The sequence below is a fragment of the Enterobacter sp. WI-ESBL-E8 genome (genome assembly GCF_053364895.1).
In genome coordinates this window covers 796,716-854,386 of record NZ_JBRWXJ010000001.1, presented here as the reverse complement: position 1 = coordinate 854,386, position 57,671 = coordinate 796,716, and the positions used below count along the sequence as shown (strand labels likewise).

Below are 57,671 nucleotides of genomic sequence, written 5' to 3'. Positions count from 1 at the left end.
GGCATGGAATTTGGCGTTCAGCACGTTGTGCTTGATGCCCGCTTTGGTCAGCTCGTTAGAAACCACTTCAGATTTCTCAATCGAGATGGTCCCCACCAGCACCGGCTGGCCGTTCGCGGTACGCTCGCGGATATCTTCGATGATCGCCTGAATTTTTTCCGCTTCGGTCATGTACACCAGGTCCGGCATATCCTTACGGATCATTGGACGGTTGGTTGGAACGACCACGGTATCCAGCTTGTAGATGGAGCTGAATTCAAACGCTTCGGTATCTGCCGTACCGGTCATGCCCGCCAGCTTCTCGTACAGACGGAAGTAGTTCTGGAAGGTGATAGACGCTAGCGTCTGGTTTTCGTTTTGAATATCAACACCTTCTTTGGCTTCAACCGCCTGGTGAAGACCATCAGACCAGCGACGTCCCTGCATGGTACGGCCGGTGTGTTCATCAACGATGATCACTTCGCCGTCTTTCACAATGTAGTCAACATCGCGGGTGAACAGCGCATGAGCGCGCAGCGCAGCGGTCACGTGGTGCATCAGCATGATGTTGCTCGGGGAATACAGAGACTCGCCCTCTTCCATGATGCCTTCAGCAACCAGCAGTTCTTCAATCTGAACCAGACCGCGTTCAGTCAGGTTCACCTGGCGCGCTTTTTCATCTACGGAGAAGTGGCCTTCACCCTGGAAGGTGTCAGAGTCTTCTTTCTCCTGGCGCAGCAGGTGCGGAATGATTTTGTCGACTTTGCGGTACATCTCGGAGCTGTCTTCAGCCGGGCCGGAGATGATCAGCGGGGTACGTGCTTCATCGATCAGGATGGAGTCCACCTCATCCACCAGCGCATAGTGCAGCTTACGCTGTACACGTTCTTCAGGGCTGAACGCCATGTTGTCACGCAGGTAGTCGAAACCGTATTCGTTGTTAGTGCCGTAGGTGATATCCGCGTTATACGCGTCACGTTTGGCTGGCGCAGGCAGACCGGACATGTTGATGCCGACGGTCAAGCCTAAGAATTCGAACAGTGGGCGGTTGTTTTCGGCGTCACGCTGTGCCAGATAGTCGTTGACGGTAACCACGTGAACGCCTTTACCGGTCAGGGCGTTCAGGTATGCCGGCAGCGTTGCGGTCAGGGTTTTACCTTCACCAGTACGCATTTCCGCGATGCAGCGCTCGTTGAGCACCATACCACCCAGCAGCTGAACGTCGAAGTGACGCATGCCGAATACACGCTTACTCGCTTCACGCACGACGGCGAAAGCTTCCGGGATCAGGCTTTCTAAGGTTTCGCCTTTTTCGAGACGGGCACGGAATTCCGCCGTTTTCGCTTTCAGCTCGTCATCAGAGAGCTTCTCCATCGCCGGTTCCATACCGTTGATAACGGCAACGGCTTTGCGCATACGGCGCAGGGTACGATCGTTACGACTACCAAAAACTTTTGTTAATAATTTGATTAGCATAATAAATTCTCAAACGCCCCATCGTGGGCAGATAAATTAAAGTATTGAAAAAGTTAATTTAGCTGAGGCGCTGAGGCCCGGCGCGAATGCCGTGAGCCTGGCTAATCCATGTTGAAACAGAGAAAGAGGCTGGAGAAACGAGTGCACGTTGCGCAGTCTGGCGAACCATAACCGGCGGCTGGCTGTCCTGCGTGAGCAGCGCATTGAGCGTGTCCAACAGGGCAAGATGCTGCGCCTGCACCGGCAGCGTCTCTTCAGCAACAGGCATGGCCTGCGGTGCCATCGCAAATGACAGATGGCGAATAACCGTGCGGATAGCGTGCTGGTGCCAGTAATCAACGGAGAAATTCGGACGACGATTGGCCTCAAGCCACGCGAGGTTAGTAAAGTTAACCCGCGTGTTGAGATCGTGTTTGGTTGTGGAGGTCTTCGCCGGCGTCGCCGCTTCGGCACTGTTGCTGAGCGCAGGCAAGCCGAAACTCGCCGCGACCATCCCTAATAAGAGATGCGGCCAGAAGTAACGTCTGCCAAATTGTCGCCAGCGCGTCAGTATTCCGCTCACTTGCTCCACCACATAAGCCAGCCTGGTACAGGCTGAATTCAGTTATTTTTTTAAGCGCCCAGATATTACCACTAAAGCCAATACACATCAGCAGGAATGAGGTGTCGCCGCGGGGAAAAACGGTCAAGAATGCAGCTAACGCACCCATTTTCTGTGCAAGGTAAACAAGAGGTAAGGCTGGGGCGAGTAAAGAAAGGCAAAAATAAAAACGACTGGTCTTCCTGGTCGGAGAGAGTACCAGGTTAACCAGTCGATTTTTTACGAAACGGTTTGAACCGTTACGCCAGAACCATGCTTGGCGCTTTGAAAGCCAGCGGCAGTTCAGCTTCGTCTTCGAAGGTCACGTATTCCCAGGCTTCCTGTTTTGCCAGGACGGCCTGCAACAGTTTGTTGTTCAGTGCATGACCGGATTTGAACGCGGTGAATGCACCGATGATGTTGTGACCACACATGAACAGGTCGCCAATAGCGTCCAGCATTTTGTGGCGAACGAATTCATCTTCGAAACGGAGGCCGTCTTCGTTCAGTACGCGATAATCGTCAACAACGATGGCACAATCGAAGCTGCCGCCCAGGCACAGGCCGCGGGACTGCAGATATTCGATATCACGCATGAAGCCAAATGTACGGGCTCGGCTGATCTGACGCATAAACGCATCGGCAGAGAAGTTCATCGCATAGCGTTGGGTGCTTGCATCAATCGCCGGATGGTTAAAGTCGATGGTAAAGTCCAACGAGAAACCATTGTACGGTTTGAATTCAGCCCATTTGTCGCCATCTTCGACGCGAACGGTCTCTTTAATGCGAACAAATTTCTTCGCGCAGTTCAGTTCTTCGATGCCGGCATCCAGCAACAGATAAACGAACGGAGCAGCACTGCCATCCATAATCGGGATTTCTGGCGCATCGACTTCAACAATAATGTTGTCGATACCCAGACCCGCCAGGGCGGCGTTCAGGTGCTCTACGGTAGAAATCCGCACGTCATGCTCGTTCACCAGACAAGTACAGAGCATAGTATCACGCACAGATTTGGCATCGGCCGGAAAATCTACCGGTGGATTCAAGTCGGTGCGACGATAGATGACCCCGGTATTGGCCGGCGCAGGGCGTAACGTCAGTGTGACTTTCTTGCCGGTATGTAAACCGACACCCGTCGCCTGAACGATACGTTTAAGTGTCCTTTGTTTGATCATCGTATAATCTCGCCAAATTAACTATCCAACCGAGAGTGTATATCACTAACGGTGGGCCAGTTTAGCACAAAGAGCGCAAATACCCAAATTCCAGCCAATTCTTAGTCAGCTTGCTTACGCAGGAACGCCGGGATGTCCAGATAATCTGGCTCTTTCGCCGTTTGCGGCGTTGGGTCGTTCACCACTTTCGCGGCCGGTTTCTGCTCCTGAGTCAGAGGAGACATACCGTGCTGCTGGTAACGATCCATTACCGGTTGCTGAGTCTGTTTGTTGGTTACCAGGGTGATTTCAGGACGTTTGTCCATGCCGATACCGGTCGCAACAACAGTCACACGCAGTTCGTCGTTCATTTCAGGGTCAAGAGAAGTACCGATTACCACGGTAGCGTTGTCAGAGGCGAACGCACGGATGGTATTACCCACGGTTTCGAACTCATCCAGACGCAGGTCAAAGCCAGCGGTAATGTTGACCAGCACGCCGCGCGCGCCAGACAGATCGATATCTTCCAGCAGCGGAGAAGAGATAGCCATTTCAGCCGCTTCTTCTGCACGGTCTTCACCGCTCGCCACACCAGAGCCCATCATCGCGTAGCCCATTTCGGACATCACGGTGCGAACGTCAGCAAAGTCAACGTTCATCAGGCCAGGACGGGTAATCAGTTCAGCGATACCCTGCACCGCGCCTTTCAGCACGTCGTTTGCTGCACCGAAAGCGTCCAGCAGAGAGATACCGCGCCCCAGAACTTTCAACAGTTTATCGTTCGGGATGGTGATCAAGGAGTCCACATGCTTGGACAGCTCGGTGATACCCTGCTCCGCAAAGGCCATACGCTTCTTGCCTTCAAAATTGAAAGGCTTGGTCACGACAGCAACGGTCAGGATACCTAAATCTTTAGCCACTTCAGCCACAACAGGTGCTGCGCCGGTACCCGTACCGCCACCCATACCTGCCGCGATGAAGACCATGTCCGCACCTTCCAGTGCAGCGCGCAGCGCTTCACGATCTTCTTCAGCCGCGTTGCGACCCACTTCCGGGTTAGCCCCGGCTCCCAGCCCTTTGGTGATACCACCGCCGATCTGGATAGTCTGGCCTACAGCCGTCTTACGCAGTGCCTGCGCATCGGTGTTAACTGCAAAGAATTCAACACCTTCGATGCGTTCACGCACCATATGCTCTACGGCGTTACCGCCGCCGCCACCGACGCCGATGACTTTAATCACCGCGTCGTTGGTCAGTTCCATAGGTTCAAACATAATTTCTCTCTCCGTTGTGCCTGTCGCCCGAGACCGCTAATTCTCTCCGGTCTCTTAAAAAAATTAAAACTCTTTTCGCAACCAGTTGTTCAGTCGTTTGACCCACGACCCCACTGAGACGCGTTTTTCCACTTCTGCTTCACCACTGAGATGAGATTCCTTCCCGTAGTGGAGCAGGCCCACTGCCGTTGAATAATACGGCTCCTGAGCATAATCCGTTAAACCGGTGATATTCAGCGGCGCGCCAATACGCACTTGCGTATGGAACACGCGCTGTGCACAGGCCGCAAGACCTTCAATTTGCGCTGCACCGCCGGTTAATACAATCCCCGCTGCAAGATGATGTTTAACACCCTGCTGACGAAGCTGTTCCTGTAACTGTAAAATCTCTTCGTTGACCAGGTTGAGCAGCTCGGTATAGCGCGGCTCAATCACCTCTGCCAACGTCTGGCGCTGCAGGCTGCGCGGTGGACGACCACCGACGCTTGGCACTTCAACGCTCTCATCTTTGCCAACGATAGAACCCAGCGCACAGCCATGGCGCACTTTAATCGCTTCTGCATCGCTCGGTGGCGTACCAAAAGCGTAAGCAATATCGCTGGTCACCACGTTCCCGGCATAAGGGATCACTTTGGTGTGGCGCAGCGCACCGCCGGTATAGACGGCCATGTCCATTGTACCACCACCAATATCGACCACACAGACGCCCAGTTCACGTTCGTCTTCGGTCAGCACGGAATAACTTGCCGCCAGACCAGCGAAAATAAGTTGGTCAACTTTCAGGCCACAACGTTCAACGGCTTTTACAATGTTCTTCGCCATATCGTTGTGACATGTGATCAGGTGCACTTTTGCCTGCATACGTACGCCAGAAAGACCGACCGGATTCTTAATCCCTTCCTGGTAGTCAATCGCATATTCCTGCGGGATCACATGCAGCACGCGATGCTCATCGCGCACGCGCACGGACTTCGCCGTATGCACAACGTTTTCAACGTCTTCCTGCGTCACTTCTTCTTCGGAAATCGGCACCATACCGATTTCGTTCTGGCAGCTAATGTGCTTACCAGAAAGGGCCAGATAGACAGAAGAAATCTGGCAATCTGCCATCAATTCAGCCTGATCGATGGCGCGCTGGACGCATTTCACCACCGATTCAAGATCGTTTACCCCACCTTTATCCATACCACGGGACGGGCAACTGCCTACGCCAATGATATTGACCATACCGTCGGGCAGAACTTCCCCTACTAAAGCGGCAACCTTCGCGGTGCCAATCTCCAGTCCAACTACCAGTTTTCTGTCCGTCGCCTTGATCATTGTTGTTCTGCCTGTACCTGTGCCTGATTCTGTTGCTGATTAGGTTCCTCGACCGGAGCCGGTTCCCAACCGACTGCTGCGCCTGAGTCATAGCGCAAATCAACGTAGCTTATCCGTTTGCCGTCAGTCTGTGCCTGCTGCTGTAAAACCGGGTAAAGTTCTACAAAACGCGCCAGACGCTTCATTGTGTCCCCGCGACCCAGGTTGAGCTTAATGCCGTTCGTTAACGTCAGCTGCCAGGAACGGCGCGCCGTCATTGCAGCATCTTTTAGCGTAAACCTGTCCTTCGCCAGCACCTGACCCATTTCGCGAAAACCCTGTAATACTTCATTTTCGCTGCCTTCAGGGCCATACAACATCGGTAAATTTTGCTTGTTGACACGATCGGCCGGGACGCTGAAGGAATTTCCGTCTACGTCAACCATGTGCTGATCATTCCAACGCGCAATGGGCACATATTCAACCAGATGAATCTTCAATTCATCAGGCCATTGCTTTCTTACACTCGCCTGTTTTATCCATGGCAGACGTTCAATCTGGCTCTGGATAATATTGACGTCCTGAGTCATAAAGGTGCCGGGCGATCCCAGCGCCAGAATTGACTGGCGAATATCATCGTTACGCGTGTAGTGGCGCTCACCGGTAAGCACCAGCTTAGAAAGTGGCAACCGCTGCGCATCTTCCATCCAGCCCAGGACCATCCAGCCGCTGATAAACACGGTGCACAGCACCCCGAGCAGGAAAATAATACCTGCAAGACGCGTTCCATTACTCCGGCGTGAAGAAGCGTATTCTTCTTCGTCATCGCGGTTGCGCGTGTTCAATGCAGCCTGAGACATATCAGCCCGCCTGGTCCAGAATGCGTACGACTAATTGCGAGAAGCTCATCCCCGCCTGACGAGCGGCCATCGGCACAAGGCTGTGGCTGGTCATTCCCGGAGAAGTATTCGCTTCCAGCAGATAAAATTGTCCATCACTGTCTTGCATCACGTCGATGCGCCCCCAGCCCTGGCAACCCAGAATATGCCAGGCTTTAAGCACCAGGGACTGCAAATCCGCTTCACGCTCAGCATCAAGACCACAAGGGCAGAAATATTGCGTCTCATCAGAGAGATACTTTGCCTCATAATCATAGAAGGTTCCGGCCGGTTGGATACGGATTGACGGTAAAATTTCTTCACCAAGCATCGCGACGGTAAATTCCGGCCCGCTGAGCCATTTTTCAATCAGAACTTCTTCATCATGTTGAAATGCCAGCGCTAAAGCGGAGGATAAATCGTCAGCTTTGTCGACTTTTGACATCCCCACGCTCGACCCTTCCCGGCTCGGCTTTACAATAACCGGTAAGCCCAGTTCGGCAATGCGTGTATTAACGCTATCCGGCAGGCCCAATTCAAATTCGCGACGCGTCAGTGCCACCCACGGCGCAACCGGTAATCCCGCGCCCTGCCAAAGCAGCTTACTGCGCAGTTTATCCATTGAAATAGCGGATGCCATCACGCCGCTACCGGTGTATGGCATGCCAATTAAATCCAGAAGCCCCTGTAGGGTTCCGTCTTCACCGCCGCGGCCATGTAAAGCGATAAAGACTTTATCAAATCCCAGCGCCTTTAATTGCGTCACGTCGACCTCTTTTGGGTCGACCAGGTGCGCATTGACGCCCCCTTCACGCAGGCCCGCCAGAACCGCAGCGCCGGAATTCAGGGAAACCTCACGCTCTGCGGAGGTGCCGCCAGACAGGACGGCAATCTTATCAGCCATGATGCTCATCCTCCTGGGTTTGCGGCTTCAGCTTGATTTCAGATAAGGTACGGGCGATTTTGCCGATATTTCCCGCACCCTGAATCAGAATCAAATCGTTACCTGTCAGGACCGGAGCCAGAATTTCCGCCACCTCAGCCGGGTCAGAAACCAGAATAGGATCAACTTTACCGCGTCCGCGAATGGTACGACACAGTGAACGGCTGTCTGCCCCCGGAATTGGCGCCTCGCCTGCGGCATAAACATCCAGCATTAACAGGGTATCTACCTGTGACAGGACGCTGGCGAAATCGTCATACAGATCGCGCGTACGCGTGTAGCGGTGCGGCTGGAAGACCATTACCAGATTCTTGTCAGGCCAGCCTGCACGGGCGGCTTTAATGGTGGCATCCACTTCGGTTGGATGATGACCGTAGTCGTCCACCAGCATAGCGGTCCCGGCTTTACCGTTTACGGCGTCCAGCGGGAATTCACCGAGGAAGTCGAAACGACGCCCGGTCCCCTGGAAGCTTTCCAGCGCGCGCAGGATCGCGTCGTCATCAATGCCTTCTTCCGTCGCAACGGCAACGGCTGCTGCGGCGTTAAGGGCGTTATGGCGCCCTGGCGCGTTCAGCGTCACGTGCAGCAGCTCTTTGTCCTGGCGCGCCAGCGTGAAATGTCCCTGCGCGCCAATCTGTTTGTACTCTTCCACGCGGACGTCAGCATCTTCATTGAAGCCATAAGTGGTGATTTGACGCCCCACGCGCGGCAGCAGCTCGCGAATGACCGGGTCGTCTACGCACATCACCGCGCGCCCATAGAACGGCAGGTTGTGCAGGAAGTTGATAAAGGTCTGCTTTAAGTTCTCGAAGTCACCCTGGTAGGTATCCATATGGTCGGCTTCGATGTTAGTGACAATCGCCACCATCGGCTGCAGGTGCAGGAACGACGCATCGCTTTCATCCGCTTCAGCAATCAGATAACGACTGTGCCCCAGGCGTGCATGAACGCCCGCGGCTTTTACCAGACCGCCGTTAACGAACGTCGGGTCGAGACCCGCTTCTGCATAAATACTGGAAACCATCGCCGTGGTCGTGGTTTTACCGTGGGTCCCGGCAATGGCAATGCCGTGGCGAAAACGCATCAGTTCCGCCAGCATCTCCGCACGGCGGATCACCGGAATGCGCGCTTCATGCGCGGCAACGATTTCCGGGTTGTCAGAGGAGATGGCGCTTGATACCACCACCACGCTCGCATCGCGCACGTTTTCCGGGCGATGGTTAAAATAGATAGTCGCCCCAAGCGACGCCAGCTGCTGCGTAACAGGGTTTGGCGCCAGGTCAGACCCGCTGATCTGATAGCCTTCGTTAGCTAACACTTCGGCAATACCGCCCATGCCAGCACCACCGATGCCAACAAAGTGAATGTGCCGGACGCGACGCATCTCGGGCACGATTGAACGCAGTTTTGCCAGTTGTTGTGTATTCATTCTCTAAACGCCATCGACTACTTAAAAATTCGTGCCGCGCTTCACGCGCTGCGAGGGTTAAGCCTGGACTGCCAGGCTCACTTCTTTTGCCACCCGTTCCGTCGCATCGGGAATAGCGGTCGCGCGCGCGCGTTCTGCCATCTCCAGCAATACGTCTCTGTTCCAGCCCGCCAGGGTGGTGGCGACCGCGTCGGCGGTAAATTGTGGCTGCTCAAAAATTTTCGCCGCACCGGCTTTCTCAAGCGGCAGCGCATTCCAGTACTGCTGTCTGTCTTTGTGCTGGAACGGCACAAAAAGGGCAGGTAAACCGGCGGCAGCGATCTCGCTCACCGTCAGCGCCCCTGAGCGACAAACGACGACATCGGCCCAGGCGTATGCTGCCGCCATGTCGTCGATAAACTCTGTGACTTTATGCTGCAGCTGACCTTCGTCTGCGTAAGCCTGCTCAACGGTTTGCTGAGCGCCCTTACCGCTCTGATGCCAGATGGTTACGGCATTTCCCAGCTTTGCAGCAACCTGCGGCATCGTCTGGTTTAAAATGCGCGCGCCCTGAGAACCGCCGACGACCAGCACACGAACAGGCCCTTCACGGCCTATCAGGCGAGCGTCCGGCAGCGGCAGCGCCAGCACGTCCACACGCACCGGGTTACCGACCACGTCCGCTTTCGGGAACGCGCCGGGAAACGCCTGCATGACTTTGGTGGCGATTTTCGCCAGCCACTTGTTGGTCAGACCGGCAATACCGTTCTGCTCATGCAGCACGACGGGAATACCTAACGACCATGCTGCCAGCCCGCCAGGACCCGAGACATAGCCGCCCATGCCCAGTACCACATCAGGCTTAAAGCGCTTCATGATGGTGCGCGCCTGACGCCAGGCGTTAAAAATCCGCACCGGCGCCAGCAGCATTGCCTTGAGGCCTTTACCACGAAGGCCAGAAATACGGATAAAGTCGATCTCAATACCGTGCTTCGGTACCAGGTCGGCTTCCATGCGGTCTGCGGTTCCCAGCCAGCGTACCTGCCAGCCCTGATCCATTAAATGGTGCGCAACCGCCAGCCCCGGGAACACGTGTCCGCCGGTACCGCCAGCCATCACCATTAACCGCTTCGGTTGATTCATCGTGAACCTCGTGTAAACGCCTGGGCTTTTTCCAGACGCGTTTCATAATCTATGCGCAACAACAGCATGATGGCCGTCGACATAATCAACAGACTGGAACCACCATAACTGATCAACGGCAACGTCAGACCTTTGGTCGGCAGCATACCCGCTGCGGCCCCGACGTTAACCAATGCCTGGAAACTAAACCAGATACCAATTGAGCAGGCCAGGAAGCCTGAGAAGCGGTGATCGATCTCCAGCGCTTTCCGGCCGATGGACATGGCGCGGAAAGCGACGAAGAATACCATTAATAGCGCTAATACCACACCGATATAACCCAGTTCTTCCGCAATAATGGAGAAGATGAAGTCGGTATGCGCTTCCGGTAAATACTCCAGTTTCTGTACCGAATTACCCAGCCCCTGGCCCCAGACTTCACCGCGGCCAAAAGCCATCAGCGACTGCGTCAGCTGATAACCGCTGCCGAACGGGTCTTCCCACGGATTCCAGAACGAGGTCACACGGCGAATACGGTAAGGCTCGGCAAGGATCAGCAGCACAACCGCCGAAATGCCCATCCCGATAATCGCAATGAACTGCCACAGCTTCGCGCCCGCCAGGAACAGCATGGCCAGAGTTGTAACAAACAGCACGACAACGGTACCGAGGTCAGGCTGTGCCAGCAGTAGCACCGCCAGCACCAGAATCACGCCCATCGGTTTTAAGAAGCCGCGCAGGTTGTTACGCACCTCATCCACTTTACGCACCAGGTAGTTAGCCAGGTAGCAGAACAGGGAGAGCTTGGTAAATTCCGCAGGCTGAATTCGCAGCGGGCCAAAGGCGATCCAGCGGGATGCCCCGTTAACGGAGCTCCCCACCACCAGTACGATCAACAACATGATGATCGAGGCAATCAGCATCGCCGTACTGTGCCGCTGCCAGAACTCCATTGGCAGACGCAAGGTGATCAGCGCCAGACAGAACGCAAGAATGATGTACAGGCCATCACGCTTGGCAAACAGGAAAGGATCGTTCGCAAGGCGCTGGCCGACGGGCATTGAAGCCGACGTCACCATGATAAAACCGACCGCCGCCAGCCCCATCGTGAGCCAGAACAGCGTGCGATCGTACATGATCAGGCTATCGTTATCTTTTTGACGAGAGCCCATCACCCAGCCTTTGAGTGCCGCAAACAGCCATGCCAGGATCCCAAACCCTGGCAGACGCGGCATTTTCAGGCGAGGGAGAGATAAACGCATCAGCCTAACTCCTTCGCCAGGCGGGTAAAGACATCGCCACGCTGTTCGAAATTCTTGAATTGATCGAGGCTGGCACACGCCGGAGAGAGCAGCACCATATCGCCAGGCTTCACGCGAGGGGCAATCAGCCGCATCGCCTGTTCCATGGTTTCGGTTTGCTCCGCAACGTCAGGGCGCAGTTCAGCCAGCTCGCTGCCGTCACGGCCAAAGCAGTACAGGCGGATTTTATCTCCGGAGAGATACGGCTTCAGGGAGGAGAAATCGGCTGATTTACCGTCGCCGCCCAGCAGTAAATGCAGAGTACCGTCAACGTGCAGGCCGTTCAGCGCGGCCTCCGTGCTTCCCACGTTGGTGGCTTTGGAGTCGTTAATCCAGCGCACGCCGTTATGCTCCAGCGCCAGCTGGAAACGGTGCGCCAGACCGGAAAACGTTGTCAACGCCTTCAAGCTGGAAGAGCGCGGAAGACCTACCGCATCCGCCAGCGCCAGCGCCGCCAGGGCATTGGTATAGTTGTGCTGACCAGACAGTTTCATCTCTTTCACGTTCAGCACTTTCTCACCTTTCACGCGCAGCCAGGTTTCGCCCAGCTGACGGTTCAGGTGGTAATCCCCCATCGTGATACCGAAGCTGATGCAGCGCTCGTCCGCGCCGCGTACCGGCATGGTCAGCGCGTCATCAGCGTTAACGACGCAGACCTTTGCATTTTCATAAACGCGCAGCTTGGCGGCACGATACTGCTGCAAACCAAAGGGATACCTGTCCATATGATCTTCGGTCACGTTAAGGATCGTCGCAGCGGCAGCATGCAGGCTGGAGGTTGTTTCCAGCTGGAAGCTTGAAAGCTCAAGGACATACAGCTCACAACCTTTGTCCAGCAGCATCAGCGCGGGCAGGCCGATATTGCCGCCTACCCCTACGTTCATGCCTGCGGCTTTTGCCATCTCACCGACCAGGGTAGTGACGGTGCTTTTGCCGTTAGAACCGGTAATCGCGACAACGGGTGCCTGCGCTTCGCGGCAGAACAGCTCGATATCGCCGACAATCTCAACGCCTGCATCCGCGGCAGCGCTCAGCGAAGGATGCGCCAGCGCCATACCCGGGCTTGCGACAATCAGATCGGCTGCCAGCAGCCAGTCATCATTCAGACCACCAAGGTGGCGTTCAACCTGTTCCGGCAGTTTGTCCAGACCCGGCGGAGAGACACGCGTATCCATCACGCGTGGCGTCACGCCGCGCGCGAGGAAAAAGTCCACGCAGGAGAGCCCCGTGAGGCCCAACCCGATGACAACGACTTTTTTGCCCTGGTAATCTGCCATGATTAACGTACCTTCAGCGTTGCCAGGCCAATCAGCACCAGCATCAGCGAAATAATCCAGAAGCGCACAATCACGCGCGGTTCCGGCCAGCCTTTCAGTTCATAGTGGTGGTGAATAGGCGCCATACGGAAGATGCGCTGACCGCGCAGCTTGAAGGAGCCGACCTGCAAAATCACCGACAGGGTCTCAACCACAAACACGCCGCCCATGATCACCAGCAGGAACTCCTGACGCAGCAGCACGGCAATGATGCCGAGCGCGCCGCCCAAAGCCAGAGAACCGACGTCCCCCATAAAGACCTGCGCCGGATAGGTGTTGAACCACAGGAAGCCCAGCCCCGCGCCGACAATCGCCGTACAGACGATCACCAGCTCACCCGCATGGCGCAGATAAGGGATGTGCAGGTAGTTCGCAAAGTTCATGTTACCGGTCGCCCATGCCACCAGTGCAAAACCGGCGGCCACAAAGACGGTTGGCATAATGGCCAGGCCATCCAGACCGTCAGTGAGGTTGACGGCGTTACCAGTACCGACGATCACAAAGTACGCCAGCAGGATGTAGAACAGCCCCAGCTGCGGCATCACGTCCTTAAAGAACGGCACGACCAGTTCGGTAGCTGGCGTGTCTTTGCCTGCCAGATACAACGCGAAGGCCACGCCCAGCGCGATGACCGACATCCAGAAATATTTCCAGCGGGCAATCAGGCCCTTGGTATCTTTGCGCACGACTTTGCGGTAATCATCCACAAAACCGATAATCCCGTACCCCACCAGTACCGTCAGGACACACCAGACGTACGGGTTAGACGGATATGCCCACAGCAGCACGGAAACGACGATGGCGGTCAGGATCATAATCCCGCCCATGGTCGGCGTGCCGCGTTTGCTGAAGTGCGATTCCGGACCGTCGTTACGCACAACCTGACCGAAAGAGAGTTTTTGCAGACGGGCAATCATGCGCGGGCCCATCCACAGCGAGATGAACAGCGCAGTCAGCAGGCTGACGATGGCGCGAAACGTCAGATAGGAAAAGACGTTAAAGCCTGAATAATATTTGACCAAATGTTCGGCCAGCCAAACTAACATGTCCCGTTCTCCTGTAATGCGTGCACAACCTCTTCCATGGCGGCACTACGTGAACCTTTCACTAACACTGTCACAATTTGTTTTTCTGTAATTAATGCCTTAAGGCGCTCAATCAACGCGGCTTTATCGGCAAAATGTTCGCCAACGCCGCTCGCATGGCTAATCGCCTGGCTCAGTTTTCCTGCGCTCAGGACACAGTCCAGCCCCGCCGCTTTCGCCGCTTCACCGACCTGGGTATGGCAGGCTTCACTTTCGTCGCCCAGCTCTGCCATATCGCCGACCACCATGATGCGGTAGCCCGGCATTTCAGATAACACCTGCACCGCCGCCGTCATTGAGCCAACGTTCGCGTTGTAGGAGTCATCCAACAGCAGTTTGTTTTCGGCAAGATGGATTGGGAACAGGCGCCCCGGCACGGCTTGTAAATTTGCCAGCCCGTTTTTAATCGCCTCATGCGACGCACCCACCGCCGTCGACAGCGCCGCCGCCGCAAGGGCATTGGCAATATTATGGCGGCCCGGAAGCGGTAAAAGCACGTCTACGCCACCCGTTGGGGTAGTAAGCGTGAATTCCGTACCCTGGGACGTCACATGGATATTGGTCGCGGTAAAATCACTGTTGGCCGCATTCGGCGAGAAGCGCCAGGTTTTACGCGAGCCAATGATGCTCTGCCAGTTCAGCCAGTCATTGTTGTCGGCATTCATAATGGCAATGCCGTCAGCGGGAAGACCGGTGTAGATCTCACCTTTCGCTTTCGCCACGCCTGCCAGTGAGCCAAACCCTTCCAGATGCGCAGCCGCCAGGTTATTCACCAGCGCCGCTTCCGGGCGAGTCAGGCTTACGGTCCAGGCGATTTCGCCCTGGTGGTTTGCCCCTAGCTCAATCACCGCGAATTCATGCTCTTTGGTCAGGCGAAGTAATGTCATCGGCACGCCGATATCATTATTGAGGTTACCCGCGGTATAGAGCGTGTTTCCGCACTGGCTGAGGATCGCCGCCGTCATCTCTTTCACGGACGTTTTGCCAGATGATCCGGTCAGGGCGACGACGCGAGTCGGCACCTGCTGACGAACCCAGGCAGCCAGCTCACCAAATGCAAGACGCGTATCTTTCACGACAATCTGCGGCAGGTCGGTGCCGAGCCTGCGGCTGACCAGCAGCGCACCGGCGCCATTTTCTTTGGCATTATCCGCAAAATCGTGCGCGTCAAAACGCTCGCCTTTCAGCGCCACAAACAGACAACCCGCCGTCACTTTGCGGGTATCCGTCGTCACCGCATCAATGGTCAGATCCTGACCGTGCAGCTCACCCTGCAGAATTTCAGCGGCCTGGCTTAACGAGAGGCTAATCATGCCACGACTCCCAGCAGACGTGCTGCCGTTACGCGGTCCGAGTAGTCCAGACGGCGATTGCCAACAATCTGATAATCTTCATGGCCTTTACCTGCCAGCAGGACAACATCATTCTCCTGAGCCTGCATGATGGTGTTGGTCACGGCTTCCGCACGACCTTCCACGACGCGAGCACGGCCCGCGTCCAGCATGCCCGCCAGAATGTCATTGATGATGGCGCGCGGCTCTTCCGTACGCGGGTTGTCATCGGTGACAACCGGGATATCCGCGAACTGTTCCGCAATAGCGCCCATCAGCGGACGCTTGCCTTTGTCGCGATCGCCGCCACAGCCAAACACGCACCAGAGCTTACCGGTGCAGTGCAGGCGTGCCGCCTCCAGCGCTTTTTCCAGCGCATCCGGCGTGTGGGCGTAATCGACGACGACGGTCGGCTTGCCCGGTGCGCTGAACACTTCCATACGACCGCAAACCGGCTGCAAACGCGCGGCGGTTTTCAGCAGTTCAGCCATCGGATAACCCAGCGCCAGCAGCGTCGCCAGCGCCAGCAGCAGGTTACTGACGTTAAACGCGCCCATCAGGCGGCTTTCGATTTCGCCTTCCCCCCATGAAGAGGCAAAGCGGATCGTCGCCCCGCTGTCGTGATAGTTAACGTCAACGGCCTTCAGCCAGCGGCCGTGGCAGTTCGGGTTAATACGATCTTCCATCGACACCGCAACCGCATCCGGCAGGTTTGCCAGCCAGCGGCGGCCGACTTCGTCGTCGGCGTTGATGATGGCTTGTCCGTAATGGTGCGTGGAGTAGAGTAGCCATTTCGCGGCTTCGTAATGCTCCATATCACCATGATAATCAAGATGATCGCGGCTCAGGTTGGTAAACACAGAGGCGGCAAACTTTAGTGCCGCCACGCGATGCTGAACCAGACCGTGCGAAGAAACCTCCATCGCCGCAAAGGTTGCCCCCTGCCCTGCCAGACCAGCAAGCACGTGCTGTACGTCAACCGCAGAGCCGGTGGTGTTTTCCGTCGGGCTTACTTTACCCAGCAGGCCGTTACCCACTGTGCCCATGACCGCACCGGTTTCCCCCAGTAACTGGGCCCATTGCGCCATCAACTGCGTGGTGGTCGTTTTTCCGTTTGTCCCCGTCACGCCAACCAGACGCAGCTGGTCGGAGGGTTCGTGATAGAAACGTCCCGCCAGTGCGGAAAGACGCTCGTTTAACTGGCTGAGATAGATAACCGGCACGCCGTGCATTTCACGGATCTCACCGTCGGTTGCCTCATCTTTGGCCTCAGCAATAATGGCAGCAACACCTTGCGCAATCGCCTGCGGGATATAACGACGCCCGTCCGCCTGATGACCGACCACCGCCACAAAAAGATCGCCAGAAGCAGCCGCCCGGCTGTCCAGTACCATCTCTCGCAGTGCTCGCTCCGGTGCATTTGGCACCCACGGAGCGAGAAGGTCGCGCAAATTACGATCTGCCACCTGTACCCTCGCCTTGATTAATTACAAATTCACTTTTTTCGCCCGTCGCCAGCGCATCCGGTTCGATGTTCATGGTGCGCAGTACGCCGCCCATGATGGCCCCGAACACAGGCGCGGAGACGGCGCCGCCGTAGTATTTACCCGCCTGCGGATCGTTTATCACGACCACCAGCGCAAAACGCGGATTGCTTGCAGGCGCAACGCCTGCGGTATAGGCAATGTATTTGTTGATGTAGCGGCCGTCTGGCCCCACTTTTTTCGCTGTACCGGTTTTAATGGCGATGCGGTAGCCTTTGATTGCCGCCTTCACGCCGCCGCCGCCCGGCAGCGCCACGCTTTCCATCATATGCACCACGGTACGAACGGTGGATTCCGGGAAGATACGCTCGCCCGGAACCGGTGGATCAACTTTGGTGATAGACAGCGGGCGATAGACGCCATAGCTGCCAATCGTTGCGTAGACTCGCGCTAACTGTAAGGGAGTTACCATTAGCCCGTAGCCGAAAGAGAAGGTGGCCCTCTCTATGTCAGACCACCGTTGTTTTTGAGGATATAAGCCACTGCGTTCTCCGACCAACCCCAAATTGGTCGCCTTTCCTAGCCCAAAACGTGAGTAAGTTTCTACTAACGCTGAGGACGGCATCGCTAACGCCAGCTTTGAAACACCGACGTTACTCGACTTCTGTAACACCCCGGTCAGGGTCAATTCGCTGTAGCGCGCCACGTCTTTGATTTCGTGGCCGTTAATCCGGTAAGGAATGGTATTCAGTACGGTGTTTTCATTGACGATACCGCGCTGAAGTGCAGTCATGACCACCATCGGCTTCACAGTCGAACCCGGTTCGAACACGTCGGTGATGGTACGGTTACGCATAACATCCTTCTGCGTACCGGTAAGATTGTTAGGGTTGTAGGACGGGCTATTGGCCATCGCCAGCACTTCACCCGTGTTGACATCGACTAACACGGCACTGCCCGATTCCGCTTTGTTGAAAGCCACGGCATTGTTCAGTTCGCGGTAAACCAGCGCCTGTAACCGCTCATCAATACTCAGTGCAAGGTTGTGTGCGGCCTGGCTGTCCGTTGAGGAAATATCTTCGATCACGCGACCATAGCGGTCTTTACGCACAATGCGCTCGCCGGGCTGGCCGGTGAGCCATTTATCAAAGCTTTTTTCAACGCCCTCAATCCCCTGGCTATCGACGTTGGTAAAGCCAATGAGGTGAGCAGTCACTTCGCCGGATGGATAGTAACGACGTGATTCCTCACGCAGATGAATCCCCGGTAGCTTCAATTTTTTGATGTAGTCCGCCATGTCAGGATTCACCTGACGTGCCAGATAGATAAAACGCCCTCTTGGGTTCGTATTCACGCGTGAGGCCAGCTGGTCCAGCGGCATCTTCAGCGCATCCGCAAGCGCCTTCCAGCGGTTATCAAGCGTAATGCCTCCGGCGTCGTGCAGCTCTTTCGGGTCAGCCCATATGGCTTTCACCGGCACGCTCACCGCCAGCGGACGGCCTGAGCGGTCGGTGATCATCCCGCGGGAGGTGGAGACCTCCTGGACACGCAGAGATCGCATATCGCCCTGGCGCACCAGCATGTCAGGGGCAATGATTTGCAACCAGGCCACGCGTCCCAGCAGGAAACTCAGTGCCAGTAAAATGCAGCCGCAAAGCAACGCAAAACGCCAACTGATAAAGTTGGCCTGTTCTTCCTGACGTTTTGGTTTAAGCGTTTTTGCCGCTGCTTTCATGCGTCGCGATTTCCCTTATTTTTGTACTACGATATTTTCCTGGGAAGGATCAACATGCTGCAGTTGCAGCTTTTCCGTTGCGATCCGTTCAACCCGGCTGTGATCGCCGAGCGCGTTTTCTTCAAGGATCAGATTTCGCCATTCAATATCCAGCGCATCGCGTTCCAGTACCATCTGCTCGCGTTGCGCAGTCAATAAACGCGTATGGTGGGCTGTGGTCACCACCGTAACGGCCGTAACAATGATGCAAATGAACAGACAGAGTGGCAGTTTCCCAAACCGCAAAAGATCGTCGCCGATCACGCCAGGCAAGGCATGGCGCTCGTTGCTTCCTAACGAATCCTTAACTTTGCTTAGGGTCTCTGTCACTCTGCCGATCATGCGTTCGTCCTCTCTGCAACACGCAGCACTGAACTACGGGCGCGTGGATTCTCTGCCACCTCTTCTTCGCCCGGCATCAACTTGCCTAATGCTCGCAACTGACGGCCACCCAGCTTCCTGAGTTGTTCTTCCGTCATCGGCAGCCCCGCTGGCACCTGTGGACCGCGGCTTTGTTCACGCATAAAGCGTTTCACAATACGGTCTTCCAGCGAATGGAAGCTGATGATGGATAACCGCCCACCCGGGGCCAGCACGTCGAGCGAGCTTTTTAGCGCCAGCTCTATTTCCTCCAGTTCACTGTTTACCCAGATGCGAACCGCCTGGAAGGTACGGGTCGCGGGATGTTTGTGCTTATCCTTCACCGGCGTCGCCGCCGCGATCACCTCGGCTAACTCTTTGGTGCGGGTCATGGGCTCAATGCGGTTGCGCTCAACGATGGCGCGCGCAATACGTTTGCCAAAGCGCTCTTCGCCGAAGGTTTTGATTACCCATGCAATATCCGCTTCGTCTGCGGTCTGTAACCATTCGGCGGCAGACTGACCGCGCGTCGGGTCCATTCGCATATCCAGCGGACCATCGCGCATAAAGGAAAAGCCGCGTTCAGCATCATCAAGCTGAGGTGAAGAGACGCCAAGATCGAGAAGAATCCCGTCGATCTTTCCCGTCAGGCCGCGCTCGGCAACATATTCCGCGAGCGCAGAGAAAGGTCCATGCACGATGGAAAAACGTGGGTCATTGATGGTCTGCGCAACGGCAATCGCCTGCGGATCGCGATCGATTGCCAGCAGACGTCCTTCCTCTCCAAGTTGAGAGAGAATCAAACGCGAGTGACCACCGCGACCAAAAGTGCCATCAATGTAGATGCCATCCGGACGAATATTCAGGCCGTTAACGGCCTCGTCCAGTAACACCGTTTTGTGTTTATAATTTTCCATCATATTTATAGAGACAAGTCCTGCAGCCGTTCCGATAATGTCGCGGAATCAGACTGCTCAGCGTCGATATCTTCCTTGACCTGTTGATACCAGGTCGTTTCATCCCACAGTTCAAACTTGTTGAACTGCCCGACCAGCATCACTTCTTTGGTCAGACCGGCATGTTGCCGTAACACAGGCGCAATCAGTAATCGCCCTGCGTTATCCATCTGACATTCACTGGCATGTCCCAATAACAACCGCTGCACGCGGCGTTCCTGCGGGTTCATGCTCGACAGTCGCGACAGCTTTTGCTCAATAATTTCCCATTCAGGCAGGGGGTAAAGCAGCAGGCAGGGGGAGTTAATGTCAATGGTGCAAACCATTTGACCCGCAGCGTTCTCAATCAGTTGGTCGCGGTATCGGGTTGGTACCGATAAACGCCCTTTGCTGTCGAGATTGACTAACGTAGCTCCACGGAACATGCCAGTCTCACCCCTCCTCACCACTTTAACCCACAAATTCCCACCTAAAGGAGTTTACGGAGCGAGGGAAAAGCTTGTCAAGCCAGGACTCTCCCTGTAAGGACCCGAAAGCCCTCTATTTACAGAGATAAACAGTCCTGGTTAATAACTGCACAACTGGCGAGGCAAAATTAACGTTATGAATATTTGTAAGAAAAAAACCGAATATGCACACTAGCGTTAAAGCTCACTCAATTTCATCGCAGATAAATATAAAGTGTCAGTTTGCGACGCGGGCAGCATTTTATGACAGATTCTCAGGGGATAACAGCGCCAGATTCACTCAGGCACCCGGTAAGCGCGGTGGTTGCCATGTTAGCTGGCAAAGAAGGAGGAAAAACGTCTGAATATTCATCGACCGGAGAGGGTTTGTAACAAAACAATACAAAAATAGCTGTTCAAAATTGCTCAGACGTTCTTTAAAGAACAATTTAGAAGCCAAAACGAATTAAGAAAATTAGATGATTATGACCCCTCAAGAATTATCCTAATTTCTCTCCGGGAATTATTCACACGAATTATTGCGGCAAAACGGGGGCAGATTTCGCCGCCCCGGTCATTTTCATTTATGACGGCTTAAAATTCCGCGATGGTAAAGATTGCGTTTGATACGCGTCAGGCCCGGCTTCGGTTTACGGGGTTCATCCAGGCTCGCCAGCACAATCTCCAGTACGCGTTCAGCCACGTCACGGTGACGCTGTGCTACCGCCAGCACCGGGCACTGGAGGAAGTCGAGAAGCTCGTTATCCCCGAAAGTGGCGATGGCCAGGTCGGAAGGGAGTTTACCTTCGCGACGTAAGGTTACATCCATCACGCCCTGCAGAAGCGCAAACGAGGTGGTGAACAGTGCCTGAGGCATCGGATGCGTTTCCAGCCATTTCTCGAACAGCTGCGCAGCGGCTTCTCGCTCGTAGCTGTTGGCATAGAGGTAGTGAACCTCGCGCGGATCGTCTTTCCAGGCAGTTCTGAAGCCCTGCTCACGCAGGAAGCTCACAGAAAGCTCAGGCAACGCGCCAAGATAAAGCACGGTTTCCGCCGGGAATGTTCTTAGCTCTGCGGCCAGCATTTCTGCGTCATCCTGATCGGCACCCACTACGCTTGTGAAATGCTCGCGGTCCAGCGCGCGATCCAGCGCAACGATCGGGAACGAGTCGTTCGCCCAGCGCTGGTAGAACGGATGCTCTGGCGGTAAGGAGGTCGACACGATAATGGCATCCACCTGACGCTGGAGCAGATGCTCAATGCAGCGCATCTCGTTATCCGGCTGATCTTCCGAGCAGGCAATCAGCAATTGATAGCCGCGCTGGCGCGCCTGACGTTCAAGATAGTTGGCGATACGGGTATAGCTGGTGTTTTCCAGGTCCGGGATCACCAGACCAATAGAGCGGGTGCGCCCGGCACGCAGGCCGGCTGCGACAGCATTCGGATGGTAGTTATGTTCACGAACCACCGCCATAACTTTTTCAACGGTCTTATCGCTGACACGGTACTGCTTTGCTTTACCGTTAATCACATAGCTGGCCGTTGTTCGTGACACGCCGGCTAGCCGGGCGATTTCATCCAGTTTCACAATTGCCCCTTAAAAAAAGAAAAGAGTCCATGGCCCTGTCAAGGTTATGGTTAAATCTTTTAACATCTAAACGCAGAAAAGCCTCCGCGGCAACCGCTTTTATCTGCGTTGTCGGCTGATTACGCAAAAAAAAGCCCGGCTTTGGTGACCGGGCAGAAAGAGGCGAACCTTTTTGACAACTAACGCATGATTTTCTCGCCGCGTGACAGACCCACTACACCCGATCTCGCCACCTCAACAATTTTTGCTACATCCCGCACGGACGCCAGGAAGGCATCCAGCTTGTCGCTTGTCCCGACCAGTTGAACCGTATAAAGAGAAGGCGTGACGTCGATAATCTGCCCGCGAAAAATATCCGCATTGCGTTTGACTTCTTCACGCCCGTAGCCGCTGGCCTGAATTTTCACCAGCATGACCTCACGTTCAACGTAGGCCCCCTGCCCCAGTTCGCTCACGCGCAGCACGTCGACCAGCTTATGCAGCTGTTTCTCAATCTGCTCAAGCACCTTGGCGTCGCCGACGGTTTGGATCGTCATGCGCGACAGCGTTGGGTCCTCAGTAGGAGCAACGGTCAGGCTTTCAATGTTATAGCCGCGCTGCGCAAAGAGCCCGATGACGCGAGACAGTGCGCCAGACTCGTTTTCCAGTAAAACAGATAATATCCGGCGCATATCAGGTTCTCTCCGTTTTGCTTAACCACATTTCATCCATACCACCACCACGAATATGCATCGGATAAACGTGTTCAGTTCCATCAACAATCACATCCATAAAGACGAGGCGTTTGTTTTTAACGTGCTCAAGCGCTTCTGCGAGCTTCGTTTCCAGCTCGGCCGGATCGGTCACCCGCATGCCAACATGGCCGTAAGCTTCAGCAAGACGAACAAAATCCGGCAGCGATTTCATATATGACTGTGAATGACGGCCAGAATAGATCATATCCTGCCACTGCTTCACCATACCGAGGTAACCGTTATTCAGGTTCAGCACGAGAACCGGCAATTCATACTGCAGCGCGGTAGAGAGCTCTTGAATGTTCATCTGGATACTGCCGTCCCCGGTTACGCAGACGACGGTTTCATTTGGCAGCGCCAGCTTCACGCCCAGCGCGGCGGGCAAACCAAAGCCCATCGTTCCTAAACCACCCGAGTTGATCCAGTGTCGCGGTTTATCAAACGGGTAATACAGAGCGGCAAACATCTGGTGCTGACCCACGTCTGAGGTCACATACGCTTCACCCTTCGTCAGTCGCCACACTGCTTCGATGACCGCCTGCGGCTTAATATTTTCGCTTTGCGTGTCATATTTCAGACACTGGCGCGCACGCCACTGTTCAATCTGCTGCCACCAGTCGCGGATCTCATCCAGCGGCTGGGTTGCACTCTCCTGGGCCAGCAGCTCCAGCATTTGCTCCAGAACCTGCCGGGCATCACCGACGATCGGCACATCCGCCGACACCGTTTTTGAAATGGATGTGGGATCGATATCAATGTGCAGCACGGTGGCGTTCGGGCAATACTTCGCCAGGTTATTAGTGGTGCGATCGTCAAAACGCACGCCAACGGCAAAGATCACATCAGAATGGTGCATCGTCATGTTGGCTTCATAGGTACCGTGCATACCCAGCATACCCAGCGCCTGACGGTGGGTGGCGGGAAACGCCCCCAGCCCCATCAGCGATGACGCAACAGGAAGGTTCAGCTTTTCAATCAGTTCACGAAGCTGAACTTCACAGGCAGAATTGATCGCCCCACCGCCGACATAGACGACCGGCTTTTTGGCTGACAGAAGCGTTTGCAACGCACGCTTGATCTGACCTTTATGACCCTGCGTGGTTGGGTTGTAAGAACGCATGCTCACCGATTCCGGCCAGACATAAGGCAGCTTGTTTGCCGGGTTCAGTATATCTTTGGGTAGATCGACCACCACCGGTCCCGGACGCCCGCTTGCCGCCAGCCAGAAGGCTTTTTTCAGCACGCCAGGGATGTCTTCGGTTTGCTTGACCAGGAAGCTGTGCTTCACAACGGGACGCGAAATCCCGACCATGTCACACTCCTGAAACGCGTCGTAGCCAATCAGTGAGGTCGCCACCTGCCCGGAGAGGATCACCAGCGGGATAGAGTCCATATACGCCGTGGCAATGCCGGTAATAGCGTTTGTCGCGCCGGGACCAGACGTGACTAAGACTACTCCCACTTCACCCGTTGCACGCGCAAGGCCGTCAGCCATGTGTACTGCCGCCTGCTCGTGACGAACCAGAACATGGTCAATGCCCCCTACCGTATGAAGCGCATCATAAATATCAAGGACCGCGCCGCCAGGGTAGCCGAACACTTGCTTCACGCCCTGATCGATCAGTGACCGAACGACCATTTCCGCGCCAGACAACATCTCCATGCTTTGCCTCCAGGCATTTTGTTATAGACGGACTGCCGAACTCATTTCCGCACCGTCTTACGAATCTTATATTTTGCAGAGTGTTCTTTACCTTAACCGCTCGTTATGAGGCAGGCAATTAGCAAACCCGGGGAGAGAAACGGTGCGTAAAGCAGAAAAAGCAGCGGTTAACAGAAGATATGGTTAATTCATCTGAGAATAGAGGATGGGATGATTAATCATCGCTGAAAAGCACGACAACGCAGAAAATCATCTATTTTTGCGCACCGGATAGCAGCCCTAAAAAAATCACAATAGAATAAAATAGCAATTATCTAAAAAAACTCAGGATAAACCACATAAACCAATGCGATTTATCCTGATGCGTTTATCGGCGACAGATGCTAACCAGCAGCTCTTCCATCCACTGATGCCCTTTATCCCGGCCCGCCGCTTCATGCCAGGAAAGGTAACAGGTACGGCTATTTAGCTTGAGCGGCAGAGGCAGAATTTGCAGATTTAACGATTCTGAAAACTCTTCTGCCAGCCAGCGCGGCGCAATCGCCACCAGCTGCGTCTGGGAGACCACGTTTAATACGCTGACCATTGCCATTCCCTGATAGGCCACACACGCCTGTTTGTCCGCTGTGTCATACCACGGCAGGCTAAAGGATGCATATCTGTCGAGTGCAACAACGGCGTGCTGCTCATTATAAACATCACTTTCTCGTAACGGAGAAGTCAGGCGCGGATGTTTTTTACTGGCGACCAAAACCATTTCATCTTTAAACAGCGGTACGCAGGAAAATTCAGGTCGACGGAACTCTTCATATCCCAGGACGAATTCGATCTCCTGATAGCGCAACTGATGTTCTGTGTTTTGATTGAGGGATGATTTAAAAACCAGATTGATATTTGGCGCGATCTCTTCAACTTTATTATAAATAATCGATGTTAAATAATTATCTAATGGGCTACAGACACAGAGATGAAAGACTCGCTCGCTGCTTAATGGTTCAAAACCCGACCCCGGCAGTTCATTTTGTACCAACTGCAGCGCCTGGCGGATTGAGCCGAATAGCTGGAATGCACGCGCCGTGGGCTGGATCCCCCTCCCGTAACGAACGAACAGTTCATCGTTAAACATGACCTTAAGTCTGGCGACGGCATTACTGACGGCGGGCTGTGACATCCCCAACGTTTGTGCCGCGCGGGTGATATTCTGTTCCTGCATGACAGCATCAAACACCGTCAGAAGATTAAGGTCCACCGTGCGTAACTGTGGTTTAATCCCATCCGTAGTTTGAGGTTGTTTAATATTATTTTCTGGCACTTCAGACTCCACTGTCACGCTACACTCCCTTTGCCAACGTATTGTAACAATCGCGAAAAATATGATTTATCATGCAAATATGACCAGCGAAAGAGAATTATTTAAAATTCGGAATATATAAAGACACTAAAAGAATGAAAAATAAAAACACGTAAATGATATGATTAACTTTAGGATTGAGATGAAACCATAAACCAAACAAATATACAATTACCCCTTGGTTAATGATGACTTAAGTATTATTAAACTGTTATAACTGACGCTCTACAGTAAGTTAACAATCTGTTATCTCTGCTCATTTTTTAGAGAGTCTAAAATGATTCACTGAACTTACAACTTAATGATATTAAAACCCTTTAAGCATAAAGCATTCATGGCAACGTACTTTGCTCAATTTAAACGAATTATATTAATTTATTTCTGCAACCTTTTTCCCAGTCCAAAATTAGACAATTAGTCGGGTCGTAAAAGTAAAAACCAGCACAATTCGCTAAAGCAGACAGCCTGTGTGTTCAGCCTGCCGGGGCCGTTTTTATCCTTAGGGGTTGACATGAACGGCCGTATCCAGTACCACTAAAAGTATATTGAATTTAACGGAGCACGATTCATGATTCGCACCATTCGTTTCACCGGTCTACTACTACTAAACGCATCCACTGTGCGCGGTAGACTGGCGGGCGAAATTCAGCGTTGAATCGTCACCAGTAAGACTAAAAACCCGCGCCACTGCGCGGGTTTTTTTATGCTCGTAGCAAGGCGCCCTAAGACTGACAAGGACCTAACCCATGAGCCAGCAAGTCATTATTTTCGATACAACTTTACGTGACGGTGAACAGGCATTACAGGCAAGCCTGAGTGTAAAAGAGAAACTGCAGATCGCGCTGGCTCTTGAACGTATGGGTGTCGACGTGATGGAAGTCGGTTTCCCGGTTTCGTCTCCGGGTGATTTCGAATCCGTCCAGACTATCGCCCGCACCATCAAAAACAGCCGTGTGTGTGCCCTGGCACGCTGTGTAGAGAAAGACATCGACGTTGCGGCTGAGTCGCTGAAGGTCGCCGAAGCCTTCCGTATTCATACCTTTATTGCGACCTCGCCTATGCATATCGCAACCAAATTGCGCAGCACGCTGGATGAGGTTATTGAACGTGCGGTGTATATGGTAAAGCGCGCACGCAACTATACCGATGACGTTGAATTCTCCTGTGAGGATGCAGGCCGTACGCCGATTGACGATCTGGCGCGTGTTGTGGAAGCCGCGATCAACGCGGGCGCAAAAACCATCAACATTCCGGACACCGTCGGCTATACCATGCCGTTTGAGTTCTCCAATATCATTACCGGTCTGTATGACCGCGTACCGAATATTGATAAAGCGATTATCTCCGTTCATACCCATGACGATTTGGGCTTGGCCGTTGGCAATGCCATCGCCGCGGTACACGCTGGTGCACGTCAGGTAGAAGGCGCGATGAACGGTATCGGCGAACGCGCAGGTAACTGCTCGCTGGAAGAAGTGATCATGGCGATCAAAGTGCGCAAAGATATTATGGACGTGCACACCCGCATCAATCACAACGAAATCTGGCGCACCAGCCAGACCGTCAGCCAGATTTGCAACATGCCGATTCCGGCCAACAAAGCAATTGTTGGTACCGGTGCCTTCGCGCACTCCTCCGGTATTCACCAGGACGGCGTGCTGAAGAACCGCGAAAACTACGAAATTATGACCCCGGAATCTATCGGCCTGAACCAGGTGCAGCTGAACCTGACCTCCCGTTCCGGCCGTGCGGCGGTAAAACACCGTATGGAAGAGATGGGTTATAAGGACAGCGATTACAACATGGATCAGCTGTACGACGCGTTCCTGAAGCTGGCCGACAAAAAAGGTCAGGTGTTCGACTATGACCTGGAAGCGCTGGCCTTTATTAACAAGCAGCAGGAAGAGCCAGAGCATTTCCGTCTGGATTATTTCAACGTGCAGTCCGGCTCCAGCAACATCGCCACCGCCTCGGTCAAACTGGCCTGCGGTGATGAAATTAAAGCAGAAGCCGCTAACGGTAACGGCCCTGTCGATGCCATCTACCAGGCAATCAACCGCGTCACCGAGTACGACGTTGAGCTGGTGAAATATGACCTGACGGCCAAAGGCCACGGTAAAGATGCACTGGGTCAGGTCGACATTGTTGTTACCCACAATGGCCGTCGTTTCCATGGCGTGGGTCTGGCGACCGATATCGTCGAATCCTCCGCAAAAGCGATGGTGCATGTTCTGAACAACATCTGGCGCGCCGCCGAAGTCGAAAAAGAGTTGCAACGCAAAGCTCAGAATAAAGAGAACAACAAGGAAACCGTGTAATGTCGAAGAATTACCATATTGCTGTGTTACCGGGCGACGGTATTGGCCCGGAAGTGATGGCACAGGCGCTGAAAGTACTGGAAGCCGTTCGCGCGCGTTTTGCGATGAAAATCACCACCAGCCACTACGACGTGGGCGGTATTGCGATTGATAACCACGGTACGCCATTGCCGAAAGCCACCGTTGAAGGCTGCGAAGATGCCGATGCCGTGCTGTTTGGTTCCGTCGGTGGCCCGAAATGGGAGCACCTGCCGCCAGCAGAGCAGCCAGAGCGCGGCGCGCTGCTGCCGCTGCGTAAACATTTCAAGCTGTTCAGCAACCTGCGTCCGGCGAAGCTGTATCAGGGTCTGGAAGAGTTCTGCCCGCTGCGCGCCGATATCGCCGCCAACGGTTTCGACATTCTGTGCGTGCGTGAACTGACCGGCGGGATCTATTTCGGTCAGCCAAAAGGACGCGAAGGCAGCGGCCAGCATGAAAAAGCGTTCGACACCGAAGTGTATCACCGCTTCGAAATTGAACGTATCGCCCATATCGCCTTTGAGTCTGCGCGCAAACGCCGCCATAAAGTGACCTCTATTGATAAAGCTAACGTCCTGCAGTCTTCCATTTTGTGGCGCGAGATCGTCAGCGAAGTCGCTAAGCAATACCCTGACGTTGAGCTGTCGCACATGTACATCGACAACGCGACGATGCAGCTGATCAAGGATCCGTCCCAGTTTGACGTCCTGCTGTGCTCCAACCTGTTCGGCGATATTCTCTCGGACGAATGCGCAATGATTACCGGCTCCATGGGCATGCTGCCATCGGCAAGCCTGAACGAAGAGGGCTTTGGCCTGTACGAGCCGGCAGGCGGCTCCGCGCCGGATATCGCAGGTAAAAACATTGCTAACCCGATTGCGCAGATCCTCTCTCTGGCCCTGCTGCTGCGCTACAGCCTGGATGCAGGTGATGCAGCAACCGCAATTGAAAACGCCATTAACCGGGCGTTAGAAGAAGGCGTCCGTACCGGTGATTTAGCACGCGGCACGGCGGCAGTCAGTACTGATGAAATGGGCGACATTATTGCCCGCTATGTCGCGCAAGGGGTGTAATCATGGCCAAAACCTTATATGAAAAATTGTTTGATGCGCACGTTGTTTACGAGGCACCAAACGAAACCCCACTGCTGTATATCGACAGACATCTGGTGCACGAAGTGACCTCTCCTCAGGCGTTTGACGGCCTGCGCGCGCACAAGCGTCCGGTTCGTCAGCCGGGCAAAACCTTCGCAACGATGGATCACAACGTTTCCACCCAGACCAAAGACATTAACGCGTCCGGTGAGATGGCGCGTATCCAGATGCAGGAGCTGATTAAGAACTGCAACGAGTTTGGCGTTGAGCTGTACGATCTGAATCACCCTTATCAGGGTATCGTCCACGTGATGGGGCCGGAGCAAGGGATTACCCTGCCGGGCATGACCATCGTCTGCGGTGACTCCCACACCGCGACGCACGGCGCGTTTGGTGCCCTGGCGTTCGGGATTGGCACTTCCGAAGTGGAACACGTGCTGGCTACGCAGACCCTGAAACAGGGACGCGCCAAAACCATGAAGATTGAAGTGAAGGGAAAAGCCGCGCCGGGTATCACCGCAAAAGACATCGTACTGGCGATCATTGGTAAAACCGGCAGCGCAGGCGGTACCGGCCACGTGGTGGAATTCTGCGGCGAGGCCATCCAGGCGCTGAGCATGGAAGGCCGCATGACCCTCTGCAATATGGCCATTGAGATGGGCGCAAAAGCCGGTCTGGTCGCGCCGGACGACACCACCTTCAACTATGTGAAGGGCCGTCTGCACGCGCCGAAAGGTCAGGATTTTGACGATGCTGTCGCGTACTGGAAAACCCTGAAAACCGACGATGGTGCCAGCTTTGATACCGTGGTTACCCTGCAGGCAGAAGAGATTGCCCCGCAGGTGACCTGGGGTACTAACCCGGGCCAGGTGATTTCCGTCAACGACAGCATCCCTGACCCGGCCTCGTTCGCCGATCCGGTCGAACGCGCCAGTGCGGAAAAAGCGCTGGCCTATATGGGACTGAAGCCGGGCATCCCGTTGACCGACGTCACCATTGATAAAGTCTTCATCGGCTCATGCACCAACTCCCGTATCGAAGATTTGCGCGCCGCCGCCGAAATTGCAAAAGGCCGTAAAGTGGCACCGGGCGTGCAGGCTCTGGTGGTTCCAGGCTCCGGTCCGGTGAAAGCCCAGGCGGAAGCCGAAGGCCTGGATAAGATCTTTATCGACGCGGGCTTCGAGTGGCGCCTGCCAGGCTGCTCCATGTGTCTGGCCATGAACAACGATCGCCTGAACCCTGGCGAACGCTGCGCCTCCACCAGTAACCGTAACTTTGAAGGCCGTCAGGGCCGCGGTGGGCGCACCCATCTGGTCAGCCCGGCAATGGCCGCCGCTGCGGCAGTCACCGGCCATTTCGCCGATATTCGCAGCCTGAAATAAGGAGACAATCATGGCAGAGAAATTTACCCAACATACGGGCCTGGTTGTCCCCCTGGACGCCGCTAACGTCGATACTGATGCCATCATTCCGAAACAGTTTTTGCAGAAAGTCACGCGTACCGGTTTTGGTGCACATCTGTTTAACGACTGGCGTTTCCTGGATGACAAAGGTGAAGTGCCTAATCCGGAGTTCGTTCTGAACTTCCCGGAATACAAAGGCGCATCCATTTTGCTGGCGCGGGAAAACTTTGGCTGCGGTTCATCCCGTGAACACGCGCCGTGGGCCCTGACCGACTACGGTTTTAAAGTGGTTATCGCACCGAGCTTCGCCGATATCTTTTACGGCAACAGCTTCAATAACCAGCTTCTGCCCGTCACGCTGAGCGACGAACAGGTTGATGAGCTGTTTGCCCTGGTGCAGGCGAATCCGGGTATTACGTTTGAAGTGGATCTGGAAGCAGAAGTGGTGAAGGCCGGAGATAAGACCTACAGCTTCAGCATTGATGCGTTCCGTCGTCACTGCATGCTGAACGGTCTCGACAGTATTGGCCTGACGCTCCAGCACGAAGACGCCATCTCAGCGTACGAGAAAAAACAGCCTGCGTTTATGAGCTAAAGGCAATGGCCCGCAAAAAGCGGGCCATTGATTTGACTACGTTTTGGCATTCCAGCCTCCTTATTGCTTTTCGGCAATGAAGAGACTAACCTCGCAATGTGGGTTGTGAAGTTGGTCTCCCCATCAGTTTTTTGATGTGGGACTCTCCACTGTTTGCCTCTTGCGAAAGCCTGAGGCAAACAGCCTCAAGCACCCGCCACGCACTCTATTCCCCTTCTTCGTACCTGTCAGAAAGTCGTTCCATTTCGTGAAGCCGTCTTCCAGAATCAAACGTCCTTGACCCGGCAGGTCAGCCCAAGCGTAACCAACGATATCGCCGCAATCATCCAGTAAACCGAGGCATGGCCATAGCTTTGCGCCAGCGCCCCCTGAATCACGCCCGCCAGGATCACTCCGGTCGAAATACTGTTAGTAAAAAGCGTGGTCGCCGACCCGGCGCGGCCTGGCATGAGGTCCTGAAACCAGAGCATGCCGATCCCGGCGACAATGCCAATAAATACGGCGTTAAACAGCTGCAGCGCCAGCAGCGCTTCGCGAGAATGGAAAAAGATCAGCCCCGCGTAAAACAGCACCCCAGCCGCCACCGCGACGATCATCATCCGACGCTTTCCGAAACGCTTAACGTAATAACCCGCCAGGATCATCGCCGGGATCTCCAGCCCGGCCGCGGTACCCATTAAGATCCCGGCGAGCTTGTCCGGTAAGCCCAGTGAGCTGCTGATCCACAGCGGCATGTCGATGATGTACATGGTGTTGCAGGTCCACATCAGCGTGGAGGCAATAAACAGCATGCGGACGTTTTTGTCCTGCCAGCCGCTCACCTGAGTAATCGGTTTATCCGTCGTTTGCTCGACCCGAGCCACGGACGGCAGCGCAAAAGCAATCAGCGCCAGGCTGATGACAAAAATCCCTGCCGCAATGGAAAACATGGCGGTAAAGCCATAGTTCAGCGCCAACATGAAGGCCAGCGGCGGGCCGATGACCCACGCCAGCGAGAGCTGGGCACGCATCACCGAGCTAAACATCACCACTTCCCGCGCCGAGTTATCCGCATATTCACGCGCCAGGGCGAAAAGCTGCGGCATGGCGGTATTCGCCAGCGACGCCAGCAGCACGCCGCAGGTAATGAGCGTCAGGTAATCACGATTGAACGCAAAGAGCAGCGCGTTGCCTACGGCCATGACGCAGCAAAAGAGGATCAGCTTGCGGCGATCGCCCTGGCTGTCCGATCGTTTCGCCAGCGCGAGGCTAACGAGGATCCCGGCAATGGCGTTGACGGTATAAAACAGCCCCACCCAAAACGGCTGCGCGCCCACCTCGCGGCTGAGGAACAGGCTCAGCGTCGGCGCCTGTAGCGCCCCCGCCACGCCCATCATAAAGGCCACCAGCATAAAAGCGGCATAGACGCCGTTCAGGCGTCGCCCCATCGTCATCAACCAGAGCATGCGCAAGTCCTTGTGAAAGCGAATCGAAACCGGGTGAAAGAATAAACGAAAAAAGCCAGCAAAAACATTTTGCTGGCGGGTGATTAGCACCAATACTCAGTCACACATGATCGAGGCGAGTTAGCGAGAAGAGGTCGGTTTCGTAACGTCCCACTGCATCAGGTCTTCCAGAATTTTCAGCCGTTGCTCTGCACACTGGCGGGCCAGCCAGGACGTTCCTTTTGTCGCTGAAAAATAGTGCTGATAAAACTGACGTGCGGTAGACCTCTTCATAATTTACCTCCTCACTTCATCGGTAAGGATTATTGGCTTAATATAGGGATTAATAAATTGCTGATTTTTTGTCAGGAGTTCCCCTTTTATGCCTTCCGGTCGACTGCAACAACAATTCATCCGCCTCTGGCAGTGCTGTGAGGGGCAATCACAGGAGACCACGCTGAACGAGCTGGCCGACCTGCTTAGCTGTTCCCGCCGCCATATGCGCACGCTGCTCAATACCATGCAGCAGCAGGGCTGGTTAAGCTGGGAAGCGGAGGCGGGACGCGGCAAACGCTCGCGCCTGACCTTCCTCTATACCGGGCTGGCGCTGCAGCAGCAGCGCGCCGAAGATCTGCTGGAGCAGGACCGAATTGACCAGCTGGTACAGCTGGTGGGCGATAAAGCCGCCGTGCGCCAGATGCTGGTTTCGCACCTCGGACGCAGTTTCCGCCAGGGCCGCCATATCCTGCGGGTCCTCTACTATCGGCCGATGAAAAATCTGTTGCCCGGCACGGCCTTACGCCGCTCAGAAACCCATATGGCCCGGCAAATCTTCAGCGGGCTGACGCGGATAAATGAGGAAAATGGGGAACTGGAAGCGGATATCGCGCACCACTGGCAGCAGCTTTCCCCGCTTCACTGGCGATTCTTTTTACGCCCCGGCATCCACTTTCACCACGGACGCGAGCTGGAAATGCGCGACGTTATCGCCTCTCTGGAACGCGTCCGCAAGCTGCCGCTCTACTCGCATATTTCGCGCGTGCACTCCCCAACGGCATGGACGCTGGATATTGAGCTGTCCCAGCAGGACAAGTGGCTTCCCTGGCTGCTGGGCTATGTGCCGTCGATGATTTTGCCCGGCGAGTGGGAATCGATGAACAATTTTGCCAGCCTGCCGGTTGGCACCGGCCCCTACTCCGTCTCCCGTAATAACAACAGCCAGCTGAAAATCCGCGCGTTCGACGACTATTTTGGCTATCGGGCGCTGATCGACGAAGTGAACGTGTGGGTATTGCCGGATCTGAATGAAGAGCTGAGTGCAGGCCTGACGCTGGAAGGCCCTACCACGGGAGAAAAAGCCGTGGAGAGTCGCCTGGAGGAGGGATGCTACTATCTTCTGTTTGATGGCCGCACCCATCGCGGGGCAAACCATGAGGTACGTAAGTGGATCAGCCACGTTTTATCCCCCTCCAATCTCATCTACCATGCGGAAGAGCAGTACCAAACCTACTGGTTCCCGGCGTACGGCCTGCTTCCGCGCTGGCACCACGCCCGCCCGGCGCACTGCGATAAACCCGCAGGGCTGGAGTCCATCACCCTGACCTACTACCGCGAACACGTGGAGCATCGTTTTATCGCCAGGATCATGACCAGACTGCTGGCAGCGCAGGGGGTCAGGCTGGAGATCCGGGAAGTAGACTATGACGAATGGCATCAGGGGGAACTGACCAGCGATATCTGGCTGAACAGTGCCAACTTCACCCTGCCGCTAGATTTTTCATTATTCTCACACCTGTATGAGGTCCCGCTGATCCAGCACTGCATCCACCGCGACTGGCAGCAGGATGCAGCCCTGTGGCGTGCGGGCGAAATGAATCTTGCCGTATGGTGCCAGCAGCTGCTGTCTGAACAGGCGATCGTCCCCTTGATACACCACTGGCTGATGATCCAGGGACAGCGCAGTATGCGCGGTTTGCGGATGAACACCCTGGGCTGGTTTGATTTCAAATCGGCCTGGTTTGCGCCGCCGGAACCATAACGCTTTCGTAATATTCACCAAATCATTACAATAGCGCCGTTCTCAACGGGGTGCTGCATCACAGATGTGCGCTGAGATAATACCCGTCGAACCTGATCCGGATAACGCCGGCGAAGGGATTTGAGGCTGTCGCTCAAAATCCTTTGCCACTCAACTTTGAGGTGCAAAGTGTTAAAAAAAGCTCTTCCCCTGCTGGCGCTGTTTGCGCTGCCTGCTTTTGCTAAGCCCGTTCTGACGGTCTACACCTACGACTCTTTTTCTGCCGACTGGGGCCCTGGCCCGGTCGTCAAAAAAGCCTTTGAAGCTGACTGTAACTGCGAACTGAAGTTCGTGGCGCTGGAAGATGGCGTCTCGCTGCTCAACCGTCTGCGCATGGAAGGTAAAAACAGTAAAGCCGATGTGGTGCTCGGCCTGGACAACAACCTGCTGGACGCCGCCTCGCAAACCAAACTGTTTGCCAAAAGCGGCGTAGCGGCAGAGGCCGTTAACGTGCCTGGCGGCTGGCAAAACGACACCTTTGTGCCGTTCGACTACGGCTACTTTGCTTTTGTTTACGACAAAAACAAGCTGAAAAACCCGCCGAAAAGCCTGAAAGAGCTGGTAGAAAGCGACCAGAAATGGCGCGTCATTTATGAAGATCCACGCACCAGTACGCCGGGCCTGGGCCTGCTGCTGTGGATGCAGAAGGTCTACGGGGATAAAGCGCCCGAAGCGTGGCAGAAGCTGGCCGCCAAAACCGTGACGGTGACCAAAGGGTGGAGTGAAGCCTATGGCCTGTTCCTGAAAGGCGAAAGCGACCTGGTATTGAGCTACACCACCTCTCCGGCCTATCACATTATCGCCGAGAAGAAAGACAACTACGCGGCTGCTGATTTTGCTGAAGGGCATTATCTGCAGGTGGAAGTGGCCGCGCGCACCGTCGCCAGCAAACAGCCGGAACTCGCAGAAAAGTTCCTGAAATTTATGGTTTCGCCCGCGTTCCAGAACGCCATCCCGGCAGGTAACTGGATGTATCCCGTCACGAACGTTGCGCTGCCAGCAGGTTTCGAGCAGCTAACCAAACCAAAAACCTCGCTGGAATTTACGCCGCAGCAGGTCGCCGCGCAGCGTGCAGCATGGGTAAGTGAATGGCAACGCGCCGTCAGCCGCTGATTCCCGGCTGGTTACTGCCCGGGCTGCTCGCCGCCATAGTGATGGTGGCGGTCAGCCTGGGGGCCTTTCTTGCGTTGTGGTTTAACGCGCCAGAGAGTGACCTGCCCGCACTCTGGCACGACAGCTATCTCTGGCACGTCATTCGTTTCTCCTTCTGGCAGGCGTTTCTTTCTGCCCTGCTGTCGGTGATCCCGGCTATTTTTCTTGCACGCGCGCTCTATCGCAGGCGTTTCCCCGGCAGGCAGGCGCTGCTGCGCCTGTGCGCCATGACGCTGATCCTGCCCGTGCTGGTGGCGGTATTTGGCATTCTGAGCGTTTACGGTCGCCAGGGCTGGCTGGCTTCCCTGTGGAGCCTGCTTGGTCTTGAATGGACATTCTCCCCCTACGGGCTAAAGGGCATTCTGCTGGCGCACGTGTTTTTCAATATGCCGATGGCGACGCGCCTCTTTTTGCAGGCGCTGGAGAACATTCCCGGCGAACAGCGTCAGATTGCCGCCCAGCTTGGGATGCGCGGCGCGTCATTCTTCCGCTTTGTCGAATGGCCGTGGCTGCGTCGCCAGCTCCCCCCCGTTGCGGCCTTAATATTCATGCTCTGCTTTGCCAGCTTCGCCACCGTACTTTCACTCGGCGGCGGACCGCAGGCGACGACCATTGAGCTGGCGATTTACCAGGCGCTGAGTTACGACTACGATCCCGGCCGCGCCGCGCTGCTGGCGATGGTGCAGATGGGGTGCTGTCTTGCGCTGGTGCTGCTGAGCCAGCGCCTGAGTAAAGCCATTCCCCCTGGCAGCAATCAAATAACCGGCTGGCGCGATCCGCAGGACAGCCTGCACAGCCGCGTCATCGATTTTATCCTGATCGCACTGGCGCTCCTGCTGCTGCTGCCGCCACTGATGGCCGTTATCGTTGACGGTCTTAATCTCAATCTCCTGTCCGTCCTGCAACAGCCTATCCTCTGGCAGGCTACCGGGACCTCGCTTCGTATTGCACTGGCCGCAGGGCTGCTGTGCGTCACGCTGACCATGATGCTGCTGTGGAGCAGCCGCGAACTCCATGCCCGACAGACGCAAAAAGCCGGACACGCGCTGGAGCTGACAGGCATGCTGATTCTCGCCATGCCGGGGATCGTGCTGGCGACGGGCTTCTTCCTGCTGTTCAACAGCACCATAGGCCTGCCGGAAAGCGCCGACGGTATTGTGATTTTCACCAACGCCCTGATGGCCATTCCTTACGCGCTCAAGGTGCTGGAAAACCCGATGCGCGACGTCAACGGCCGCTACGGTTTGCTCTGTCAGTCGCTGGGGATGAAGGGCTGGCAACGGCTGAAGGTGGTCGAACTGCGCGCGCTAAAACGTCCGCTGGCGCAGGCGCTGGCGTTTGCCTGCGTGCTCTCAATGGGTGATTTTGGGGTCGTGGCGCTCTTCGGAAATGACAATTTCCGCACGCTGCCCTACTGGCTGTATCAGCAAATCGGCTCCTACCGCAGCCAGGACGGCGCGGTGACCGCGCTGTTACTGCTGCTGCTGTGCTTTGCTTTATTTACCGTTATCGAAAAACTTCCGGGGCGCGATGTTAAAACTGACTGATGTAATCTGGCTCTACCAGCATCTGCCGATGCGCTTCACGCTCTCCGTGCGCCAGGGAGAGATGATTGCCGTGCTTGGCCCAAGCGGTGCGGGAAAAAGCACGCTGCTCAATTTGGTGGCGGGATTTCTGCAGCCGGCAAGCGGATCGATAGTCATTGAAAACCGGGACCATACCCATACGCCGCCCGCAAAACGCCCGGTCTCCATGCTGTTTCAGGAAAACAACCTGTTTACCCACCTGACGGTGCGGCAGAACATCGCGCTGGGGATGGATCCGGGGCTCAAGCTTAACGATGCCCAGCGTCAGAAGCTGGCGATCATTGCCGCGCAGATGGGAATAGACGGGCTTATTGACAGGCTGCCGGGCGAGCTTTCCGGCGGCCAGCGTCAGCGCGTGGCTCTGGCGCGTTGCCTGGTACGCGAGCAGCCGATCCTGCTGCTGGACGAACCGTTCTCTGCGCTCGACCCCGCTCTGCGCCAGGAGATGCTGGGGCTGGTGCAGGACGTCTGTCAGCGCCAGCAGCTAACGATGCTGATGGTTTCGCACAGTATTGAGGATGCCGCGCGGATTGCACCGAGATCGGTGGTTATTGCCGAAGGGCGAATTGCGTGGGATGGAAAAACAGAAGAGCTTCTGAGTGGTAAAGCGGGGGCATCTTCGCTGTTGGGCATTCCCGCGGCCTGATGCCCTCCCCCTGACCCTCTCCCACAGGGAGAGGGAAAAGTCCTTAACGGCTGACCACTTTTAATAAAATCTCGCCATATACCGGCATCAGCGGGTGGCGAATCAATGCCACCAGCGCCACCACGGCCACACCCAGCGTCAGCGGGGCCAGCCAGAGCAGGCGAGTACGCGGGAGGTAGCGCGTCAGGCGATCGATATTCGCTTTTCCGCTGCGCCACAGCCGCCAGCACAGCCATGCCGCCAGCCACAGCAGCAGCGCCGTGCCCAGCAGCAGCCACTTAAACTCACCGCTCTGCATACCGTCAGGGATATCGATGGCTGCCCCCGCGAGGATCCCCGGCAGGAAGTAGAACGGCGGCCAGAAAACGCAGCCGATAATATTCGGTACCACAAACTTGGCGACCGGCAGATCCAGCATCCCGGCGACCATAGGAACCAGCGGACGCGTAGGCCCGACAAAGCGGCCGACGAGGATGGTAAACATGCTGTGCTGGTGCAGCGCATGCTCGGTCTTATCCAGCAACGCTTTGTTCTTTTTCATGAACGACCAGCGGTGCAGCGGCTTCTTAAAGCGCCAGCCCAGCCAGAACGAGATCCAGTCGCCCAGCAGGCAGCCGATAATCCCGGCCAGCCACGCCTGCCAGAAATTAACCTCACCGCTGCCAATCAGCGCGCCAAGCCCCGCCATCATCACGGTGCCGGGCAGGATTAACCCCACAAGTGCCAGCGATTCCAGAAACGCCACCAGCGCCACGGCGATGAGCGAATACATAACGGACTGGGTAATAAAGTGTTCCAGCAATGCCTGCATAACTATTCCGGTCAGAAAACGAATCAGCGATTCTGCTTAGCGCCCCGCACCGCGTCAAGGCAACAATTGTCTGAATAGTTTACAAGATGCTCCTGAAGTTCACCTGAATGTTTACCGTTCATTCACATCCCGCGCGGAATTCGCTCGGGCTGGCGCCGGTGCATTTTTTAAATACACGCGAAAAATAAAGCTGATCTTCAAAGCCCACGTTGCGCCCCACCGTGGCAATCGGCATCCGGGTGGTGCTGAGCAGAAGCTTCGCCTGGCTGATGCGCTGATCTTCGCGCCAGCTCAGCACGCTGACGCCAAGCTGCTGGCGAAACAGATGCGACAGCCGCGACGGCGACAGGCAAACGTGCTGGGCGACGCTGGCAATATCAAACTGGCTGTCGGCCAGATGGTCGCTGATGTACTGGCAGGCGTCGCGCACGCGGTTATCCAGCGGCGGATTCAGCGACGCGTTAATCGCTTCCATCCGTCGCAGAAGCAGTTGTTCAAGCAGGTTAATTGCCAGCAGTTCGGCATAACGACCTCCTGCCTGCCCCGCCTCAATAATCTGGGCAAAAAGCTCGCGAAACTGCGCCAGATGAACCTCATCCGGGCGATAAAAACCGGTGTGTGCAAAAATAGCAGGCCACGAAAGCCACTCCTGCCAGTAGGCGCGCGGACGGAAGTAGACCCACTGGTGATACCACTCTTTAGCATCCGGGTGACGGCCGTAATGGTGGATCTCTCCCGGCGGGAACAGCAGGATATCGCCAGGGCGGCAGATAAACTGCTGGTCACCGTTCTTGATGATCCCTTCCCCTCGCACGGTCAGGTTGAGGATATATCCTTTCATCCCGAGCGGTCGGTCGACGTAAAAATCGAGATATCCCTCAGCCTCGATAGGGGTCAGTCCCGCCACAAGGTGCGCGTTAAACGAGTATCCCGGCAGCAGGGGATCGTTTTGCGTTTCGGCCATAGATTCAGTTCTCCCAAGGGTCCTGAAGGAAACCAATTGTCCATATCATTAAAAGCAGGTCAAAAATGGTCTGCGAAAAGATCCAAAAAGCTTCACGCCTCTTTTACGTCCGCCATGTTTCAGCCTTTACCCCTGATTTCTCCGCCACAGCAGGCAGATAAGCAGTAACAAAAGTGTCTATAAGTGCGGCAGAAATGTCCACATTGAATATTTGCACGGCGTCACACTTTCCGTTGTAACAGCAATTTAATCCATAAGATTAGCGGATCCTGCCTGACGATTTTCGTCCCCAGTCTCTAATGTTCTTCCATACCTGTTTTTTCGATGGAGCAACACCATGGCAATTGCGATTGGCCTCGATTTTGGCAGCGATTCGGTTCGCGCGCTGGCAGTGGACTGTACGTCCGGCCAGGAGATAGCAACCAGCGTTGAGTGGTACCCGCGCTGGCAAGAGGGGCGCTACTGCGATGCGCCAAACAACCAGTTCCGTCACCACCCGCGTGACTACATCGAGTCGATGGAAGCGGCAATCAAAACCGTCCTCGCTGAACTGACTGACGCCCAGCGGGCAGAGGTTGTTGGAATTGGCGTCGACAGCACCGGCTCCACCCCTGCCCCCGTAGACGCCGAAGGCCGCGTGCTGGCGCTGCGCCCTGAGTTTGCCGACAACCCGAACGCCATGTTCGTTTTGTGGAAAGACCATACCGCCGTGGAAGAAGCGGAAGCTATCACCCGCTTATGCCATCAACCGGGCAAAACCGACTACTCGCGCTACATCGGCGGGATTTACTCCAGCGAATGGTTCTGGGCCAAGATCCTGCACGTTACCCGCGCGGACGCATCGGTTGCCCTGGCGGCCGTCTCCTGGATTGAACTGTGCGACTGGGTTCCCGCGCTGCTCTCCGGCACCACGCGTCCGCAGGATATCCGCCGCGGCCGCTGCAGCGCCGGGCATAAATCACTCTGGCACGAAAGCTGGGGAGGTCTGCCACCGGCTGCGTTCTTCGACGAGCTCGACCCGATCATCAACAAAAACCTGAAATACCCCCTGTTTACCGACACCTTCACCGCCGATATTCCCGTCGGCACTCTCTGCGAAGAGTGGGCGAAGCGCCTCGGCCTGCCGCAGAACGTGGCGATCTCCGGCGGCGCGTTTGACTGCCATATGGGTGCCGTAGGCGCGGGTGCACAGCCTAATACGCTGGTGAAAGTTATCGGCACGTCTACTTGCGACATTCTGACGGCGGATAAAACCACCGTCGGCGACCGCGCGGTGAAGGGCATCTGCGGCCAGGTTGACGGCAGCGTGGTGCCAGATTTTATCGGCCTCGAAGCCGGCCAGTCCGCGTTTGGCGATATCTATGCCTGGTTTGGGCGCGTGCTGGGCTGGCCGCTGGATCGGCTGGCGGCCGCGCATCCTGAACTGAAAACCCAGATTGCAGAGAGCAAAAAACAGCTTCTGCCCCAGCTCACGGACGCCTGGGCAAAAAATCCGTCTCTCGATCACTTGCCGGTGGTGCTGGACTGGTTCAACGGTCGCCGCACGCCGTTTGCGAACCAGCGCCTGAAAGGGGTCATTACCGATCTTAACCTCGCGACCGACGCACCGGCGCTGTTCGGCGGCCTGATTGCCGCCACCGCCTTCGGTGCCCGCGCGATTATGGAGTGCTTCACCGAACAGGGCATCGACGTGAATAACGTGATGGCGCTCGGCGGCATCGCCCGTAAAAACCCGGTCATCATGCAGGCCTGCTGCGACGTGCTGAACCGTCCGCTCCAGATTGTCGCTTCCGATCAGTGCTGCGCGCTGGGCGCGGCGATTTTCGCGGCGGTTGCCGCAGGCGTCCATGCGGATATTCCGACCGCGCAGCAGCATATGGCAAGCGCCGTTGAAAATACGCTCCAGCCGCAGGCCCAGCAGGCACAACGCTTTGAACAGCTTTATCAGCGCTACCAGCAATGGGCAAAAAGCGCCGAACTTCACTATCTCCCTGTCGCCGCCCCGTCAAAACACACCGCGGACACGACGGCAACCCTGACCCATTAAGGACACGACGATGACCATTTTTAATAATTATGAAGTGTGGTTTGTGATTGGCAGCCAGCACCTGTACGGACCAGAAGCGCTGCAGCAGGTGACGAAACACGCGGAGCACGTCGTTAACGCGCTGAACGCGGAAGCCAAACTGCCGTGCAAACTGGTGCTGAAACCGCTGGGCACGACGCCGGATGAGATCACCCATATCTGCCGCGACGCGAACTACGACGATAAATGCGCCGGTCTGGTAGTGTGGCTGCACACCTTCTCACCGGCCAAAATGTGGATCAACGGCCTGTCTATCCTCAACAAGCCGCTGCTGCAGTTTCATACCCAGTTCAACGCTTCCCTGCCGTGGGACAGCATCGACATGGACTTCATGAACCTGAACCAGACCGCGCACGGCGGCCGCGAATTCGGCTTCATCGGCGCGCGCATGCGTCAACAGCACGCGGTGGTCACCGGCCACTGGCAGGACGGCCAGGCACAGAAGCGTATCGGCTCCTGGATGCGTCAGGCGGTCTCTAAACAGGATACCCGCCACCTGAAAGTGGTGCGTTTTGGCGACAACATGCGTGAAGTGGCCGTGACCGACGGCGATAAAGTCGCCGCGCAGATCAAGTTCGGCTTCTCCGTAAACACATGGGCCGTGGGCGACCTGGTACAGGTGGTAAATGAAATCAGCGATGGCGACGTGAGCGCGCTGGTGGACGAGTACGAAAGCAGCTACCGCCTCACGCCTGCGGCACAAATCAACGGCGACAAGCGCCAGAACGTGCTGGACGCGGCGCGCATCGAGCTGGGCATGAAGCGCTTCCTGGAACAGGGCGGTTTCCACGCCTTTACCACCACCTTTGAAGACCTCCACGGCCTGAAACAGCTGCCGGGCCTGGCTGTACAACGTCTGATGCAGCAGGGCTACGGCTTTGCCGGCGAAGGCGACTGGAAAACTGCCGCTCTGCTTCGCATCATGAAGGTGATGTCGACCGGTCTGCAGGGCGGCACCTCCTTTATGGAGGACTACACCTACCACTTCGAGAACGGCAACGACCTGGTGCTCGGCTCGCACATGCTGGAAGTGTGCCCTTCTATCGCGGTGGAAGAGAAGCCGATCCTCGACGTGCAGTACCTCGGCATTGGCGGTAAAGCCGATCCGGCTCGTCTGATCTTCAACACCCGTACCGGCCCGGCCATCAACGCCAGCCTGATCGATCTGGGCGATCGTTTCCGCCTGCTGGTGAACTGCGTCGATGCGGTTGAAACGCCACACTCTCTGCCGAAACTGCCGGTCGCCAACGCCCTGTGGAAAGCACAGCCTGACCTGCCTACCGCGTCAGAAGCCTGGATCGTCGCAGGCGGCGCGCACCACACCGTGTTTAGCCACGCGCTGGATCTGAACGACATGCGTCAGTTCGCCGAACTGCACGACATCGAACTGACCGTGATTGATAACGATACCCGCCTGCCTGCGTTCAAAGACGCGCTGCGCTGGAACGAAGTTTATTACGGTTCAAAACGCTAAGCCCTGAATGCCCGGTGGCACGACGTTTACCGGACCTACGGTTCTGTAGGCCGGATAAGCGAAGCGCCATCCGGCAGGAGACAACAATGTTAGACGATCTCAAACGTCAGGTACTTGAAGCCAATCTGGCGCTGCCGAAACATAACCTGGTGACGCTGACCTGGGGCAACGTGAGCGCCGTTGACCGCGAAAAAGGCGTGTTCGTGATCAAGCCTTCCGGCGTTGATTACGCGGTGATGACGGCGGACGATATGGTCGTTGTCAGCCTCGAGACCGGTGAAGTGGTCGAAGGTAAGAAAAAACCCTCCTCCGATACGCCAACCCACCGACTGCTGTACCGCTCATTTCCGACCATCGGCGGCATTGTGCATACCCATTCGCGCCATGCCACCATCTGGGCGCAGGCGGGCCAGTCCATCCCGGCGACCGGCACCACCCACGCGGACTATTTTTACGGCACCATTCCCTGCACGCGCCTGATGACCGACGCCGAGATTAATGGTGAATACGAGTGGGAAACCGGCAACGTGATTGTTGAAACCTTTGAGAAACAGGGAATCGACGCGGCGCAAATGCCCGGCGTGCTGGTGCACTCCCACGGCCCATTCGCCTGGGGTAAAAACGCGGAAGACGCGGTGCATAACGCGATCGTGCTCGAAGAAGTCGCCTATATGGGGATCTTCTGCCGACAGCTGGCACCGCAGCTCCCGGACATGCAGCAAACCCTGCTGGATAAGCATTATCTGCGCAAGCACGGCGCGAAGGCCTATTACGGACAGTAAACTGTATATATACCCAGCATAAAATATTCAACCAGGCTATAATCAAGCCTGGTTTTGTTTTATGGGATAACGGCGTGGCGCAGGCGCAAGAAGGCTTTTTACTGACCCGACACTGGCGGGATACGCCTCAGGGCACCGAGGTTGAATTCTGGCTGGCGACGGACAACGGCCCGCTGCAGGTCACGCTGCCGCCGCAGGAATCCGTGGCTTTTATTCCAGAACCTCACGTCGAAAAAGTGAAGCAACTGCTGCGCGGCGAAAACGGCTGGCGTATTACTCCGCTTGAACTGAAAGATTTTCATCGTCAGCCGGTTTACGGCCTTTACTGCCGCGCCCATCGCCAGCTTATGCGCTATGAAAAATTGCTCCGAGATGCAGGCGTGACGCTCTACGAAGCGGATATCCGCCCACCTGAACGCTTTCTGATGGAGCGGTTTATTACCGCTCCCGTCTGGATCGATGGCTCCCCGCAAAACGGCAAAATTATCAACGCGCGCCTGAAGCCGAATCCGCACTATCGTCCGCCGCTGAAATGGGTGTCGCTGGATATCGAAACCACCCGCCACGGTGAACTGTACTGTATTGGCCTGGAAGGGTGTGGCGATCGGGTTGTCTATATGCTCGGGCCTCCGAATGGCGATGCGTCCGCGCTGGATTTCCGGCTTGAGTACGTCAACAGCCGCCCGCAGCTGCTGGAGAAGCTTAACCAGTGGTTTGCCGACTACGATCCCGATGTTCTGATCGGCTGGAACGTGGTGCAGTTTGACCTGCGCGTGCTGCAGAAACACGCCGAGCGCTACCGCATCCCGCTGATGCTGGGGCGCGGAAACAGCGAGCTGGAATGGCGCGAGCACGGTTTTAAGAACGGTGTTTTCTTTGCACAGGCTAACGGTCGCCTGATTATTGACGGCATCGAGGCGCTTAAGTCCGCCTTCTGGAACTTCTCTTCATTCTCCCTTGAAGCGGTCGCACAGGAGCTGCTTGGCGAAGGCAAATCCATCGACAATCCCTGGGACCGAATGGACGAGATCGACCGGCGCTTTAACGAAGACAAACCGGCGCTCGCCACCTATAACCTGAAAGACTGCGAGCTGGTGACGCAGATTTTCCACAAAACCGAGATCATGCCGTTCCTGCTGGAGCGCGCGACGGTGAACGGACTCGCGGCTGACAGACACGGCGGCTCCGTGGCGGCCTTTAGCCACCTCTATTTTCCGCGAATGCACCGGGCAGGGTACGTTGCCCCCAACCTGGGGGACGTGCCGCCGCAGGCCAGTCCCGGCGGGTACGTGATGGACTCCCGGCCAGGATTGTATGACTCGGTGCTGGTGCTGGATTACAAAAGCCTCTACCCGTCGATTATCCGCACCTTCCTGATCGATCCCGTCGGGTTGGTTGAGGGCATGGCGCAGCCGGACGATGAACACAGCACCGAAGGCTTCCTCGGTGCACGCTTCTCGCGGGAAAAACACTGTCTGCCTGAAATCGTAGGCAACATCTGGCACGGCCGCGATGAGGCCAAGCGCCACGGCAATAAGCCCCTTTCTCAGGCGCTGAAAATCATCATGAACGCCTTTTACGGCGTGCTGGGCACCAGCGCCTGCCGCTTCTTCGACCCGCGACTGGCCTCCTCCATCACCATGCGCGGGCACGAGATCATGCGCCAGACCAAAGCGCTGATTGAATCCCGGGGCTATGACGTTATTTATGGCGACACGGACTCCACCTTTGTGTGGTTGAAAGGCGCGCACTCAGAAGGCGACGCTGCCCGCATCGGCAAAGAGCTTGTGGCCTTTGTGAACGACTGGTGGGGCAAACATTTGCAAAAAGAGCGGTTAACCAGCGCGCTGGAGCTGGAATTTGAAACCCATTTTGCCCGCTTTTTAATGCCCACCATTCGCGGCACCGATCAGGGCAGCAAGAAGCGCTACGCCGGGCTGATTCAGGAGAGCGACGCGCAGCGGATGGTCTTTAAAGGGCTGGAGACGGTGCGCACCGACTGGACGCCGCTGGCGCAGCAGTTCCAGCAAACACTGTATCTCAGGGTGTTTCGCAATGAGCCGTATCAGGACTACGTGCGCGAGACGATCGCCAGCCTGATGGCGGGCGAACTTGACGCGCAGCTGGTGTATCGCAAGCGCCTGCGCCGCCCGCTCGCCGAGTACCAGCGCAACGTGCCTCCGCACGTACGCGCCGCGCGCCTGGCGGATGAAGAAAACGTTCGCCGCGGCCGCGCGCCGCAGTATCAAAACCGGGGGACCATCAAATACGTCTGGACGATAAACGGCCCGGAACCCGTGGATTATCAACATTCTCCTCTGGATTACGAACACTATCTGACGCGTCAGCTTCAGCCGGTCGCTGACGGAATTTTGCCCTTCATCGACGACGACTTTGCTACACTAGTGACAGGGCAACTTGGCCTATTTTGACGCGTGACGAAATGGCTGCCATCCAGTACCATAGCGCCCTTTCCATTCCCGGACCCATTTTTCGATGACCGTCTTTTTTGACGGGGGTCGAACTATTGCCTGCAATTAAAGATTAGAGCCGAACAACTATGCCTTTTACACTTGGTCAACGCTGGATCAGCGATACAGAAAGCGAACTTGGATTAGGAACCGTCGTTGCCGTCGATGCGCGCATGGTTACCCTCCTCTTCCCTGCCACCGGTGAAAACCGCCTGTACGCTCGCAATGACTCCCCTGTGACCCGCGTAATGTTTAATCCGGGTGACACCGTGACCAGCCATGACGGCTGGCAGCTCAAGATTGAAGACGTAAAAGAAGAGAATGGACTGCTCGCCTACATTGGGACTCGCCTGGACACCGACGAGGCCAATGTCATCCTGCGTGAAGTGCTGCTCGACAGCAAACTGGTGTTCAGCAAGCCGCAGGACCGCCTGTTTGCCGGGCAAATCGACCGTATGGATCGCTTCTCTCTGCGCTATCGCGCGCGCAAGTTCCAGAGTGAACAGTACCGCATGCCGTGGAGCGGCCTGCGCGGACAGCGCACCAGCCTGATCCCGCACCAGCTGAATATCGCTCATGACGTGGGCCGTCGTCACGCCCCGCGCGTGCTGCTGGCTGATGAAGTGGGTCTGGGAAAAACCATTGAAGCGGGCATGATCCTGCATCAGCAGCTGCTTTCCGGCGCCGCCGAGCGCGTGCTGATTGTGGTTCCTGAAACCCTGCAGCACCAGTGGCTGGTCGAAATGCTGCGCCGCTTCAACCTGCGCTTCTCCCTGTTCGATGACGAACGCTATGCCGAAGCCCAGCACGACGCGGATAACCCGTTCGAAACGGAACAGCTGGTGATTTGTTCCCTGGATTTCGTGCGCCGCAGCAAGCAGCGTCTTGAGCACCTGTGCGATGCAGAGTGGGACATTATGGTCGTTGACGAAGCGCACCATCTGGTCTGGAGCGAAGACGCGCCGAGCCGCGAATATATGGCTATCGAGCAGCTTGCCGAGCGCGTGCCTGGCGTCCTGCTGCTGACCGCAACGCCGGAGCAGCTTGGGCTGGAAAGCCACTTCGCCCGTCTGCGCCTGCTCGATCCAAACCGTTTCCACGACTTTGCGCAGTTCGTGGAAGAACAGAATAACTACCGTCCGGTCGCGGATGCCGTCGCCATGCTGCTGGCGGGCAAGCGTCTCTCTAATGACGAACTCAATACCCTGAGCGATCTGATTGGCGAGCAGGACATCGAGCCGCTTTTGCAGGCTGCCAACAGTGAAGGCGAAAACGCGGAATCGGCGCGCAAAGAGCTGATCGACATGCTGATGGACCGCCACGGCACCAGCCGCGTGCTGTTCCGTAACACCCGTAACGGCGTGAAAGGGTTCCCGAAACGCGAGCTTCACACCATCAAGCTGCCTCTGCCAACGCAGTACCAGACGGCGATTAAAGTCTCCGGCATTATGGGCGCGCGCAAAACTCAGGAAGAGCGCGCTCGCGACATGCTCTACCCGGAACAAATCTACCAGGAATTTGAAGGTGATACCGGCACCTGGTGGAACTTCGATCCGCGCGTGGAGTGGCTGATGGGCTACCTGACCGCGCACCGGTCCCAGAAGGTGCTGGTGATCTGCGCCAAAGCGGCTACCGCGCTGCAGCTTGAGCAGGTCCTGCGCGAGCGCGAGGGCATTCGTGCCGCCGTGTTCCACGAAGGCATGTCCATCGTTGAGCGCGACCGCGCCGCGGCGTGGTTCGGTGAAGAGGACAGCGGCGCGCAGGTTCTGCTGTGTTCTGAGATCGGTTCTGAAGGCCGTAACTTCCAGTTCGCCAGCAACCTGGTGATGTTCGATCTGCCGTTCAACCCGGACCTGCTGGAACAGCGTATCGGCCGCCTGGATCGTATTGGCCAGGCGCATGATATTCAGATCCACGTGCCTTATCTGGAAAAAACCGCCCAGTCCGTGCTGGTACGCTGGTTCCACGAAGGCCTGGACGCGTTTGAGCATACCTGCCCGACGGGCCGCACGATTTACGATCGGGTACATGGCGATCTGATCGGCTACCTCGCCGCGCCGGAAAACACAGAAGGGTTTGATGAGCTGATTAAATCCTGCCGTGAGAAGCACGACGCGCTGAAAGCGCAGCTGGAACAGGGCCGCGATCGCCTGCTGGAGATCCACTCCAACGGCGGTGAAAAAGCGCAGGCGCTTGCCGAGAGCATTGAAGAACAGGATGATGACACCAGTCTGATCAGCTTCTCCATGAACCTGTTCGACATCGTGGGCATTAACCAGGACGACCGCGGCGAGAACCTGATTGTTCTTACCCCGTCCGATCACATGCTGGTTCCGGATTTCCCGGGCCTGCCGGAAGATGGCTGCACCATTACCTTCGAGCGTGACGTGGCGCTGTCCCGCGAAGACGCTCAGTTCATCACCTGGGAACACCCGCTGATCCGCAACGGCCTGGATCTGATTCTGTCCGGCGATACCGGCAGCAGCACTATTTCCCTGTTGAAAAATAAGGCGCTGCCTGTGGGTACCCTGCTGGTGGAGCTGATTTACGTTGTGGAAGCGAAAGCGCCGAAACAGCTGCAGCTCACCCGTTTCCTGCCGCCGACCCCCGTCCGCCTGCTGCTGGACAAAAACGGCACCAACCTGGCGGGACAGGTTGAATTCGAGAGCTTCAACCGACAGCTGAGCGCGGTGAACCGCCATACGGGCAGTAAACTGGTCAACGCGGTACAACAGGATGTACACGCCATTCTGCAATTGGGCGAAACCCAGATTGAAAAATCAGCCAGAGCGCTGATTGATGCCGCGCGCAATGAAGCCGACGAGAAACTGTCTGCGGAACTGTCGCGTCTGGAAGCCTTAAAAGCAGTCAACCCTAACATCCGTGACGACGAGCTGGCGGCGATTGAAAGCAACCGTCAGCAGGTGCTGGAAAGCCTGAATCAGGCAAGCTGGCGTCTGGATGCCCTGCGCCTTATCGTTGTGACGCATCAGTAAACGGAGCGCAAGATGGTGATGGAGCCTTACAATCCGCCGCAGGATCCCTGGCTGGTCATTCTGTATCAGGATGAGCATATTATGGTGGTCAACAAGCCAAGCGGCCTGTTGTCCGTGCCGGGGCGCCTGGATGAGCACAAAGACAGCGTGATGACGCGTATTCAGCGTGATTATCCGCAGGCGGAGTCCGTCCATCGCCTGGACATGGCCACCAGCGGCGTGATTGTGGTGGCGCTGAATAAAGAAGCGGAACGCGAGCTGAAACGCCAGTTCCGCGAGCGCGAACCGAAAAAGCAGTACGTCGCGCGCGTCTGGGGCCATCCGGCAAGCGAAGAGGGTCTGGTCGATTTACCGCTGATCTGCGACTGGCCGAACCGGCCAAAGCAGAAGGTGTGCTATGAAACCGGCAAGGCGGCGCAAACCGAGTATGAAGTGCTGGAGTACGCGCCGGATAACACCGCGCGCGTCCTGCTTAAGCCGATTACCGGGCGCTCTCACCAGCTGCGCGTACATATGCTCGCCCTGGGCCATCCGATTCTGGGCGACCGGTTTTACGCCCCGCCTGAAGCGCTGGCGTTAGCGCCCCGTCTGCAGCTTCATGCGCAGACGCTCACTATCACCCATCCGGCCTTCGGTAACACGATGACGTTTAAGGCCCCGGTGGACTTCTAAAAAAAAGCCCGACACCGTCGGGCTTTTTTTTTATTTGAAACCTTTCTTCTCTTTAATGAGCTCGTAGGCCTTTTGAATCTCCTGCGCCTTTTGCTTCGCCATCTCCATCATTTCCGGCGGTAAGCCTTTCGCGACCAGTTTATCCGGGTGATGCTCGCTCATCAGCTTGCGGTAGGCACGTTTGATGGTGGTGACATCATCCGATGGCTTCACGCCAAGCACGTTGCAGGCATCCTCCAGCGTTGGGCCACGCTGCGCCTGCTGCCAGGTGCCGCCAGACGACTGCTGATGATAGCCGCCGCCAAACTGCGCGCCGCCCTGCATCATGCGCAGAAACTGATCGAACTGCATGCGGGAGATGCCCAGCTCTTCCGCAATGACGTACAGCACGTCGCGCTCATTAGGGTGCAGCGAACCGTCGGCGAAGGCCGCCTGGATCTGGATTTCCAGAAACATCCGAATTAAATCAAAACGCCCGAAGCAGATGCTGCGGAACTGACGCATTTTTTCGCGAAGCGGATAGTTATCCGATTTACCGATGCGAAACGCATTTTGTGCCGCCAGACGGGAGTCACCGTGCAGGTTCATGCGATCCATAAAGACGCTGGCAATCTGAATATCGGCTTCGGTTACACGCCCTTTGGATTTGGTTAAGTGCCCCATGACCTCAAAGGTGGTGGAGAAAAAGAGGGACTGACGCTCACGCTGATTGGCAAACCAGGCCATTTTGCGGCTGCGCGCCTTATCAAACATATGGCCGATAATAAGCCCAAGTACAATCCCCCAGAACCCGGCACCCATGATGATGGCGAACGCAACGCCGATTATTTTACCCCAATACTGCATATACTCCCCGGATAGTCATATTCCTGGCCGACGCAACGTCATCATCACTGTGTTCAAGTCACGGTCAATTGAAGGACATCGCCTATAATTTGCTTTATCATACTCGTCATTCGATAGCGAGCCTAACACTCTGGCACGCAAACGGGCAGGATTAACGCTGGTACTGCGCAGATGAGTAAGATAGTCTCTGAGCGTTTGTAAGCCGTAGCCACTGATGACGGAACAATAAAATACAACGTATGAAAAAACGTATCCCCACCCTCCTGGCCACAATGATTGGCACCGCCCTGTACAGTCAACAGGGGCTGGCGGCCGATCTCGCCTCGCAGTGTATGCTTGGCGTCCCAAGTTATAATCGCCCACTGGTGAAAGGCGATACTAATAGCTTGCCGGTAACCATTACTGCAGACAGTTCAAAAGGTACCTATCCTGACAATGCCACGTTTACGGGCAATGTGGATATTAACCAGGGCAATAGCCGCCTGCAGGCAGATGAAGTGCAGTTGCACCAAAAGCAGCCGGAAGGTGCGGCCGAGCCGGTACGAACGGTGGATGCGCTGGGTAATGTGCACTATGACGACAATCAGGTCATCCTGAAAGGTCCGAAAGCCTGGTCAAACCTGAACACCAAAGATACTAACGTCTGGAAAGGTGATTACCAGATGGTGGGTCGCCAGGGACGCGGTGACGCAGACCTGATGAAACAGCGCGGTGAAAACCGCTATACGATCCTGGAAAACGGCTCCTTCACCTCCTGTCTGCCAGGCTCAAATACCTGGAGCGTAGTTGGCAGCGAAGTGATCCATGACCGTGAAGAGCAGGTCGCGGAGATCTGGAATGCCCGCTTCAAGCTCGGTCCGGTGCCCGTGTTCTACAGCCCTTACCTGCAGCTTCCGGTAGGTGACAAACGCCGCTCCGGCTTCCTGATCCCGAATGCCAAATACAGCACCTCGAACTACTTCGAGTTCTACCTGCCGTATTACTGGAACATCGCGCCCAATATGGACGCCACGATCACGCCGCACTATATCCACAAGCGCGGCAACGTCATGTGGGAGAACGAGTTCCGCTATCTGACTCAGGCTGGTGCAGGTCTGATGGAGCTGGATTACCTGCCGTCGGATAAAGTCTTCCAGGACGAGCATCCAACCGAAGGGGACAAACACCGTTGGTTGTATTACTGGCGCCATGCGGGTGTTATGGATCAGGTCTGGCGTTTTAACGTCGACTACACCAAGGTCAGCGATCCTTACTACTTCAATGACTTTGACTCCAAGTACGGTTCAAGTACCGATGGCTATGCGACGCAGAAATTCAGCGTTGGCTATGCGATTCAAAACTTTAACGCCACGGTGTCGACTAAACAGTTCCAGGTCTTTAGCAGTCAGACAGCTAGTACGTATGGTGCGGAGCCGCAGCTTGACGTGAACTGGTATCAGAACGATGTAGGGCCGTTTGACACCCGCGTTTACGCGCAGGCGGTACATTTCGTTAATACCAACTCGGATATGCCGGAAGCCACGCGTCTTCACCTGGAGCCGACCATCAACCTGCCGTGGTCTAACGACTGGGCAAGCCTGAATACCGAAGCCAAGCTGATGGCGACACACTATCAGCAGAAAAATGTGGATGATTACAACGCCACTAACAACACCGATCTTCAGGAATCGGTTAACCGTACCCTTCCGCAATTTAAAATGGACGGTAAGCTGATCTTTGAACGCGATATGGGGTTACTGGCCGATGGCTATACGCAAACGCTGGAACCGCGGATGCAGTATCTCTACGTTCCGTATCGCGACCAGAGCAACATCCAGAACTACGACTCGTCCTTCCTGCAGTCTGACTATAGCGGCCTGTTCCGTGACCGTGCCTACGGTGGTCTTGACCGTATTGCCTCCGCTAACCAGTTAACGACCGGTGTCACAACGCGCGTATATGATGACGCTGCCGTTGAACGTTTTAACGTTTCTGTTGGTCAAATCTACTATTTCACCGAGTCTCGTACCGGTGATGACAACATTAACTGGGAGAAAGACAACAAGACTGGTTCACTAGTGTGGGCGGGCGACACATATTGGCGTATGACGGATCGCTGGGGTTTACGCGGGGGGCTGCAGTACGATACGCGTCTCGACAATGTCGCGACCAGCAGTACTGCCATTGAGTACCGTCGTGACGAAGACCGCATGGTGCAGTTGACGTACCGTTATGCCAGCCCGGAATATATCCAGGCAACATTGCCAAACTATGCGACCAGAGAACAGTATAAAGACGGTATTTCGCAGGTGGGTGGCGCAGCAAGCTGGCCTATCGCCGACCGCTGGTCAATCGTAGGCGCTTACTACTTTGACACGAATACCCATAAGCCTGCCGACCAGATGGTCGGTTTGCAATATAACTCCTGCTGTTACGCGCTGCGCGTCGGTTACGAACGTAAGCTTAACGGCTGGGATACTGACAACAATCAGAGCAAATACGATAACGTGATTGGCTTTAATGTCGAACTGCGCGGCCTGAGTTCCAACTACGGCCTGGGCACGCAGCAGATGCTGCGCTCGAACATTCTGCCGTACCGCACTTCCTTGTAATGAGCTTGATTTGCAACGTAATCCGCTTTGCGGTTAATTGAAATGGAAAAAGTATGAAGAACTGGAAAACGCTGCTGCTCGGTGTCGCTATGGTTGCGAATACCAGCTTCGCGGCCCCCCAGGTTGTTGATAAAGTCGCTGCTGTGGTTAACAACGGCGTCGTGCTCGAAAGTGACGTTGACGGTCTGATGAAATCGGTGAAGCTCAATTCGGGCGAAGCAGGTCAGCAGCTTCCGGATGACGCCACGCTGCGCCACCAGATCCTGGAGCGTCTGATCATGGATCAGATCGTTCTCCAGATGGGGCAGAAAATGGGCGTGAAGGTCACTGACGAGCAGCTCGATCAGGCGATCGCTAACATCGCGAAGCAGAACAATATGTCTTTAGACCAGATGCGCAGCCGTCTGGCCTATGACGGCATCAGCTACGCCACCTACCGTAACCAGATCCGTAAAGAGATGCTGATTTCGGAAGTACGTAACAACGAAGTGCGCCGTCGCGTCACCATCCTGCCTCAGGAAGTAGACGCGCTGGCAAAACAGGTGGGTAACCAGAACGATGCCAGCACTGAGCTGAACCTGAGCCACATTCTGATCCCACTGCCAGAGAACCCAACCTCCGATCAGGCTGCGGAAGCCGAAAGCCAGGCGCGCTCTATTGTCGAACAGGCGCGTAATGGCGGCGACTTTGGCAAGCTGGCTATCACCTATTCCGCGGACCAACAGGCGCTGAAAGGCGGCCAGATGGGCTGGGGACGTATTCAGGAGCTGCCATCCATCTTCGCCCAGGCACTGAGCACGGCGAAGAAAGGTGATATCGTCGGTCCGATCCGTTCAGGCGTGGGCTTCCACATTCTGAAAGTGAACGATCTGCGCGGTCAGAGCCAAAGTATTTCCGTCACCGAAGTTCACGCTCGCCACATCCTTCTGAAACCGTCACCGATCATGACGGACGCTCAGGCGCGTGCGAAGCTGGAACAGATTGCTGCTGACATTAAGAGCGGTAAAACCTCGTTCGCAAATGCAGCAAAAGAGTTCTCGCAGGATCCAGGTTCTGCTAACCAGGGCGGCGATCTGGGCTGGGCAGCAGCGGATATTTACGATCCAGCGTTCCGCGATGCGTTAATGAAGATGAACAAAGGCCAGATCAGTGCGCCGGTACACTCTTCGTTTGGCTGGCATCTGATCGAGCTGATGGACACCCGTAACGTTGATAAAACGGATGCGGCGCAGAAAGACAGAGCCTACCGTATGCTGTTTAACCGTAAGTTCTCTGAAGAAGCGGCAACCTGGATGCAGGAACAACGCGCCAGCGCTTACGTGAAAGTTCTGAGCAACTAATGAAACAGCATCGTGTTGTTATCACTCCCGGCGAACCCGCCGGGATTGGGCCTGACCTCGTTGTCCAGCTCGCCCAGCGCAGCTGGCCGGTAGAACTGGTCGTCTGCGCTGATGCAACACTGTTACAAGACCGGGCAACGCTGCTCGGTCTGCCTTTAACGCTCATCCCTTACGTTGAAGGCCAACAGCCTGCACCGCAACAAGCCGGTACGCTCACGCTTCTCTCTGTTCCCCTTCGTACGCCTGTCATCCCGGGCCAGCTCAGCACGGAAAACGGTCATTATGTTGTTGAAACCCTTGCGCGCGCCTGCGACGGTTGTCTGAAGGGTGAATTTGCCGCTCTGATTACCGGCCCCGTCCACAAGGGTGTGATCAACGAAGCGGGTATTCCGTTTACCGGACATACGGAGTTCTTTGAAGAGCGCTCGCACAGCCCGAAAGTAGTGATGATGCTGGCGACCGAGGAGATGCGCGTTGCCCTCGTGACAACCCATCTGCCTGTTAAGGCCATTCCGGATGCCATTACCCCGGAACTGCTGCGGGAGATCATCGGGATCCTGCATCATGACCTGCAAACTAAATTCGGCATCAAGCAGCCGCACGTTCTGGTTTGCGGCCTGAATCCGCACGCCGGTGAAGGCGGGCATATGGGCACCGAAGAGATCGACACCATTATTCCGGTGCTTGAAGAAATGCGTGCAAAAGGGATGCACTTAAGCGGGCCGCTGCCTGCTGATACCCTTTTCCAGCCGAAATACCTGGATAATGCAGATGCGGTGCTCGCGATGTACCACGATCAGGGCCTGCCCGTGCTAAAATACCAGGGCTTTGGCCGCGGCGTGAATATCACCCTCGGTTTACCCTTTATTCGAACGTCCGTTGACCACGGTACTGCGCTGGATCTGGCAGGCCAGGGGAAAGCGGATGTCGGCAGTTTTATTACGGCGCTTAATCTCGCCATCAAAATGATTGTTAATACTCAATGACTAATCGAGTCCATCAGGGCCACTTAGCCCGTAAACGTTTCGGGCAAAACTTCCTTAACGATCAGTTCGTGATCGAAAGCATTGTCTCGGCCATTAACCCGCAAAAAGGTCAGGCGATGGTTGAAATCGGCCCGGGCCTTGCCGCACTGACCGAGCCGGTCGGCGAACGCCTCGACGAACTGACCGTCATCGAGCTGGACCGCGATCTGGCCGCACGCCTGCAAACGCACCCGTTCCTCGGGCCGAAGCTGACCATTTATCAGCAGGATGCCATGACCATGAACTTTGGCGAGCTGTCGGAAAAAATGGGCCAGCCGCTGCGCGTGTTCGGTAACTTGCCGTACAACATTTCCACCCCGCTGATGTTCCACCTGTTTAGCTATACTGATGCCATTGCCGACATGCACTTCATGTTGCAAAAAGAGGTTGTTAACCGTCTGGTTGCAGGCCCGAACAGTAAAGCGTATGGTCGTTTAAGCGTGATGGCGCAATATTACTGCAACGTGATCCCGGTGCTCGAAGTCCCGCCATCCGCCTTTACGCCGCCACCGAAAGTGGATTCCGCGGTTGTACGCCTGGTGCCGCACAAAACGAAACCGTACCCGGTTAAAGATCTGCGTGTACTGAGCCGCGTCACCACGGAAGCCTTTAACCAGCGCCGGAAAACGATTCGTAACAGCCTGAGCAATTCGTTCACCGTTGAGGTGTTAGCCGAGCTGGGAATCGACCCGGCAATGCGTGCGGAGAACATTTCCGTAGAGCAGTACTGCAAGCTGGCTAATTACATCAGCGAAAATGCGCCGCCGAAGGAGAGTTAAGCCATGATTGATTCGCCCCGCGTATGTGTCCATGTACAAAGCGTCTATGTTGAATCGCAATCCTCACCGGATGAAGAACGTTTTGTCTTTGCTTACACCGTGACCATTCGCAACCTGGGGCGGATGCCTGTGCAGCTGCGCGGGCGCTACTGGCTGATCACCAACGGCAATGGCCGTGAAATCGAAGTTCAGGGGGAAGGTGTGGTTGGCGAACAGCCCCACATTGCCCCTGGCGAAGAGTACCAGTACACCAGCGGTGCGGTGATTGAAACGCCGATGGGTACCATGCAAGGCCATTATGAAATGGTCGACGTCGATGGCAATAGTTTCCGCGTTGCCATTCCTGTGTTCCGTCTCGCCGTTACAACACTCATTCATTAATCTAATGTCTACATATCTGATTGGCGACGTTCACGGTTGCTACGATGAACTGATCGCATTATTAAAGCAGGTCGACTTTACCCCGGGACAGGACACGCTCTGGCTGACGGGCGATTTAGTCGCGCGTGGCCCCGGCTCCCTTGAAGTATTACGTTTCGTCAAATCGCTGGGCGACAGCGTCCGCATGGTCCTGGGCAATCACGATCTGCATCTGCTGGCGGTTTTCGCCGGGATCAGCCGCAACAAGCCTAAAGATCGCCTCACCCCACTGCTGGAAGCGCCGGACGCGGACGAGCTGATCAACTGGCTGCGCCGTCAGCCACTGCTGCAGATCGACGAAGAAAAAAAGCTGGTCATGACGCATGCCGGGATCACCCCACAGTGGGATCTTGAGACGGCGAAAACCTGCGCGCGTGACGTTGAGGCGGTGCTGGCGAGCGACTCGTATCCTTTCTTCCTCGATGCCATGTACGGCGATATGCCAAACCACTGGAGCGAGGATCTCAGCGGTTTAGCCCGCCTGCGCTTTATCACCAACGCCTTCACCCGCATGCGTTTCTGCTTCCCGAACGGACAGCTGGACATGTATTCCAAAGAGACACCGGAAAGCGCGCCCGCTCCGCTTAAGCCGTGGT

Annotated in this window: 48 protein-coding genes and 1 riboswitch (2 of these 49 cut by a window edge); of the genes, 21 read left to right on the top strand and 27 right to left on the bottom strand. The window is 55.8% G+C overall.

Annotated elements, in window-relative coordinates:
* From secA to leuO, 22 genes are all read right to left on the bottom strand, one after another.
* Positions 1 to 1,455, bottom strand: the 5' portion of a protein-coding gene (secA, locus tag ACWHWP_RS04085; protein ID WP_059310634.1) for a preprotein translocase subunit SecA. It extends 1,251 nt beyond the left edge of the window; the window shows 1,455 of its 2,706 coding nt (coding positions 1-1,455); the start codon lies at positions 1,453 to 1,455; its stop codon lies off the left edge, out of view.
* Positions 1,456 to 1,513: 58 nt separating this feature from the next.
* On the bottom strand, positions 1,514 to 2,017 hold the full coding sequence (gene secM, locus ACWHWP_RS04080; RefSeq protein WP_072250578.1) for a secA translation cis-regulator SecM: 504 nt from the start codon (positions 2,015 to 2,017) through the stop codon (positions 1,514 to 1,516).
* Between the two features lie 278 nt (positions 2,018 to 2,295).
* The gene (lpxC, locus tag ACWHWP_RS04075; protein WP_059310633.1) at positions 2,296 to 3,213 is read right to left on the bottom strand and encodes a UDP-3-O-acyl-N-acetylglucosamine deacetylase; all 918 of its coding nucleotides are present in this window, start codon (positions 3,211 to 3,213) and stop codon (positions 2,296 to 2,298) included.
* Positions 3,214 to 3,314: 101 nt separating this feature from the next.
* Positions 3,315 to 4,466: a cell division protein FtsZ gene (ftsZ, locus tag ACWHWP_RS04070; protein ID WP_008501978.1), complete on the bottom strand. Its 1,152-nt coding sequence runs from the start codon at positions 4,464 to 4,466 to the stop codon at positions 3,315 to 3,317.
* Positions 4,467 to 4,529: 63 nt separating this feature from the next.
* Positions 4,530 to 5,786: a cell division protein FtsA gene (gene ftsA / locus ACWHWP_RS04065; RefSeq protein WP_006173845.1), complete on the bottom strand. Its 1,257-nt coding sequence runs from the start codon at positions 5,784 to 5,786 to the stop codon at positions 4,530 to 4,532.
* A complete protein-coding gene (gene ftsQ / locus ACWHWP_RS04060) occupies positions 5,783 to 6,625 on the bottom strand; it encodes a cell division protein FtsQ (RefSeq protein ID WP_047346353.1) in 843 nt (280 codons plus the stop codon). Before ftsQ ends, ftsA begins: the two co-directional genes overlap by 4 nt.
* 1 nt (position 6,626) lies before the next feature.
* Positions 6,627 to 7,547: a D-alanine--D-alanine ligase gene (locus ACWHWP_RS04055; protein WP_059310632.1), complete on the bottom strand. Its 921-nt coding sequence runs from the start codon at positions 7,545 to 7,547 to the stop codon at positions 6,627 to 6,629.
* The gene (murC, locus tag ACWHWP_RS04050) at positions 7,540 to 9,015 is read right to left on the bottom strand and encodes a UDP-N-acetylmuramate--L-alanine ligase (RefSeq protein ID WP_447855108.1); all 1,476 of its coding nucleotides are present in this window, start codon (positions 9,013 to 9,015) and stop codon (positions 7,540 to 7,542) included. Before murC ends, ACWHWP_RS04055 begins: the two co-directional genes overlap by 8 nt.
* Positions 9,016 to 9,072: 57 nt before the next feature.
* Positions 9,073 to 10,137: an undecaprenyldiphospho-muramoylpentapeptide beta-N-acetylglucosaminyltransferase gene (gene murG / locus ACWHWP_RS04045; RefSeq protein ID WP_447855107.1), complete on the bottom strand. Its 1,065-nt coding sequence runs from the start codon at positions 10,135 to 10,137 to the stop codon at positions 9,073 to 9,075.
* Entirely contained in the window at positions 10,134 to 11,378 is a 1,245-nt protein-coding gene (ftsW, locus tag ACWHWP_RS04040) for a cell division protein FtsW (protein WP_047346349.1), read from the bottom strand. Before ftsW ends, murG begins: the two co-directional genes overlap by 4 nt.
* Positions 11,378 to 12,694, bottom strand: coding sequence for a UDP-N-acetylmuramoyl-L-alanine--D-glutamate ligase (gene murD / locus ACWHWP_RS04035; protein ID WP_447855106.1), 1,317 nt, complete (start codon positions 12,692 to 12,694; stop codon positions 11,378 to 11,380). Before murD ends, ftsW begins: the two co-directional genes overlap by 1 nt.
* A 2-nt stretch (positions 12,695 to 12,696) precedes the next feature.
* On the bottom strand, positions 12,697 to 13,779 hold the full coding sequence (mraY, locus tag ACWHWP_RS04030; RefSeq protein WP_008501985.1) for a phospho-N-acetylmuramoyl-pentapeptide-transferase: 1,083 nt from the start codon (positions 13,777 to 13,779) through the stop codon (positions 12,697 to 12,699).
* Complete coding sequence (gene murF / locus ACWHWP_RS04025) at positions 13,773 to 15,131, bottom strand: UDP-N-acetylmuramoyl-tripeptide--D-alanyl-D-alanine ligase (RefSeq protein WP_447855105.1); 1,359 nt, start codon at positions 15,129 to 15,131, stop codon at positions 13,773 to 13,775. The genes mraY and murF overlap by 7 nt, the downstream gene beginning before the upstream one ends.
* Entirely contained in the window at positions 15,128 to 16,615 is a 1,488-nt protein-coding gene (gene murE / locus ACWHWP_RS04020; RefSeq protein WP_048339027.1) for a UDP-N-acetylmuramoyl-L-alanyl-D-glutamate--2,6-diaminopimelate ligase, read from the bottom strand. The genes murF and murE overlap by 4 nt, the downstream gene beginning before the upstream one ends.
* Positions 16,602 to 18,368: a peptidoglycan glycosyltransferase FtsI gene (locus ACWHWP_RS04015; protein WP_047346345.1), complete on the bottom strand. Its 1,767-nt coding sequence runs from the start codon at positions 18,366 to 18,368 to the stop codon at positions 16,602 to 16,604. Before ACWHWP_RS04015 ends, murE begins: the two co-directional genes overlap by 14 nt.
* Positions 18,369 to 18,383: 15 nt before the next feature.
* A complete protein-coding gene (gene ftsL / locus ACWHWP_RS04010; RefSeq protein ID WP_008501989.1) occupies positions 18,384 to 18,749 on the bottom strand; it encodes a cell division protein FtsL in 366 nt (121 codons plus the stop codon).
* The gene (gene rsmH / locus ACWHWP_RS04005; protein WP_023310390.1) at positions 18,746 to 19,687 is read right to left on the bottom strand and encodes a 16S rRNA (cytosine(1402)-N(4))-methyltransferase RsmH; all 942 of its coding nucleotides are present in this window, start codon (positions 19,685 to 19,687) and stop codon (positions 18,746 to 18,748) included. Before rsmH ends, ftsL begins: the two co-directional genes overlap by 4 nt.
* Positions 19,688 to 19,689: 2 nt before the next feature.
* Complete coding sequence (mraZ, locus tag ACWHWP_RS04000; RefSeq protein ID WP_021240528.1) at positions 19,690 to 20,148, bottom strand: division/cell wall cluster transcriptional repressor MraZ; 459 nt, start codon at positions 20,146 to 20,148, stop codon at positions 19,690 to 19,692.
* Positions 20,149 to 20,749: 601 nt separating this feature from the next.
* A complete protein-coding gene (gene cra / locus ACWHWP_RS03995; RefSeq protein ID WP_063429494.1) occupies positions 20,750 to 21,757 on the bottom strand; it encodes a catabolite repressor/activator in 1,008 nt (335 codons plus the stop codon).
* Between the two features lie 179 nt (positions 21,758 to 21,936).
* Positions 21,937 to 22,428, bottom strand: coding sequence for an acetolactate synthase small subunit (gene ilvN, locus ACWHWP_RS03990; RefSeq protein ID WP_008501994.1), 492 nt, complete (start codon positions 22,426 to 22,428; stop codon positions 21,937 to 21,939).
* A 1-nt stretch (position 22,429) separates the two neighbouring features.
* The gene (gene ilvI, locus ACWHWP_RS03985) at positions 22,430 to 24,154 is read right to left on the bottom strand and encodes an acetolactate synthase 3 large subunit (RefSeq protein WP_447855104.1); all 1,725 of its coding nucleotides are present in this window, start codon (positions 24,152 to 24,154) and stop codon (positions 22,430 to 22,432) included.
* A 367-nt stretch (positions 24,155 to 24,521) separates the two neighbouring features.
* Positions 24,522 to 25,466: a transcriptional regulator LeuO gene (gene leuO, locus ACWHWP_RS03980; RefSeq protein ID WP_447856626.1), complete on the bottom strand. Its 945-nt coding sequence runs from the start codon at positions 25,464 to 25,466 to the stop codon at positions 24,522 to 24,524.
* 607 nt (positions 25,467 to 26,073) lie between these two features.
* On the opposite strand from leuO, the gene leuL reads away from it, so the two are divergent.
* The 5 genes from leuL (at position 26,074) to leuD (ending at position 30,933) form a co-directional block, all read left to right on the top strand.
* A complete protein-coding gene (leuL, locus tag ACWHWP_RS03975; RefSeq protein ID WP_071530973.1) occupies positions 26,074 to 26,160 on the top strand; it encodes a leu operon leader peptide in 87 nt (28 codons plus the stop codon).
* 91 nt (positions 26,161 to 26,251) lie between these two features.
* Positions 26,252 to 27,823, top strand: a complete 1,572-nt coding sequence (gene leuA / locus ACWHWP_RS03970; RefSeq protein WP_047346342.1) for a 2-isopropylmalate synthase — start codon at positions 26,252 to 26,254, stop codon at positions 27,821 to 27,823.
* Positions 27,823 to 28,914 (top strand): 3-isopropylmalate dehydrogenase, encoded by a 1,092-nt coding sequence (gene leuB, locus ACWHWP_RS03965; RefSeq protein ID WP_447855102.1) that lies wholly within the window; start codon positions 27,823 to 27,825, stop codon positions 28,912 to 28,914. Before leuA ends, leuB begins: the two co-directional genes overlap by 1 nt.
* 2 nt (positions 28,915 to 28,916) lie before the next feature.
* Entirely contained in the window at positions 28,917 to 30,317 is a 1,401-nt protein-coding gene (leuC, locus tag ACWHWP_RS03960; protein ID WP_447855101.1) for a 3-isopropylmalate dehydratase large subunit, read from the top strand.
* Between the two features lie 10 nt (positions 30,318 to 30,327).
* Positions 30,328 to 30,933 carry a 3-isopropylmalate dehydratase small subunit gene (gene leuD / locus ACWHWP_RS03955; RefSeq protein ID WP_447855100.1) on the top strand — a complete coding sequence of 202 codons (606 nt, stop codon included), beginning with the start codon at positions 30,328 to 30,330 and terminating at the stop codon, positions 30,931 to 30,933.
* Between the two features lie 266 nt (positions 30,934 to 31,199).
* Here leuD and ACWHWP_RS03950 read toward each other — a convergent pair whose 3' ends face one another.
* Together ACWHWP_RS03950 and sgrT are read right to left on the bottom strand one after the other, a co-directional pair.
* Complete coding sequence (locus ACWHWP_RS03950; RefSeq protein ID WP_447855099.1) at positions 31,200 to 32,378, bottom strand: sugar efflux transporter; 1,179 nt, start codon at positions 32,376 to 32,378, stop codon at positions 31,200 to 31,202.
* Positions 32,379 to 32,498: 120 nt separating this feature from the next.
* On the bottom strand, positions 32,499 to 32,651 hold the full coding sequence (gene sgrT / locus ACWHWP_RS03945; protein ID WP_032672519.1) for a glucose uptake inhibitor SgrT: 153 nt from the start codon (positions 32,649 to 32,651) through the stop codon (positions 32,499 to 32,501).
* A gap of 88 nt (positions 32,652 to 32,739) precedes the next feature.
* Here sgrT and sgrR point away from each other — a divergent pair, with 88 nt between their 5' ends.
* The 4 genes from sgrR (at position 32,740) to thiQ (ending at position 37,818) form a co-directional block, all read left to right on the top strand.
* Positions 32,740 to 34,395, top strand: coding sequence for an HTH-type transcriptional regulator SgrR (sgrR, locus tag ACWHWP_RS03940; protein WP_059310620.1), 1,656 nt, complete (start codon positions 32,740 to 32,742; stop codon positions 34,393 to 34,395).
* A 36-nt stretch (positions 34,396 to 34,431) separates the two neighbouring features.
* Positions 34,432 to 34,532, top strand: a riboswitch (TPP riboswitch).
* A gap of 31 nt (positions 34,533 to 34,563) precedes the next feature.
* On the top strand, positions 34,564 to 35,547 hold the full coding sequence (gene thiB / locus ACWHWP_RS03935; RefSeq protein WP_447855098.1) for a thiamine ABC transporter substrate binding subunit: 984 nt from the start codon (positions 34,564 to 34,566) through the stop codon (positions 35,545 to 35,547).
* The gene (thiP, locus tag ACWHWP_RS03930; RefSeq protein ID WP_447855097.1) at positions 35,523 to 37,133 is read left to right on the top strand and encodes a thiamine/thiamine pyrophosphate ABC transporter permease ThiP; all 1,611 of its coding nucleotides are present in this window, start codon (positions 35,523 to 35,525) and stop codon (positions 37,131 to 37,133) included. Before thiB ends, thiP begins: the two co-directional genes overlap by 25 nt.
* On the top strand, positions 37,117 to 37,818 hold the full coding sequence (gene thiQ, locus ACWHWP_RS03925) for a thiamine ABC transporter ATP-binding protein ThiQ (protein ID WP_063429509.1): 702 nt from the start codon (positions 37,117 to 37,119) through the stop codon (positions 37,816 to 37,818). The genes thiP and thiQ overlap by 17 nt, the downstream gene beginning before the upstream one ends.
* Before the next feature lie 43 nt (positions 37,819 to 37,861).
* Here the strand turns inward: thiQ and ACWHWP_RS03920 are convergent, their stop codons facing one another.
* Together ACWHWP_RS03920 and araC are read right to left on the bottom strand one after the other, a co-directional pair.
* Entirely contained in the window at positions 37,862 to 38,629 is a 768-nt protein-coding gene (locus tag ACWHWP_RS03920) for a DedA family protein (RefSeq protein ID WP_047346333.1), read from the bottom strand.
* 118 nt (positions 38,630 to 38,747) lie between these two features.
* Entirely contained in the window at positions 38,748 to 39,593 is an 846-nt protein-coding gene (araC, locus tag ACWHWP_RS03915; protein ID WP_047346332.1) for an arabinose operon transcriptional regulator AraC, read from the bottom strand.
* 337 nt (positions 39,594 to 39,930) lie between these two features.
* Here araC and araB point away from each other — a divergent pair, with 337 nt between their 5' ends.
* The 6 genes from araB to rluA all read left to right on the top strand — a co-directional run bounded on the left by araB (position 39,931) and on the right by rluA (position 50,074).
* Positions 39,931 to 41,640 (top strand): ribulokinase, encoded by a 1,710-nt coding sequence (gene araB, locus ACWHWP_RS03910; RefSeq protein ID WP_447855095.1) that lies wholly within the window; start codon positions 39,931 to 39,933, stop codon positions 41,638 to 41,640.
* Positions 41,641 to 41,650: 10 nt separating this feature from the next.
* Positions 41,651 to 43,153: an L-arabinose isomerase gene (gene araA, locus ACWHWP_RS03905; RefSeq protein ID WP_047346330.1), complete on the top strand. Its 1,503-nt coding sequence runs from the start codon at positions 41,651 to 41,653 to the stop codon at positions 43,151 to 43,153.
* An 86-nt stretch (positions 43,154 to 43,239) separates the two neighbouring features.
* Complete coding sequence (araD, locus tag ACWHWP_RS03900) at positions 43,240 to 43,935, top strand: L-ribulose-5-phosphate 4-epimerase (RefSeq protein WP_059310614.1); 696 nt, start codon at positions 43,240 to 43,242, stop codon at positions 43,933 to 43,935.
* Between the two features lie 74 nt (positions 43,936 to 44,009).
* On the top strand, positions 44,010 to 46,367 hold the full coding sequence (polB, locus tag ACWHWP_RS03895; RefSeq protein WP_063957464.1) for a DNA polymerase II: 2,358 nt from the start codon (positions 44,010 to 44,012) through the stop codon (positions 46,365 to 46,367).
* 128 nt (positions 46,368 to 46,495) lie between these two features.
* Positions 46,496 to 49,402: an RNA polymerase-associated protein RapA gene (gene rapA / locus ACWHWP_RS03890; RefSeq protein ID WP_047346327.1), complete on the top strand. Its 2,907-nt coding sequence runs from the start codon at positions 46,496 to 46,498 to the stop codon at positions 49,400 to 49,402.
* Between the two features lie 12 nt (positions 49,403 to 49,414).
* A complete protein-coding gene (gene rluA / locus ACWHWP_RS03885; protein WP_063429517.1) occupies positions 49,415 to 50,074 on the top strand; it encodes a bifunctional tRNA pseudouridine(32) synthase/23S rRNA pseudouridine(746) synthase RluA in 660 nt (219 codons plus the stop codon).
* Positions 50,075 to 50,104: 30 nt separating this feature from the next.
* Here rluA and djlA read toward each other — a convergent pair whose 3' ends face one another.
* On the bottom strand, positions 50,105 to 50,920 hold the full coding sequence (djlA, locus tag ACWHWP_RS03880; protein ID WP_047346325.1) for a co-chaperone DjlA: 816 nt from the start codon (positions 50,918 to 50,920) through the stop codon (positions 50,105 to 50,107).
* Between the two features lie 239 nt (positions 50,921 to 51,159).
* On the opposite strand from djlA, the gene lptD reads away from it, so the two are divergent.
* The 6 genes in view from lptD to apaH are tightly spaced (at most 53 nt apart) and all read left to right on the top strand, a layout consistent with a single transcriptional unit that may run on beyond the window.
* The gene (gene lptD / locus ACWHWP_RS03875) at positions 51,160 to 53,511 is read left to right on the top strand and encodes an LPS assembly protein LptD (RefSeq protein WP_447855094.1); all 2,352 of its coding nucleotides are present in this window, start codon (positions 51,160 to 51,162) and stop codon (positions 53,509 to 53,511) included.
* 53 nt (positions 53,512 to 53,564) lie between these two features.
* Positions 53,565 to 54,851: a peptidylprolyl isomerase SurA gene (surA, locus tag ACWHWP_RS03870; RefSeq protein ID WP_063429520.1), complete on the top strand. Its 1,287-nt coding sequence runs from the start codon at positions 53,565 to 53,567 to the stop codon at positions 54,849 to 54,851.
* Positions 54,851 to 55,837, top strand: coding sequence for a 4-hydroxythreonine-4-phosphate dehydrogenase PdxA (gene pdxA, locus ACWHWP_RS03865; RefSeq protein ID WP_447855093.1), 987 nt, complete (start codon positions 54,851 to 54,853; stop codon positions 55,835 to 55,837). The genes surA and pdxA overlap by 1 nt, the downstream gene beginning before the upstream one ends.
* The gene (gene rsmA, locus ACWHWP_RS03860; protein WP_010427042.1) at positions 55,834 to 56,655 is read left to right on the top strand and encodes a 16S rRNA (adenine(1518)-N(6)/adenine(1519)-N(6))-dimethyltransferase RsmA; all 822 of its coding nucleotides are present in this window, start codon (positions 55,834 to 55,836) and stop codon (positions 56,653 to 56,655) included. The genes pdxA and rsmA overlap by 4 nt, the downstream gene beginning before the upstream one ends.
* Before the next feature lie 3 nt (positions 56,656 to 56,658).
* Positions 56,659 to 57,036, top strand: a complete 378-nt coding sequence (gene apaG, locus ACWHWP_RS03855) for a Co2+/Mg2+ efflux protein ApaG (protein WP_047346321.1) — start codon at positions 56,659 to 56,661, stop codon at positions 57,034 to 57,036.
* 4 nt (positions 57,037 to 57,040) lie between these two features.
* Positions 57,041 to 57,671, top strand: partial view of a bis(5'-nucleosyl)-tetraphosphatase (symmetrical) ApaH gene (gene apaH / locus ACWHWP_RS03850; RefSeq protein ID WP_447855092.1) — the 5' portion only. Its footprint extends 218 nt past the window's final position; the window shows 631 of its 849 coding nt (coding positions 1-631); the start codon lies at positions 57,041 to 57,043; its stop codon lies beyond the right edge, outside the window.

Coding starts and splice junctions, on each gene's coding strand:
- leuD (WP_447855100.1), top strand. CDS start 30,328: ATGGCAGAGAAATTTACCCAACATACGGGCCTGGTTGTCCCCCTGGAC.
- lpxC (WP_059310633.1), bottom strand. CDS start 3,213: ATGATCAAACAAAGGACACTTAAACGTATCGTTCAGGCGACGGGTGTC.
- araA (WP_047346330.1), top strand. CDS start 41,651: ATGACCATTTTTAATAATTATGAAGTGTGGTTTGTGATTGGCAGCCAG.
- araD (WP_059310614.1), top strand. CDS start 43,240: ATGTTAGACGATCTCAAACGTCAGGTACTTGAAGCCAATCTGGCGCTG.
- thiP (WP_447855097.1), top strand. CDS start 35,523: ATGGCAACGCGCCGTCAGCCGCTGATTCCCGGCTGGTTACTGCCCGGG.
- murC (WP_447855108.1), bottom strand. CDS start 9,015: ATGAATACACAACAACTGGCAAAACTGCGTTCAATCGTGCCCGAGATG.
- ilvI (WP_447855104.1), bottom strand. CDS start 24,154: ATGGAGATGTTGTCTGGCGCGGAAATGGTCGTTCGGTCACTGATCGAT.
- mraY (WP_008501985.1), bottom strand. CDS start 13,779: ATGTTAGTTTGGCTGGCCGAACATTTGGTCAAATATTATTCAGGCTTT.
- ftsW (WP_047346349.1), bottom strand. CDS start 11,378: ATGCGTTTATCTCTCCCTCGCCTGAAAATGCCGCGTCTGCCAGGGTTT.
- ftsA (WP_006173845.1), bottom strand. CDS start 5,786: ATGATCAAGGCGACGGACAGAAAACTGGTAGTTGGACTGGAGATTGGC.
- djlA (WP_047346325.1), bottom strand. CDS start 50,920: ATGCAGTATTGGGGTAAAATAATCGGCGTTGCGTTCGCCATCATCATG.
- mraZ (WP_021240528.1), bottom strand. CDS start 20,148: ATGTTCCGTGGAGCTACGTTAGTCAATCTCGACAGCAAAGGGCGTTTA.
- ACWHWP_RS03950 (WP_447855099.1), bottom strand. CDS start 32,378: ATGCTCTGGTTGATGACGATGGGGCGACGCCTGAACGGCGTCTATGCC.
- ACWHWP_RS03920 (WP_047346333.1), bottom strand. CDS start 38,629: ATGCAGGCATTGCTGGAACACTTTATTACCCAGTCCGTTATGTATTCG.
- rapA (WP_047346327.1), top strand. CDS start 46,496: ATGCCTTTTACACTTGGTCAACGCTGGATCAGCGATACAGAAAGCGAA.
- pdxA (WP_447855093.1), top strand. CDS start 54,851: ATGAAACAGCATCGTGTTGTTATCACTCCCGGCGAACCCGCCGGGATT.
- apaG (WP_047346321.1), top strand. CDS start 56,659: ATGATTGATTCGCCCCGCGTATGTGTCCATGTACAAAGCGTCTATGTT.
- leuL (WP_071530973.1), top strand. CDS start 26,074: ATGATTCGCACCATTCGTTTCACCGGTCTACTACTACTAAACGCATCC.
- leuB (WP_447855102.1), top strand. CDS start 27,823: ATGTCGAAGAATTACCATATTGCTGTGTTACCGGGCGACGGTATTGGC.
- araB (WP_447855095.1), top strand. CDS start 39,931: ATGGCAATTGCGATTGGCCTCGATTTTGGCAGCGATTCGGTTCGCGCG.
- thiQ (WP_063429509.1), top strand. CDS start 37,117: ATGTTAAAACTGACTGATGTAATCTGGCTCTACCAGCATCTGCCGATG.
- lptD (WP_447855094.1), top strand. CDS start 51,160: ATGAAAAAACGTATCCCCACCCTCCTGGCCACAATGATTGGCACCGCC.
- leuA (WP_047346342.1), top strand. CDS start 26,252: ATGAGCCAGCAAGTCATTATTTTCGATACAACTTTACGTGACGGTGAA.
- leuC (WP_447855101.1), top strand. CDS start 28,917: ATGGCCAAAACCTTATATGAAAAATTGTTTGATGCGCACGTTGTTTAC.
- araC (WP_047346332.1), bottom strand. CDS start 39,593: ATGGCCGAAACGCAAAACGATCCCCTGCTGCCGGGATACTCGTTTAAC.
- murD (WP_447855106.1), bottom strand. CDS start 12,694: ATGGCAGATTACCAGGGCAAAAAAGTCGTTGTCATCGGGTTGGGCCTC.
- murG (WP_447855107.1), bottom strand. CDS start 10,137: ATGAATCAACCGAAGCGGTTAATGGTGATGGCTGGCGGTACCGGCGGA.
- rsmA (WP_010427042.1), top strand. CDS start 55,834: ATGACTAATCGAGTCCATCAGGGCCACTTAGCCCGTAAACGTTTCGGG.
- ftsQ (WP_047346353.1), bottom strand. CDS start 6,625: ATGTCTCAGGCTGCATTGAACACGCGCAACCGCGATGACGAAGAAGAA.
- ftsZ (WP_008501978.1), bottom strand. CDS start 4,466: ATGTTTGAACCTATGGAACTGACCAACGACGCGGTGATTAAAGTCATC.
- rsmH (WP_023310390.1), bottom strand. CDS start 19,687: ATGATGGAAAATTATAAACACAAAACGGTGTTACTGGACGAGGCCGTT.
- murF (WP_447855105.1), bottom strand. CDS start 15,131: ATGATTAGCCTCTCGTTAAGCCAGGCCGCTGAAATTCTGCAGGGTGAG.
- ACWHWP_RS04015 (WP_047346345.1), bottom strand. CDS start 18,368: ATGAAAGCAGCGGCAAAAACGCTTAAACCAAAACGTCAGGAAGAACAG.
- ACWHWP_RS04055 (WP_059310632.1), bottom strand. CDS start 7,547: ATGGCTGATAAGATTGCCGTCCTGTCTGGCGGCACCTCCGCAGAGCGT.
- ilvN (WP_008501994.1), bottom strand. CDS start 22,428: ATGCGCCGGATATTATCTGTTTTACTGGAAAACGAGTCTGGCGCACTG.
- sgrR (WP_059310620.1), top strand. CDS start 32,740: ATGCCTTCCGGTCGACTGCAACAACAATTCATCCGCCTCTGGCAGTGC.
- sgrT (WP_032672519.1), bottom strand. CDS start 32,651: ATGAAGAGGTCTACCGCACGTCAGTTTTATCAGCACTATTTTTCAGCG.
- rluA (WP_063429517.1), top strand. CDS start 49,415: ATGGTGATGGAGCCTTACAATCCGCCGCAGGATCCCTGGCTGGTCATT.
- ftsL (WP_008501989.1), bottom strand. CDS start 18,749: ATGATCGGCAGAGTGACAGAGACCCTAAGCAAAGTTAAGGATTCGTTA.
- surA (WP_063429520.1), top strand. CDS start 53,565: ATGAAGAACTGGAAAACGCTGCTGCTCGGTGTCGCTATGGTTGCGAAT.